Origin of the sequence: Tahibacter soli, assembly GCF_025717065.2 — a bacterium.
In the GTDB taxonomy this organism is placed as follows: Bacteria; Pseudomonadota; Gammaproteobacteria; order Xanthomonadales; family Rhodanobacteraceae; genus Tahibacter; species Tahibacter soli.
The window spans coordinates 1-57053 of the sequence record NZ_JAOVZO020000023.1; the positions used below are offsets into that span (position 1 = coordinate 1).

At 68.2% G+C, this 57053-nt stretch carries 51 protein-coding genes (1 of these 51 running past the window's edge); 30 read left to right on the top strand and 21 right to left on the bottom strand.

All coding sequences use genetic code 11. The features are described from left to right. From OD750_RS25555 to zipA, 10 genes are all read left to right on the top strand, one after another. Nucleotides 1–482: TRAP transporter large permease subunit (locus OD750_RS25555; RefSeq protein ID WP_272842163.1), on the top strand; the 482-nt coding region annotated here is incomplete at its 5' end. A 961-nt stretch (nucleotides 483–1443) separates the two neighbouring features. Beyond that, a protein-coding gene (prfB, locus tag OD750_RS25560; protein WP_263543537.1) for a peptide chain release factor 2 occupies nucleotides 1444–2569 on the top strand; the annotation gives its coding sequence in 2 pieces (ribosomal slippage) (nucleotides 1444–1518 and nucleotides 1520–2569; 1125 coding nt in all). Between the two features lie 212 nt (nucleotides 2570–2781). Then, nucleotides 2782–4299 (top strand): lysine--tRNA ligase, encoded by a 1518-nt coding sequence (gene lysS, locus OD750_RS25565; RefSeq protein WP_263543538.1) that lies wholly within the window; start codon nucleotides 2782–2784, stop codon nucleotides 4297–4299. Nucleotides 4300–4306: 7 nt separating this feature from the next. Next, entirely contained in the window at nucleotides 4307–5461 is a 1155-nt protein-coding gene (locus OD750_RS25570) for an O-antigen ligase family protein (RefSeq protein WP_263543539.1), read from the top strand. Then, the gene (locus tag OD750_RS25575; RefSeq protein WP_263543540.1) at nucleotides 5454–6383 is read left to right on the top strand and encodes a DUF11 domain-containing protein; all 930 of its coding nucleotides are present in this window, start codon (nucleotides 5454–5456) and stop codon (nucleotides 6381–6383) included. The genes OD750_RS25570 and OD750_RS25575 overlap by 8 nt, the downstream gene beginning before the upstream one ends. Nucleotides 6384–6394: 11 nt before the next feature. Then, nucleotides 6395–6697, top strand: a complete 303-nt coding sequence (locus OD750_RS25580) for a YciI family protein (RefSeq protein WP_263543541.1) — start codon at nucleotides 6395–6397, stop codon at nucleotides 6695–6697. Further along, nucleotides 6694–6966 carry a BolA family protein gene (locus tag OD750_RS25585; RefSeq protein ID WP_263543542.1) on the top strand — a complete coding sequence of 91 codons (273 nt, stop codon included), beginning with the start codon at nucleotides 6694–6696 and terminating at the stop codon, nucleotides 6964–6966. The genes OD750_RS25580 and OD750_RS25585 overlap by 4 nt, the downstream gene beginning before the upstream one ends. A 58-nt stretch (nucleotides 6967–7024) precedes the next feature. Next, nucleotides 7025–7900, top strand: coding sequence for a peptidylprolyl isomerase (locus OD750_RS25590; RefSeq protein ID WP_263543543.1), 876 nt, complete (start codon nucleotides 7025–7027; stop codon nucleotides 7898–7900). A 158-nt stretch (nucleotides 7901–8058) separates the two neighbouring features. Continuing rightward, nucleotides 8059–11559, top strand: a complete 3501-nt coding sequence (gene smc, locus OD750_RS25595) for a chromosome segregation protein SMC (protein ID WP_263543544.1) — start codon at nucleotides 8059–8061, stop codon at nucleotides 11557–11559. Nucleotides 11560–11573: 14 nt separating this feature from the next. Further along, the gene (gene zipA / locus OD750_RS25600; RefSeq protein WP_263543545.1) at nucleotides 11574–12344 is read left to right on the top strand and encodes a cell division protein ZipA; all 771 of its coding nucleotides are present in this window, start codon (nucleotides 11574–11576) and stop codon (nucleotides 12342–12344) included. A gap of 46 nt (nucleotides 12345–12390) precedes the next feature. Here the strand turns inward: zipA and OD750_RS25605 are convergent, their stop codons facing one another. Next, complete coding sequence (locus tag OD750_RS25605) at nucleotides 12391–13125, bottom strand: hypothetical protein (protein WP_263543546.1); 735 nt, start codon at nucleotides 13123–13125, stop codon at nucleotides 12391–12393. Nucleotides 13126–13644: 519 nt separating this feature from the next. On the opposite strand from OD750_RS25605, the gene OD750_RS25610 reads away from it, so the two are divergent. Beyond that, nucleotides 13645–14187 (top strand): hypothetical protein, encoded by a 543-nt coding sequence (locus OD750_RS25610; protein ID WP_263543547.1) that lies wholly within the window; start codon nucleotides 13645–13647, stop codon nucleotides 14185–14187. A gap of 41 nt (nucleotides 14188–14228) precedes the next feature. On the opposite strand, the gene OD750_RS25615 is transcribed toward OD750_RS25610, so the two are convergent. From OD750_RS25615 to OD750_RS25655, 9 genes are all read right to left on the bottom strand, one after another. Beyond that, a complete protein-coding gene (locus OD750_RS25615) occupies nucleotides 14229–14426 on the bottom strand; it encodes a hypothetical protein (protein WP_263543548.1) in 198 nt (65 codons plus the stop codon). A gap of 138 nt (nucleotides 14427–14564) precedes the next feature. Continuing rightward, on the bottom strand, nucleotides 14565–14795 hold the full coding sequence (locus OD750_RS25620) for a hypothetical protein (protein WP_263543549.1): 231 nt from the start codon (nucleotides 14793–14795) through the stop codon (nucleotides 14565–14567). 159 nt (nucleotides 14796–14954) lie between these two features. Further along, the gene (locus OD750_RS25625) at nucleotides 14955–15140 is read right to left on the bottom strand and encodes a hypothetical protein (protein WP_263543550.1); all 186 of its coding nucleotides are present in this window, start codon (nucleotides 15138–15140) and stop codon (nucleotides 14955–14957) included. A 100-nt stretch (nucleotides 15141–15240) separates the two neighbouring features. Further along, entirely contained in the window at nucleotides 15241–16680 is a 1440-nt protein-coding gene (locus tag OD750_RS25630; RefSeq protein ID WP_263543551.1) for an efflux transporter outer membrane subunit, read from the bottom strand. Continuing rightward, entirely contained in the window at nucleotides 16677–17882 is a 1206-nt protein-coding gene (locus OD750_RS25635; RefSeq protein ID WP_263543552.1) for an efflux RND transporter periplasmic adaptor subunit, read from the bottom strand. The genes OD750_RS25630 and OD750_RS25635 overlap by 4 nt, the downstream gene beginning before the upstream one ends. Continuing rightward, nucleotides 17872–21075 (bottom strand): efflux RND transporter permease subunit, encoded by a 3204-nt coding sequence (locus OD750_RS25640; protein ID WP_263543553.1) that lies wholly within the window; start codon nucleotides 21073–21075, stop codon nucleotides 17872–17874. Before OD750_RS25640 ends, OD750_RS25635 begins: the two co-directional genes overlap by 11 nt. Nucleotides 21076–21162: 87 nt before the next feature. Further along, entirely contained in the window at nucleotides 21163–21333 is a 171-nt protein-coding gene (locus OD750_RS25645; RefSeq protein WP_263543554.1) for a hypothetical protein, read from the bottom strand. Beyond that, nucleotides 21330–22718 (bottom strand): sensor histidine kinase, encoded by a 1389-nt coding sequence (locus OD750_RS25650; RefSeq protein ID WP_263543555.1) that lies wholly within the window; start codon nucleotides 22716–22718, stop codon nucleotides 21330–21332. The genes OD750_RS25645 and OD750_RS25650 overlap by 4 nt, the downstream gene beginning before the upstream one ends. Then, nucleotides 22699–23376, bottom strand: a complete 678-nt coding sequence (locus OD750_RS25655; RefSeq protein ID WP_263543556.1) for a response regulator transcription factor — start codon at nucleotides 23374–23376, stop codon at nucleotides 22699–22701. Before OD750_RS25655 ends, OD750_RS25650 begins: the two co-directional genes overlap by 20 nt. Nucleotides 23377–23572: 196 nt before the next feature. Between OD750_RS25655 and OD750_RS25660 the strand changes: the two genes are divergently transcribed. Then, nucleotides 23573–23929 (top strand): VOC family protein, encoded by a 357-nt coding sequence (locus OD750_RS25660; protein ID WP_263543557.1) that lies wholly within the window; start codon nucleotides 23573–23575, stop codon nucleotides 23927–23929. Nucleotides 23930–23948: 19 nt separating this feature from the next. On the opposite strand, the gene OD750_RS25665 is transcribed toward OD750_RS25660, so the two are convergent. Then, nucleotides 23949–24956 (bottom strand): sugar kinase, encoded by a 1008-nt coding sequence (locus OD750_RS25665; RefSeq protein ID WP_263543558.1) that lies wholly within the window; start codon nucleotides 24954–24956, stop codon nucleotides 23949–23951. A gap of 375 nt (nucleotides 24957–25331) precedes the next feature. On the opposite strand from OD750_RS25665, the gene OD750_RS25670 reads away from it, so the two are divergent. Both OD750_RS25670 and OD750_RS25675 read left to right on the top strand, forming a co-directional pair. Beyond that, the gene (locus OD750_RS25670) at nucleotides 25332–28163 is read left to right on the top strand and encodes a TonB-dependent receptor (protein WP_272842165.1); all 2832 of its coding nucleotides are present in this window, start codon (nucleotides 25332–25334) and stop codon (nucleotides 28161–28163) included. A 28-nt stretch (nucleotides 28164–28191) separates the two neighbouring features. After that, nucleotides 28192–29286, top strand: coding sequence for a pectinesterase family protein (locus OD750_RS25675; protein ID WP_263543560.1), 1095 nt, complete (start codon nucleotides 28192–28194; stop codon nucleotides 29284–29286). A 136-nt stretch (nucleotides 29287–29422) separates the two neighbouring features. Here OD750_RS25675 and OD750_RS25680 read toward each other — a convergent pair whose 3' ends face one another. Continuing rightward, nucleotides 29423–30757 carry a pectate lyase family protein gene (locus OD750_RS25680; protein ID WP_263543561.1) on the bottom strand — a complete coding sequence of 445 codons (1335 nt, stop codon included), beginning with the start codon at nucleotides 30755–30757 and terminating at the stop codon, nucleotides 29423–29425. A 187-nt stretch (nucleotides 30758–30944) separates the two neighbouring features. Here OD750_RS25680 and OD750_RS25685 point away from each other — a divergent pair, with 187 nt between their 5' ends. From OD750_RS25685 to OD750_RS25700, 4 genes are read left to right on the top strand one after another with little or no spacing between them, the layout of a single operon-like run. Next, complete coding sequence (locus tag OD750_RS25685) at nucleotides 30945–31796, top strand: 2-keto-4-pentenoate hydratase (protein ID WP_263543562.1); 852 nt, start codon at nucleotides 30945–30947, stop codon at nucleotides 31794–31796. After that, on the top strand, nucleotides 31790–32767 hold the full coding sequence (locus tag OD750_RS25690) for a TRAP transporter substrate-binding protein (RefSeq protein WP_263543563.1): 978 nt from the start codon (nucleotides 31790–31792) through the stop codon (nucleotides 32765–32767). Before OD750_RS25685 ends, OD750_RS25690 begins: the two co-directional genes overlap by 7 nt. An 8-nt stretch (nucleotides 32768–32775) precedes the next feature. Then, nucleotides 32776–33279: a TRAP transporter small permease gene (locus tag OD750_RS25695; protein WP_263543564.1), complete on the top strand. Its 504-nt coding sequence runs from the start codon at nucleotides 32776–32778 to the stop codon at nucleotides 33277–33279. A 2-nt stretch (nucleotides 33280–33281) separates the two neighbouring features. After that, nucleotides 33282–34562, top strand: a complete 1281-nt coding sequence (locus tag OD750_RS25700; RefSeq protein ID WP_263543565.1) for a TRAP transporter large permease — start codon at nucleotides 33282–33284, stop codon at nucleotides 34560–34562. On the opposite strand, the gene OD750_RS25705 is transcribed toward OD750_RS25700, so the two are convergent. From OD750_RS25705 to OD750_RS25735, 7 genes are read right to left on the bottom strand one after another with little or no spacing between them, the layout of a single operon-like run. After that, nucleotides 34519–35358 (bottom strand): ATP-grasp domain-containing protein, encoded by an 840-nt coding sequence (locus OD750_RS25705; protein WP_263543566.1) that lies wholly within the window; start codon nucleotides 35356–35358, stop codon nucleotides 34519–34521. The genes OD750_RS25700 and OD750_RS25705 overlap by 44 nt on opposite strands. A 3-nt stretch (nucleotides 35359–35361) precedes the next feature. Continuing rightward, a complete protein-coding gene (locus OD750_RS25710; RefSeq protein WP_263543567.1) occupies nucleotides 35362–36093 on the bottom strand; it encodes a hypothetical protein in 732 nt (243 codons plus the stop codon). Then, nucleotides 36086–37927 (bottom strand): WD40 repeat domain-containing protein, encoded by a 1842-nt coding sequence (locus tag OD750_RS25715; RefSeq protein WP_263543568.1) that lies wholly within the window; start codon nucleotides 37925–37927, stop codon nucleotides 36086–36088. The genes OD750_RS25710 and OD750_RS25715 overlap by 8 nt, the downstream gene beginning before the upstream one ends. A gap of 17 nt (nucleotides 37928–37944) precedes the next feature. Beyond that, nucleotides 37945–39276, bottom strand: a complete 1332-nt coding sequence (locus OD750_RS25720; protein ID WP_263543569.1) for a hypothetical protein — start codon at nucleotides 39274–39276, stop codon at nucleotides 37945–37947. After that, entirely contained in the window at nucleotides 39273–40649 is a 1377-nt protein-coding gene (ribA, locus tag OD750_RS25725; protein ID WP_263543570.1) for a GTP cyclohydrolase II, read from the bottom strand. Before ribA ends, OD750_RS25720 begins: the two co-directional genes overlap by 4 nt. Further along, the gene (locus OD750_RS25730) at nucleotides 40646–41581 is read right to left on the bottom strand and encodes a glycosyltransferase family 8 protein (protein WP_263543571.1); all 936 of its coding nucleotides are present in this window, start codon (nucleotides 41579–41581) and stop codon (nucleotides 40646–40648) included. The genes ribA and OD750_RS25730 overlap by 4 nt, the downstream gene beginning before the upstream one ends. Next, on the bottom strand, nucleotides 41578–43149 hold the full coding sequence (locus OD750_RS25735; RefSeq protein WP_263543572.1) for a hypothetical protein: 1572 nt from the start codon (nucleotides 43147–43149) through the stop codon (nucleotides 41578–41580). The genes OD750_RS25730 and OD750_RS25735 overlap by 4 nt, the downstream gene beginning before the upstream one ends. Nucleotides 43150–43416: 267 nt before the next feature. Here OD750_RS25735 and OD750_RS25740 point away from each other — a divergent pair, with 267 nt between their 5' ends. From OD750_RS25740 to OD750_RS25750, 3 genes are all read left to right on the top strand, one after another. Further along, nucleotides 43417–44451 carry a ferritin-like protein gene (locus OD750_RS25740; RefSeq protein ID WP_263543573.1) on the top strand — a complete coding sequence of 345 codons (1035 nt, stop codon included), beginning with the start codon at nucleotides 43417–43419 and terminating at the stop codon, nucleotides 44449–44451. Nucleotides 44452–44857: 406 nt separating this feature from the next. Next, nucleotides 44858–45256: a DUF3010 family protein gene (locus tag OD750_RS25745; RefSeq protein WP_263543574.1), complete on the top strand. Its 399-nt coding sequence runs from the start codon at nucleotides 44858–44860 to the stop codon at nucleotides 45254–45256. After that, nucleotides 45253–46326 (top strand): protein kinase domain-containing protein, encoded by a 1074-nt coding sequence (locus OD750_RS25750; RefSeq protein ID WP_263543575.1) that lies wholly within the window; start codon nucleotides 45253–45255, stop codon nucleotides 46324–46326. The genes OD750_RS25745 and OD750_RS25750 overlap by 4 nt, the downstream gene beginning before the upstream one ends. Before the next feature lie 258 nt (nucleotides 46327–46584). Here the strand turns inward: OD750_RS25750 and OD750_RS25755 are convergent, their stop codons facing one another. Beyond that, on the bottom strand, nucleotides 46585–48093 hold the full coding sequence (locus tag OD750_RS25755; protein ID WP_263543576.1) for a mannitol dehydrogenase family protein: 1509 nt from the start codon (nucleotides 48091–48093) through the stop codon (nucleotides 46585–46587). Between the two features lie 534 nt (nucleotides 48094–48627). On the opposite strand from OD750_RS25755, the gene OD750_RS25760 reads away from it, so the two are divergent. Beyond that, nucleotides 48628–49701, top strand: coding sequence for a LacI family DNA-binding transcriptional regulator (locus tag OD750_RS25760; protein ID WP_263543577.1), 1074 nt, complete (start codon nucleotides 48628–48630; stop codon nucleotides 49699–49701). A gap of 48 nt (nucleotides 49702–49749) precedes the next feature. Here OD750_RS25760 and OD750_RS25765 read toward each other — a convergent pair whose 3' ends face one another. After that, nucleotides 49750–50943, bottom strand: coding sequence for a hypothetical protein (locus OD750_RS25765; RefSeq protein ID WP_263543578.1), 1194 nt, complete (start codon nucleotides 50941–50943; stop codon nucleotides 49750–49752). A 292-nt stretch (nucleotides 50944–51235) separates the two neighbouring features. Between OD750_RS25765 and kduI the strand changes: the two genes are divergently transcribed. From kduI to OD750_RS25805, 8 genes are all read left to right on the top strand, one after another. Then, nucleotides 51236–52084 carry a 5-dehydro-4-deoxy-D-glucuronate isomerase gene (gene kduI / locus OD750_RS25770; RefSeq protein ID WP_263543579.1) on the top strand — a complete coding sequence of 283 codons (849 nt, stop codon included), beginning with the start codon at nucleotides 51236–51238 and terminating at the stop codon, nucleotides 52082–52084. A 145-nt stretch (nucleotides 52085–52229) separates the two neighbouring features. Then, the gene (gene kduD, locus OD750_RS25775; protein ID WP_263543580.1) at nucleotides 52230–52988 is read left to right on the top strand and encodes a 2-dehydro-3-deoxy-D-gluconate 5-dehydrogenase KduD; all 759 of its coding nucleotides are present in this window, start codon (nucleotides 52230–52232) and stop codon (nucleotides 52986–52988) included. Further along, nucleotides 52988–54094: a GDSL-type esterase/lipase family protein gene (locus tag OD750_RS25780; RefSeq protein WP_263543581.1), complete on the top strand. Its 1107-nt coding sequence runs from the start codon at nucleotides 52988–52990 to the stop codon at nucleotides 54092–54094. Before kduD ends, OD750_RS25780 begins: the two co-directional genes overlap by 1 nt. 127 nt (nucleotides 54095–54221) lie before the next feature. Then, on the top strand, nucleotides 54222–54701 hold the full coding sequence (locus OD750_RS25785) for a DUF3011 domain-containing protein (RefSeq protein ID WP_263543582.1): 480 nt from the start codon (nucleotides 54222–54224) through the stop codon (nucleotides 54699–54701). 123 nt (nucleotides 54702–54824) lie between these two features. Continuing rightward, on the top strand, nucleotides 54825–55214 hold the full coding sequence (locus tag OD750_RS25790; RefSeq protein ID WP_263543583.1) for an EF-hand domain-containing protein: 390 nt from the start codon (nucleotides 54825–54827) through the stop codon (nucleotides 55212–55214). A gap of 29 nt (nucleotides 55215–55243) precedes the next feature. Further along, the gene (locus OD750_RS25795) at nucleotides 55244–55825 is read left to right on the top strand and encodes a DUF3011 domain-containing protein (protein WP_263543584.1); all 582 of its coding nucleotides are present in this window, start codon (nucleotides 55244–55246) and stop codon (nucleotides 55823–55825) included. 276 nt (nucleotides 55826–56101) lie between these two features. Continuing rightward, nucleotides 56102–56842 carry a spermidine synthase family protein gene (locus OD750_RS25800; RefSeq protein WP_272842166.1) on the top strand — a complete coding sequence of 247 codons (741 nt, stop codon included), beginning with the start codon at nucleotides 56102–56104 and terminating at the stop codon, nucleotides 56840–56842. Further along, nucleotides 56743–57053: the start of a spermidine synthase gene (locus OD750_RS25805; RefSeq protein ID WP_272842167.1), read on the top strand. 2116 nt of this gene lie beyond the right edge of the window; only the first 311 of its 2427 coding nucleotides appear in the window; its start codon is at nucleotides 56743–56745; the stop codon falls past the right edge of the window. Before OD750_RS25800 ends, OD750_RS25805 begins: the two co-directional genes overlap by 100 nt.

Sequence of the window (57053 nt, forward strand, 5' to 3'; positions counted from 1 at the left end):
CACGCGTGATCCGTCATGCGATGGTGCTGGTCGGCGGCATCCTCATGATCCTGGGCTTTTCGCTCGCGCTGACGAACTGGCTGATTGACGCGGAAGTGCCGGACAAGCTGTTCGAGTTCCTGCGCACGCACATCCCGCAGGACCAGCCGTTCCTGTTCCTGCTTGCGCTGAACGTGTTCCTGCTGGTGTTCGGCATGCTGCTTGAGGGGTTTCCGGCGATCATCCTGCTGGTGCCGCTCGTGCTGCCGGTGGCGGTGAAGTACGGGATCGACCCGGTACATCTCGGCATCATTTTTTTGGCCAATTTGCAGTTGGGGATTTTTCTGCCGCCGCTGGGGATCAATCTGTACATCGCGAGTGCGCGGTTTCGGCAGCCGGTGATGACGCTGGTGCGCGCGTCGGTGCCGTTCTTCTTGATCATGTTGGCGGCTACGCTCGTGATTACGTATTGGCCCGCGCTTTCGCTGTGGTTGGCGCGCTGAGCGCGCGCGCTGCTTTTTCCTTTTTGCTCGTCATCCCGGCGCAGGCTGGGATCCAGTTCTTGATTGTCGCTTTGTATTTTTCGCTTGGCTTTAAACAAGGCGTTTCGCTCGCTGCCGCGAGCGAGCAAGGGGAATTTGCTTGTCCAAATTCCCCTTGCATCCCCAAAGGACACCCCGACGGCCGCGGCCTCCGGGCATCCTGCCCTCCGACTCCGCGAGCTTGCTCCGGGGTTCGTTGATGGGCCATCCATGGCCCGTCAACGAACTGCGCACATCCTGTGCGCACCCGCTGCGCGGGCTGATCCTCCGCAATCTCGCCGCGACCGACGGGGCCCCGGGTAGAGCGGGCGGCTTCCTGCCGCCAGAAGCAACGGCAACGGCAACGGCAACGACGCGAAGCGCGGCAACTCCTTGGCTCGTCATTCCAGCGCAAGCTGGAATCCAGCTTTTCGGGCGTCAAGAACAACAGCAAAGGCTGGATCCCAGCTTTAGCTGGGATGACGAGCGTGGGGATCGCCGCTTTTTGCCGTTGCCGTCGCTGTTGCTTCTGGCGGCAGGAAGCCGCCCGCTTTCCCCGGGGCCCCATCTGCCGCGAGCAAGTGCCCGGTGATCAGGCCCGACAGGGGACGCACACGGATGTGCGTCGTCCGCCGCGGTCCAGGATGGACCATCGGCGGACCCCGCCGGGCGCTTGCGGTCCCCGGAGGGCAGGATGCCCGGAGGGGCGCGGCAGTTGGGGTGGCCTTCTTTGGTTACTTTCTTCGGCCAGTCGAAGAAAGTGACTCGGCCGCCGGCAGGCGGGCGAAACGCTTTGTTCAACGCCAAGCGAAAACGACGAAGCGACCGTCAACGACAACGGCCGTATTGAAAGCCGGAACGACGAGCAAAAAGTGCCCCCGTGACGAACAACAACCCCACGAGTTATCCTGCCCCCCTTTTGCAACGCAACAAACCCCAAGTCATGATTGAAACGAATCCGATCTCCGCGCGCATCGACGACCTCAAGGGTCGCGTGCTGTCGCTTAGGGGGTATCTTTGACTACGACCTCAAGGCCGAACGGCTCGAGGAAGTAACCCGCGAGCTCGAAAGCCCGACGATCTGGGACAACCCCCAGCGCGCCCAGGACCTCGGCCGCGAACGCGCCCAGCTCGACAAGATCGTCGGCGGCATCCGCCGTTTGACCGAAACCCTCGACGGCGCCGCCGAACTCCTCGAGATGGCGATCGCCGAAAGCGACGACGACACCGCGCTGGCGGTCGACGCGGACGTCGGCAAGCTCGCCGCCGACGTCGAGAAGCTCGAATTCCAGCGCATGTTCTCCGGCAAGATGGACTCGGCCAACGCGTTCGTCGACGTGCAGGCCGGCGCCGGCGGCACCGAGGCGCAGGACTGGGCCGAAATCCTGCTGCGCATGTATCTGCGCTGGTGCGAAAACAAGGGTTGGAAAACCGAACTTCTGGAAGTTTCCGCCGGCGACGTCGCGGGCATCAAGAGCGCGACGTTCCGCGTCGAGGGCGACTACGCCTACGGCTGGCTCAAGACCGAGATCGGCGTGCACCGCCTCGTGCGCAAGTCGCCGTTCGATTCGGACAACCGCCGCCATACGTCGTTTTCGTCGATCTTCGTGGCGCCGGAAGTCGACGACGACATCGACATCGAGATCAATCCGGCCGACCTCAAGACCGACGTCTACCGCTCGTCCGGCGCCGGCGGCCAGCACGTCAACAAGACCGAGTCGGCGGTGCGCATCACGCACGTGCCGAGCGGCGTGGTCGTCGCGTGCCAGACCGAACGCTCGCAGCACGCGAACCGCGATCGCGCGATGAAGATGCTCAAGGCGAAGCTGTACGAAATCGAGATCATGAAACGCAACGCCGAGAAGGACGCGCTCGAAGCGACGAAGTCCGACATCGGCTGGGGCAGCCAGATCCGCTCGTACGTGCTCGACCAGTCGCGCATCAAGGACCTGCGTACCGGCGTCGAACGCACCGATACGCAGAAGGTGCTCGACGGCGATCTCGACGAATACGTCGAGGCGAGCCTGAAACTCGGCCTCGAAGCCGGCGCGAAACGCGTCGACGCGTAGCGCCTCAACTCCCTCTCCCCCAAGCTCGCTTGGGGGAGAGGGCGGGGGTGAGGGGGCGGCGCTTCCGTTTGCGTTGCGACGGGTTGTCGCGATTTTTCATAGGGCGACGACCGCACGCCGTGGAACACTGACGCGTATCCCCCTCACCCAACCCTCTCCCCCAAGCGCGCTTGGGGGAGAGGGCTCAAGAATCGACTCACGAAACGACCGACATGACCGACGAAACCCAACAGCCGCCCGACGAGAACAAGCTGATCGCCGAGCGCCGCGAAAAGCTCAAGGCGCTGCGCGCCGGCGGCGTCGCGTTTCCGAACGATTTCGTGCCCGACGCCTTCGCCGGCGACCTGCAGGCCGAGTTCGCCGACAAGGAACGCTGGGGCGCCGAAGCCCTCGAAGCGCTCGGCCGCCGCGTGCGCGTCGCCGGCCGCATGCTCGCCAAGCGACAGATGGGCAAGGCGAGCTTCGCGCAGCTGCAGGACGTGACCGACCGCATCCAGCTGTTCCTGCAGCAGGCCGCGCTCGGCGAAGCCGCCTACGACGCGTTCAAGGGCTACGACATCGGCGACATCGTCGGCGCCGAGGGCGTGCTCACGCGCACGAAGACCGGCGAGCTGTCGGTCAAGGTCGACGCGCTGCGGCTTCTGACCAAGGCGCTGCGCCCGCTGCCGGACAAGTGGCACGGCCTTGCGGACGTCGAGCAGCGCTATCGCCAGCGCTACGTCGATCTCGTGGTCACCGAGGACGCGCGCCGCGTGTTCAAGCTGCGTTCGCGCGTGATCGGCTTCATCCGACAGTGGCTCGAAGCCGCGCCGCGCCGCTTCATGGAAGTGGAAACGCCGATGATGCACGCGATTCCGGGCGGCGCGACCGCGCGCCCGTTCGTCACGCATCACAACGCGCTCGACATCGACCTGTACCTGCGCGTGGCGCCGGAGCTGTATCTGAAGCGCCTCGTCGTCGGCGGCTTCGACCGCGTCTACGAGATCAACCGCAACTTCCGCAACGAAGGCGTGTCGACGCGGCACAATCCGGAATTCACCATGCTGGAGCTGTACCAGGCCTACGCCACGTACAACGAAATCATGGACATCACCGAAGGCATGATCCGCGAAACCGCGCAGGCCGCGCTCGGCCGCACGGCGCTCACGTGGGAAGGCCGCGACATCGACGTCGGCGCGCCGTTCAAGCGCTGGCCGATGGAGCAGGCGGTGCGCGAGATGAATCCGGAGATCGGCGAGCACGAACTGCGCGACCGCGACGCGCTCGCGCGGCATTGCGCGCGCCTCGGCATTCACGTCAAGCCGGGCTACGGCCGGGGCAAGCTCCTGACGGAACTCTTCGAGGCGACCGTCGAAGCCTCGCTGATCCAGCCGACCTTCATCACGCAGTATCCGACCGAAGTGTCGCCGCTCGCGCGCGCGAACGACGCCGATCCGGGCATCACCGACCGCTTCGAGCTGTTCATCGGCGCGAAGGAAATCGCCAATGGTTTTTCCGAGTTGAACGATCCGGAAGACCAGGCCGCGCGCTTTCTCGCGCAAGTGGCCGCGAAGGATTCGGGCGACGACGAGGCGATGCATTTCGACCACGACTACATCCGCGCGCTCGAATACGGCCTGCCGCCGACCGGCGGCCTCGGCGTCGGCATCGACCGCCTCGTGATGCTGCTGGCCGACGTACCGTCGATTCGCGACGTGCTCCTGTTCCCGTACATGCGCCCCGAGGCGTAACCGGTCGATGCACGCGCCGCGCGCCTGGCCCGGAGCGGCCACGCTCGGCGCCGCCGGTTTTCTCGCGCTGCAGGGCGCCGACGCGATGCTGCCGCTCGCGTGGCTCGCGCTCGTGCTCGGCGGCGCGCTCGCGCTGTGGCGCGACGAGATCGATTTCGTACGCCCGCCCGATCGACTGGAATGGAGCCTCGCCGCGTTCGTGGCCGTCGCGGCGTTCGCGTCCGCCTGCGGTCTCGACCCGCGGCGCTCGCTGTCGCTGAGCCAGCCGGTGCTCGCCGCCGCGATCGTGTGGACGCTCGTTGCGCGCGGTCGCCCGGAGCCGCGCCGCGCCGCGTGGATCGCCGCCGGGCTTCTCGCCGCCGCGCTGACGCAGATCGTGCTCGTGCTGATCGCCGCCGCCGCGCTGCCCGATGCGGCGCCCGGCGAGCGCGTCGCGCGCGCCGGCGCGCTCTGGCTCGTCGTGCCGAACGATCTGGCGTGGATCGCCTGCCTCGTGCCGTTCGCGCTGCTGCTGCCCCGGCCGCGCCGTGCGGTCGTCGCGGCCGGCGCCGGCGCGCTGGCGCTCGCGTGGGTCGTGCCGTCCGTTACGCTGGCCGGCACCGCGCTGGTGACGACGCTCGCGGCGCTGTGGTTCGGTGCGGGCCGGCGTCTGCCGTGCGGCGCCGCCGTCGCCGCCGGCTATGCCGCGCTAGCCGTCACGATTGCCGCAGCCGCGTTCGTGCGGCCGTCGATGCAGGCACGGCTGCAACTGTGGCAGGCGGCGCTCGTCGTGCTGCGCGAGCATCCGCTCGGTGTCGGCCTGCACAACTACGTGCTCGCGTATCGCGGCGCGTCGCCGGATGCCTCGATGCTCGTCGATCCGCGCCGCACGCCGTGGCCGCACAACCTGCCGCTGGAAATCGGCGCGGAACTCGGCTGGCTCGGCCTCGCGGCGCTCGCGCTCGTCGTGACCCTGCTTCGGGCCGTTTTGCGATCTATGCGGAGGAATGCGCCGGACGGTCGTTTCGACCGGGTAGAATCCGCGCTCGTCGCGAGCCTCGCCGGCTTCGCGGCGCTCGCGATCAGCGAAACCAGCCTGTTGCGCATGTGGACGTGGCTCTTCGGCGCCGCGCTCCTCGGGCTGATCGCGTACTGCTCAAGGGAAAAGAGAAAACATGGATAATTTTCAGGGTGCGCCGCGCCGCCCGGCGTGGGTCCGCGGCGCGTTCGCCGCCTCGCTCGTCGCGGCAGGCTTGCTGGCGCTGTCGCCGGACTGGGCGTCGGCGCTCAAGGCGCAGGGCTATTACGGCAGCGTCGATCTCGGTGTGACGCTGACGCCGTCGCAGACGCCGCGCGCCGGCGAAGCGGTCGATTTTCTCGTCACGGTGCGCAACGACGGACCGGACGCCGCGAACCGCGTGCGCACGATCGCCGGCGCGCAGAACCTGCACGTGCTCGAAACGAACGGCTGCGCGGCCGATCCGCTCGGCTATCCGCAATGCGCGCTGCCGTCGCCGCTGGCGGCCGGTGCGAGCGGCGATTATCTGTTGCGCATGAAGGTGCCTCCGGGGGCGCGCGGCAATATGGTGCTGTCGGTCAGCGCGACGTCGGACGACGATGAGATCGCGCCGGGTGACGAAGTGGCGTTGTTCAAGGCGCCGATCGCTACATCAGTCGATCTGCGGACTTCCACGCGGTGCAGTTCGGCCGCATTCCCGAGCCCGACCTCGCGCATCTTCTGCGATTTCGAGATCGACAACGCGGGTCCGGCGACGGCACTGTCGCCGATAGTCAGTTTCTTCGTCTCGTATCCGGGCAATGCGTACTGGTCGTGCGTTGCGCCGCGGCCGGGCCAGTGTCCGGCAGGTACGCAATTCTCGACGAGCTATGCGTTCACGCCGACGTCGATCGAAACTGGCGACGTGTTGCGCGTGCGCGCTGAAATTCTGCCGCCTCCGGTCGGTTACCCGGTAGTGAATCTGTCCGGGAACACCTATTCGATCGAACAGGAAGCGAACTACATCGACAACACGGTCAATGCATGGTTCGACACGACCTTGTTCCGCGACGACTTCGAGCCCATCTCGCCATCTTCGAACCCGTAGAGGTCTGCACCATGTGGTACGCCATCGTCGGCACCGACGTCCCGAATTCGCTCGAAGCCCGCAAAGCCGCGCGCCCGGCGCACCTGGCGCGCCTCGACGCGCTGCAGAACGAAGGCCGTCTGCGGCTGGCCGGCCCGTTTCCGGCGGTCGACGCGGCCGATCCGGGCCCGGCCGGCTTCACCGGCAGCCTGATCGTCGCCGAGTTCGACGATCTCGCCGCCGCGCAGGCCTGGGCCGACGCCGATCCGTACGTCGCGGCCGGCGTCTACGCGCAGGTGTCGGTCAAGCCGTTCCGTCAGGTGTATCCGTCATGAGCGAGCGGCTCGAGCGCATCCGTGCGCGCATCGCAGACGCGCTGACGCCGCAGGCGCTCGACGTGATCGACGAAAGCCACAAGCACGTCGGTCACGAGGGCGCGCGCGACGGCCGCGGGCATTTTCGCGTGCGCGTCGTCGCCGAGGCGTTTCGCGGCAAGGCGCCGCTCGCGCGCCATCGCATGGTGTACGAGGCGGTCGGCGACCTCATGCAGACCGACATCCATGCGCTCGCGATCGAAGCGCGGGCGCCGGAGGATGCGGTATAACGTCGCGCTGCGGCCACAGGGGAGGCCGACCGATCGTACGCACTGCCCGAGGATTCCCATGCGCCACCTGCTCGTCTGCTCCACCGCCGTCCTGCTCGCCGCCTGTTCGTCCGAGAAGGCGCCGCTCGTCACCGCCGTCCAGTACACCGCCGGCAATCCGGCCATCCGCGTCAACGACCAGCCGATTTCCGAGGCGCTGCTGGCGAACGTCGCCAAGGGCCGCAACCTCGATCTGACCAAGCCCGAGCAGCGGCAGCGCGCGATCAAGGAGCTGTCCGACTACGTGATCCTGGCGCGCGCGGCCGAAAAGAGCGGCCTCGCGGTCGATCCCGAGGCGCTCGCGACGATCGAGGCGGCGCGCCTGCAGGGCCTCGCCAACGCGACGCTCACGCACTACGCCAAGACGCATCCGATCGCCGACGAGATGGTCAAGGCCGAGTACGACCAGCAGATCCAGAAGGCCGGCACGCAGAGCTACGACTTCACGCAGCTGATTCTCGACAACGAAGCCGACGCGATGACGGCGTCCGCGGAAATTCTCGGCGGCAAGGCCTTCCAGGCCGTCTACGACGAATGGGCGCCCAAGACGCGCCAGAGCAAGGCCTACAAGGGCGTGCGCCTCGCGCAGCTGCCCGCGCCGGAAATCGCCGACACGCTCAAGTCGCTCAAGCCCGGCGAGGCGACCAAGGTGCCGCTCAAGACGAGTTTCGGCTGGCATCTGATTCTGCTGCAGGCCGTCAACGACGTCGCGCCGCCGCCGTTCGAGCAGGTCAAGAACGAGCTGCGCCGCGTGATGATCAAGCGCCAGGGCGACGTGTGGATGGAGAAGATGCGCGGCGAATCGCTGATTCTCGACCTGCAGACGCCGCAACCGGCCGCGGCGCCCGCGGCCCCGGCCGCGCCGGCGCCGGCCGAGCCGGCGAAGCAGGGCTGATATACTGCCGCCCTGCGCGAGCCGGCCGGCCCGCGCAGGGAGGAGCCCGGGTAGACTGAACGCCCGTCAGGCCGGGCATTCAACCACACCAGGCGGACCCCGACGTTCGCGCTCGACGCCCCTGCGCCGCGCGACCGGCGGTGCGTCCAGGGATACCGATGCGCCTGACCACGATCAAACTGGCCGGATTCAAGTCGTTCGTCGACCCGACCACGCTGCAGCTTCCGACCAACATGACCGGCATCGTCGGTCCGAACGGCTGCGGCAAGTCCAACATCATCGACGCGATCCGCTGGGTCATGGGCGAAAGCGCCGCGAGCCGCCTGCGCGGCGATTCGCTGACCGACGTGATCTTTTCCGGATCGAGTTCGCGCAAGCCCGTGAGCCAGGCGTCGGTCGAGCTGATCTTCGACAACTCCGACGGCACGATCGTCGGCGAATACGCGAAATTCAACGAAATCTCGGTCAAGCGCGTCGTTACGCGCGACGGCAACTCGCAATACCTGCTCAACGGCGGACGCTGCCGCCGGCGCGACATCACCGATCTGTTCCTCGGCACGGGCCTGGGCGCGCGCAGCTACTCGATCATCGAGCAGGGCATGATCTCGCAGGTCGTCGAATCCGACCCCGAGGCGCTGCGCCACCATCTGGAAGAAGCCGCCGGCATCTCCAAGTACAAGGAGCGGCGCAAGGAAACCGAAAGCCGCATCAAGTCGACGCGCGAAAACCTCGACCGCGTGCGCGACGTGCGCGACGAAGTCGACAAGCAGCTCGAACACCTGAACCGCCAGGCCAAGGCCGCCGCGCGCTGGCAGGAGCTCAAAGCCGAGCAGAAGCAAAAAGAAGCCGAACTGCGCGCGCTGAACTACCGCGCGATCGCGAGCGAGGTGGAAGGCCACAGCGGCGCGCTGCGCCAGGCCGAAGTCGAAATCGAGCGCTTCCTCGCCGACCAGCGCCAGATCGAAGCGCAGCTCGAAGCGAGCCGCGAACGCCACCACGCCGCGAGCGAACACCTGGGCGCGGTACAAGGCGAAGTGTACAAAGTGGGCGCCGACATCGCGCGCGTCGAACAGCAGATCTCGCACAACCGCGAACTGCGCGAACGCCTCGACAAGAGCCGCGAGGAAACCGAGCGCGCGTACCGCGAACTCGCCGAACACATCGCCGCCGACAACGAACAGATCGAAACGCTGCGCGGCGCGCTCGCCGACGGCGAGCCCAAGCTCGAAGCGCTGCGCGACGTCGACGAGACCACCGGCGAGGCGCTGCGCCTCGCCGAAGCGCAGCTCGCCGAATGGCAGACCGCGTGGGACGCCTATTCGAAGTCGAGTTCCGAATCGATGCAGGCGGCCGAAGTCGAGCGCACGCGCCTGGACTATCTCGACCGCCAGTGCCTGGACGTGTCGCGCCGCCTCGAAGCGCTCGAAGCGGAAAAGAAGGCCGCCGACCTCGTCGCGCTCACGGCCGCGGCCGACACGCTCGGCGACGAGCAGGACACGCAGCGCGAGCGCGTCGAAACGCTGACGGGCCTGCTCGACGAGCGCAAGACCGGCTACGAGCGCGTGCTCGAAACCGAGCGCCAGACGCAGGCGCGCCTGAACGACACGCGCCAGCAGCTGCAGTCGCTGCGCGGCCGCCTGTCGTCGCTCGAAGCGTTGCAGCACGCCGCGCTCGGCCAGGAGAAAGGCGCCGCCAGCGCGTGGCTCGACGCCGCCGGCCTCGGCTCGGCCAGGCGCCTCGGCGAATCGCTCGACGTCGACGCGGGTTTCGAGACGGCGACCGAAACCGTGCTGTCGGGCCTGCTCGAAGGCGTGCTCGTCGACGCGCCGGCCGCCTACGCGAACGAGCTGGCAGACCTCCGCGAAGCCGACATGGTGCTGATCGCGCAGGCCTACGGCGGCGACGCCGTGCCCGGCACGCTCGCGGCGCACGCGCGCGGCCCGGCCGCGGTCGTCGGCCTGCTCGCGCAGATCCGCATCGCCGAATCGCTCGACGACGCGCGGCGCATCGCGCAGACGCTCGCGCCGCACGAATCGGTCGTCACGCGCGGCGGCGAGTGGTTTGGCGCCGGCTACGTACGCGTGCTGCGCCGCGGCGGCGCGCAGGCCGGCGTGCTCGCGCGGGAACGCGAAATCCATGCGGTGCAGGCGCAGGTCGAATCGCTCGACGAGCGCGCGCACGAACTCGCCGCGCAGCTCGACGAGCTGAAATCGACGAAGGTGGAAAGCGAGCGCGAGCGCGACGACGCGCAGCGCGAGCTGTACATGGCGCATCGCCGCCTCGCGGAAATCGCGGGACAGATGCAGAGCCACCGCGGCAAGGTCGAAACCGCGACCGCGCGGCTGGAAAAGGTCGAGGGCGAAATCGGCCAGCTCGCGGCCAAGCTCGACGAAGACGAGGCGCAGGCGAAAGAAGCGCGCGGACGTCTCGATGCCGCGATCGGCAGCCTCGGCGATCTCGAACAGCGCCGCCAGGAGCTCGACGGCCAGCGCCGAAAGACGCTCGAGGCGCGCGAGGAAGCGCGCATGAACGCGCGCGAGGCGCGCGACACCGCGCACCAGCTGGCGTTGTCGCTCGAATCCAAGCGCTCGTCGATCGCCTCGCTCGAACAGGCGCTCGGCCGCATGCATGCGCAGCTCGCGCAGCTCGATTCGCGCCGCGCCGAGATCGCGAGCCAGCTCGTCGCCGACGAAGATCCGCTGACCGAACTCGACGGCGAACGCCAGACTTACCTCAACCAGCGCCTGCTCGTCGACAAGCAGCTCGTCGAAGCGCGCCGCGCGCTCGAAGACTGCGACGCGGAATTCCGCCGGCTCGAGCAGGAACGCCACCGCGTCGAGCACGTGCTCAACCAGCGCCGCGAAGCGTTGTCGGAGCAGCGCCTGTCCGAGCACAGCCTCAAGCTGCGCGCGCAGAACCTCGCCGAGGCGATCGTCGAGGCCGGCCTCGAACTCGACGCCGTGCTCGCGACGCTGCCCGAGCGCGCGGACGCGGCCGAGTGGCAGCAGCACCTGACCGAACTCGAAGGCAAGATCCGCCGCCTCGAACCGGTCAATCTCGCGGCGATCCAGGAATACGAAGAGCAGTCGCAGCGCAAGACGTATCTCGACGCGCAGCTGACCGACCTTACGACCGCGCTCGAAACGCTCGAAGGCGCGATCAAGAAGATCGACCGCGAAACGCGCCAGCGCTTCAAGGAAACGTTCGACAAGGTCAACGCGGGCCTGCAGGAACTGTTTCCGCGCCTGTTCGGCGGCGGCCACGCCTACCTCGAACTCACCGGCGAAGACCTGCTCGACACCGGCGTGTCGATCATGGCGCGCCCGCCGGGCAAGCGCGTCGTCTCGATTTCGCTGTTGTCCGGCGGCGAGAAGGCGCTGACCGCGGTCGCGCTCGTGTTCTCGATCTTCCGTCTGAACCCGGCGCCGTTCTGCCTGCTCGACGAAGTCGACGCGCCGCTCGACGAGGCGAACGTGGGACGCTTCTCGAACATGGTCAACGAAATGTCCGAGCGCGTGCAGTTCTTGTTCGTCACGCACAACAAGACGACTATGGAAGCGTCGCACCAGCTGTGCGGCGTGACGATGCGCGAGCCGGGCGTGTCGCGTCTGGTACAAGTGGACCTGGCAGAGGCCGCCAAACTGGTCGGCGCGGCCTGACACGGAGGCGTTCGATGGAACAGCAGGCGATCAGCCCGAACGAATTGCGCGTGATCATCGCGGTGATCGGCGCGCTGGTTCTCGCGGCGATCTATTTTCTCGGCATGCCGCGCCGCCCGCAGGGCAAGCGCGTCGGCGCCAAGCCGGCCGGCGGCGGACGCCGCGAGCCGACGCTCGGCGACGAAAAAGACGACGACCTGCCGTCGATGCGCGCGACCGACGACGACGCGCCGCGCGACGCGGGTTTCGACGACGCGTTCAGCGCGCACGGCGACGTCGAGACGGGCGACATGTTCGCGCAGGCGCCGCGCTCCGCGGTCGGCCAGCGGCCCGACCTGCCGGTCGAACGCATCGTGACGCTGTTCGTCGCGGCGCGCGGCGACGCGGAAATTCGCGGCAGCGATCTCGTCGTCGCCGCGGAAAAATGCGGGCTGGAATTCGGCGACATGGGCATTTTTCACCGCATGGTCGACGGCAAGTCGGACCAGGGCCCGATCTTCAGCGCCGCGAACATGGTCAAGCCCGGCCATTTCGACATGAGCCGCATCGACCAGCTGTCGACGCCGGGCCTGTCGTTCTTCATGGCGCTGCCGGGGCCGCTGTCGGCGCTCGACGCGTGGGACACGATGCTGCCGACCGCGCAGCGCCTCGCCGAACTGCTCGATGCGATCGTGCTCGACGAAGAGCGCAACGCGCTCGGCCGCCAGCGCATCGCGCACATCCGCGACGAACTGCGCGCATGGGACAGGAAGCGCGAAGGCGTGACGTTCAAACCCGGCTGGTGATCGCGACCCGGCCCGCGCCGCCGGATCGCCATCGATACTCAGAACATCAAGGGCGCCGCGCCTTGTCGGTGCCGATGCGCTGTGACGGCGTCGTTACCAACTCCAGTACGACAACGTCGCTCTTGCGTGCCGGCATCTTCGCGTGCGAAGCGTTCGCGGTCACGGCGTCGGCGAGTTCCTTGCCGGCCGGCCGCGTCGCGAAATAGAACGGACGCGACGTATTGCCGGAGCCGGAAGCGCGAACGGTCACCAGGATCTCTTCGCCGGGGTTGTAGACGTACGGCGTGTTGAAACCGATATAGGCGCCGAACGGATTGGGCGACGCGGGCGTCGCGTTCGCGTCGATCGGATAGGACAGCGCCGGAATCGTCAGCGGCCCGCTGCGCACGAGCACGATCGGCGGCGCCTGGTTCTGCGCGAAACTCGTCGCGGTCGACGCGATTTCGGCGCCGGTCCGGATCGCGGCGCTCGCCCGGCTCAGCTCGATGTCGTACTGCGCGAGCGTGAGATCGCCCGCCGGCCACGCCGGCGCGTAGCCGTCGTTGCGCGGGTCGATCGACGCGCGCAGGCGCAGTCCGTAGATCGTCTGCGGCGACGTGAAAACGGCCAGCTGCGTCGGATCGATATAGACCTGATACGTTTGCCCGGCGATCGAGACGCCTGGCACGCCCGACGCGGTTTCGACGCCGGTCGGAATTTCGATGGCCTGGCCGTACGAACTGGCGACGGCCACGAGGAGAACGGCGGAGGCGCAGGCGACGACGATGGATTTCATGTTCATGGTGACGGGTTTTCCGGTTGAGGCGCGACGCCGCGGTTTTCGTGCATGTCCTCTTGCGGGCACGACGGATCCTCGGAGCGCGAGCCGATACGTGAAAGGAATTGGGGGGGCGGCATGCGCCGGGTCGGCGCGGTCGGCCGCGACAAAGAGGGTTTCGATAATCCGATTATCGAGAGGGATTATCGGTTGTGGGCGATAGTCTGAGGCTGTACGTCTCCGGCGGTTTGGTGGGAAAAACTATACCGTCCGGATCTTCGCTAAGTGCGTGAAATTACAGTGACTAACTGTCACATCGTTTGTAACTCTGTTAATCCCGTGGCGTATGTTCAACAAGACTTATGCGTATTGTCGTGCCGGAGCCGAGATTTTGAATGCGGTTGCGAATGCTCGGCGTTCGAGTGTCGGCGGATTTTCAATGCGGCGGCGCAGGCATTATCGAATAATCCGCGCGTTTGAGAATGACGGCGAATACGCTCGTCCGCCGGCGCGACGCGATGCGTGTCCGCGGGTGCTGTCGCCATGACGCGCGAGCCGCAGGCGCTGGCGATCGGCCGTTCCTGGCGCTGGCCGCTGTTCGTGTTCGCGCTCGTCGCGGCATGGACCGCGTACCTCGCGTACGTGTGCCTGGCGCTGCAATCGCTCGTCACGTGGCCGATCGCGGCACTGATGTTCCTGCCCTGGGGCGTGTTCTTCCTCGTGCAGGCGTGGCGCCGGTTGCGGGACGTCTTCGACCGCCGCGCGATCGTCAGGATCGACGACGACGGCATCGCCGACCTGCGACGCAGCGAAGCCGTCGTGCCGTGGGAGGACATCTCGCAGGTGCGCATCGCCCGCGCGCGCGGCGGCACCTGCCTGATGGTGCGGTTCCGCGACCGCAACGCCGCGCTGTCGCATGTCGACGCGCTCGGGCTGCCGGCCGGACTCGCCCGGCGCATCCTGAGTGCCGGCGACGAGTGGCCGGTGATGCTGACGTCGCTGAACTATCGGCACGCGACGGTGCTGCGGACGGCGAGGGCGTACATCGTGCGCGAGCGCTCCCGGGCGCGCGCCGCGGCGGCGTGACGAGGGCGCGCGCCGCCGGTCGCGACGGCGCGCGCGACCGCTCAGTTCGTCGGCAAGGTGCAGGTCGGCTGGTTCGTGACGCAGTAGAACGGCGGGTTGTCGCGCGTTTCGCAGCCGCCGCCGGCCGACGGCGGGCAACCGATCTGCGACAGCGTGTCGCGCGCGCCGCCGGCGACGGCCGCGGCTTCGATGCCGGTGAGTTCGCGCAGCGTTTGTTTCGACAGCGTGATCTTCTTCATGAGCGCTCCGTTCTGGACAATGCGAAAGCGGACGGACGCCTCGGCGCCCGCCCGCCATAATGCACCGGACGGGAAAAGTTTCCTAAGCCGTTTGTGCAGAAATCGACAAAGAGCTTGGACCAGGGCGGGGCTTCCGGACTACGGCCCGATCGCGCAGCCGGGCTGCTGCGTGATGCACGCCGTAACCGGCCGCGTCAGGCAGCGGTCCGTCGGCAGCACGCATTGCGGGCCGGTGCCCGAGATCGGGCAGAAGTCGGGCTGGCGCGACAGCACCGGCGGCGGCGGATACAGGTCGCCGCCGCCGACGCCGGCGGTTTCCTGCGCGGTCAGTACGCGCATTGTCTCTTTGGACAAGGTGATCTTCTTCATATTTGCTCCGTGTTCGAGGAGTTCCGGCGAGCGGCGGTTCGCGGCGCGAACGCCGGCTCGGCGGCATCGTGCCCCGGACGCAGAAGAAGTGCATTTGATTTTTAGTGCGCGGAGTGTACGAAAACCTTTAGTGAACCTGACGAGCCGGGGCGCGCGCCGTCAAGGCGGGCACGCGGTACCGCCGACGCTGACCGGGCACGGCGGCTGGTGGCTCGGCGGCGGCACGCACGGCGCCCAGCCCGTGATGCAGGTGACCGGCCGCGACGCGGTGCCGCCGGCGACGGCGTCCGTTTCGGCGGGCACGAGGACGCGCAAGGTCTCTTTCGACAACCGGATGTTCTTCATGGCCGCTCCGTGGATCGTGGGGGTATCGCCGGACGCCGCTGCGGCGGACCGGCGATACAATGTACACGATCGTAAAAGTGCGGGGCGACCCGCGCGAGCCTCAGCGCGCGGCGACTTCCGGCGCCGCCGGCGCTTCCCAGCCGCCGCCGAGCGCGCGGATCAGCGCGACGCTCGCGCGCAGCTGCCGCGTATCGAGATCGAGCGCCTCGCGCTGCGCCGTCAGCGCGACGGTCTGCGACTGCACGACTTCGAGATAGCTCACGGCGCCTTCGCGATAGCGGCTCATCGCGAAATCGAGCGATTTCTGCGCCGACGCGACCGCCGAATCTTCGGCTTGCGCGGCTTCCTTGTAGTGGTACAGCAGCGCGAGATTGTCCTCGACCTGCACGAACGCGCCGAGCACGACGCCGCGGTAGGTCGCGCCGGCCTCGTCCAGCGCCGCGCGCGCCTGCGCGACCTGCGCCTTGCGCTTGCCGGCGTCGAACAGGTTCAGCAGCAGCGACGGGCCGATCGCCCAGGCCGCGTTCGGCGCCGCGAGCCAGCCGCCGGCCTGGTTGCTCTGGTAGCCGTAGTTCGCGCCGAGCGTGATCGACGGAAACCACGCGGCGCGCGCGACGCCGACGTTCGCGTTCGCCGCGGCCGCGCGCCGCTGCGCCGCGGCGATGTCGGGACGACGCTGCAGCAGCGTCGACGGCACGTCGGTCGGCACCGCCGGCAAGGCGATCTCGCCGTCGACCGGCGCGAGCGAGAATTCCGACGGCGACACGCCGACGAGCGCCGCGAGCGCGTGCTCGGCGACCGCGCGCTGCGCGCGGTTTTGCGCGGCCTGCGAGCGCGCCGTGTCGAGCTGCGTCTGCGCGCGGGCGACGTCGAGACCCGATGCGATGCCGGCGCCGCGGCGCTTGCTCGTCAGCGCGAGCGCCTTGTCGTACGCGGCGACCGTGTCGTCGAGGAGTTTCGCCTGGCGGTCGAGTCCGCGCAGCACGATGTAGCCGTCGGCGAGCTGCGCCTGCAGCGACAGCCGCGCCGATTCGAGGTCGGCCGCGGCGGCCTGCGTCGAATAGTCGCCGGCCGACACGCTGTTGCGCACGCGGCCCCACAGGTCCAGCTCGTAGCTCGCAGAAAGTCCCAGATTGTACGATTCGAAAAAGCGCGGCGACGCCGAACCGGTCGGCGGGCGCGTTTCCGACTGCCGTTCGCGCGACGCGTCGCCGGCGAGGCCCAGGCTCGGAAACAGGCCCGAACGCTGCTGGTCGCCGTAGGCTTTCGCCTGTTCGTAGCGCGCGAGCGCGGCGGCGAGGTCGGGGCTGCCGTCGATCAGCTGCCGCTGCAGGCGGTCGAGTTCGGCATCGCGGTACAGCGACCACCACGCGTCGCGCGGCAGACGGTCGGCCGGTTCGGCCGGCGTCCACGGCGCCTGTTCCTTGTAGGTGCCGGCGACCGGCACGTCGGGCAGCGCGAGCGGCGGCGCGAGCGAGCAGCCGGCGAGCGCCGCAACGAACGCGGCCACGGCTGCCGCACGCAATGCGACGTTGTTCACTTGTTGGCCTCCGCGACGGCCGGCTTCTGCGGCGCGGCCTTGGGCGCCGCGGCCTCGACGATGTGCACGACGTCGCCCGCGGCGACGCCGTCGGGCGGCGTTTCGATGATGCGGTCGGCGGCGGCGAGGCCGGTCGCGACCTCGATCGTCTTGCCCATGTCGCGCGCGATCGTGATCGGCTTGAACACCACTTTCTTGTCGCCGTCGACCGTCGCGACGCGCAGGCCGCCCTGGTCGAAGATCAGCGCGCTCGCGGGAATGCGCAGCGCGTCGCCGTCGTGGGGCAGCGCGAAGCTGACGTTCGCATAGCCGCCCGGCATCAGCTCGCCGTTGGGGTTGTCGACCGACAGCTGCACGAGCGTCGTGCCGGTGGCCGCGTTGACGGCCTGCGAGAACGCTTCGACCTTCGCCTCGTAGCGCGTGCCGGCGCGTTCGGGCACGTCGATCGACGCGGTCGCGCCCGGACGGATGCTCGCGGCGTAGCTTTGCGGCAGGTTGACGTACACGCGCAGGCGCGACGTGTCGGAGACGACGAACAGTTCGGCGCCGGTACCGGCGCCGTTGATCAGCGCGCCGACGTCGGTTTCGCGCGCGGTGATCACGCCGTCGAACGGCGCGACGATGCGCGTGAAATTTTCCGTCGCCTGCAGGCGCTCGACGTTCGCGCGCGCGGCCTTGGCGAGCGCGCGCTTGGCGTCGAGATCGCCGTTCTTCTCGTCGACTTCCTGCTGCGACACCGAATCGCTGCCGAGCATCGACTGCCAGCGTTTGGCCGTCGTCGCGGCGAGCGCGGCGTTCGCTTCGGCGCTCGCGAGATCGGCCTTGGCCTGCAGCAGCTGCTGTTCGACGTCCGGCGCTTCGATTTCGGCGAGCAGCTGGCCGGCTTTCACCGGCGTACCGATATCCACTTTCCACGATTTGAGATAACCGGACACGCGCGCGTGGATCGGCGCGCGCGCATAGGCTTCGATGCGGCCGGGCAGGGCGAGCGTCGAGGCGTCGCCGCCCGATACCGGCGCGACCACGCTGACGCTCGGCACGGCCTGCGCGTCGGTCCATTCCTTCAGGCGCGCGTTGCCGCTCGCGCGCGACGAGACGCCGGCGAAGACCACGAGCGCGGCGACGACGGCGGCCGCGATGCCGGTGACCTTGAGGCCGCGGTGCGATGCGGCGGAGGCGGTGACGGTGCTATCAGGCGACATGGGGAGCTCCAAGGGCGGGCGTCGCACCGTGTTTGCGGCCGTAGCGCGCGTGCACGATGCTGAAAACGACAGGAACGAAGACGAGCGTGGCGATGGTCGCGAAGATGAGGCCGCCGACGACGGCGCGGCCGAGCGGCGCGTTCTGCTCGCCGCCTTCGCCGAGGCCCAGCGCCATCGGCGCCATGCCGATGACCATCGCGAGCGCGGTCATCAGCACCGGGCGGAAACGCACGAAGCCGGCATCGAGCGCCGCGGCGACCGGATCGCCCAGCTGTTCGAGCCGTTCGCGCGCGAAGCTGATCACGAGCACGCTGTTCGCGGTCGCGACGCCCATGCACATGATCGCGCCGGTCAGCGCCGGAACCGACAACGTGGTGAACGTCGCGAACAGCATCCACACGATGCCCGCGAGCGCGGCCGGCAGCGCGCAGATGATCACGAACGGATCGCTCCACGACTGGAAGTTCACGACGATCAGGAGATAGATCAGCACGATCGCGCCGACGAGGCCGAACGACAGGCCCGAGAACGCCGAGTTCATCGTGCGCACCTGGCCGAGCAGGCGCACCGTCGCGCCTTTCGGCTGCGCCTGCGCGTGCGCGTCGACCACTTTCTGGATGTCCGTCGACAGCGCGCCGAGGTCGCGGCCTTGCGGCGTCGCGTAGATCTGCACCATCGACTGGATGTCGTACTGCGACACGACCGCGCTCGCGGTGCCGCGGCGGATGTCGGCGACGCCGCCGAGCAGCTGCGGCTGTCGCGTACCGGCCGCCGTCAGCGGCACGTTGCGCAGCGCGTCGAGCGAATCGAGGTCGTATTGCGGCGTCTGCATGACGATCGGGTACTGCACGCCGTTCTGCGGATTGAGCCAGAACGTCGGCGCGACCTGGCTCGACCCGGCGAGGTTCACGACGAGGCTGTTCGTCACGTCGCGCTCGGTCATGCCGACGTACTGCGAGCGCGTGCGGTCGACGTCGACGTAGAACACGGGGCTGTCGGCCGACTGCTGGATGCGCGCGTCGGCGACGCCGGGAATGCGACGGATGTCGCGCAGCAGTTTTTCCGCGTGCGCGTAGTTCGCCGCGGCGTTCGGGCCGCGCACCTGCAGGTCGATCGGCGCCGGCGCGCCGAAGTTCAGGATCTGGCTGACGATGTCGGCCGGCAGGAACGAGAACGTCACGCCGGGGAAGCGGCGCGGCAGTTCTTCGCGCAGGCGCTGCACGTAGCCGGCGGTCGGCGCGTGGCCCTCGGCGAGCGAAATCTGGATGTCGCCGTCCTGCGAGCCGATCACGCCGGTGTTGTTGTACGCCAGGTTGATGCCCGAGATCGGCATGCCGACGTTGTCGACGACGGCCGCGATGTCGTGCGACGGGATCACCTCGCGGATGACCTTTTGAATGTCGGCGAATTTATTCGCCGTCTCCTCGACGCGCGTGCCGACCTGCAGGCGCGCGTGCATCAGGATCTGGCCGCCGTCGACGCTCGGAAAGAAATTGCGGCCGAGAAACGGCAGCAGTAGGAACGAGGCGAGCACGAAGCCCATGAAGCCGGCCACGAAGCCGCGGCGACGCACGAGCGCGAGCGCGAGCAGGTCGCGGTAGCCGTCGCGGAAGCGTTCGAAGCGCTGCTCGAAGCGGCGCTGGAACCGCACGAGCGGGTTGCGCGACGCGCCCGCGGCTTCTTCGGTGCCGTGCAGGTCGGTGTGCGGCGCGTGCGGCTTCAGGAGGTACTTCGCCATCGTCGGCACGAGCGTGCGCGACAGGATGAACGACCATGCCATCGCGAACATCACCGCGAGCGCCATCGGCACGAACAGGAAGCGCGCGACGCCGTCGAGGAAGAACATCGGCACGAACACGATGCAGATGCACAGCAGCGAGACGAACGCCGGCGTGACGATCTGGTTCGCGCCGTCGAGAATCGCGGTCTCGACGTCCTTGCCTTGTTCGAGATGCCAGTTGATGTTCTCGATCGTCACGGTCGCGTCGTCGACGAGGATGCCGACCGCGAGCGCGAGGCCGCCGAGCGTCATGATGTTGAGCGTTTCGCCGAACGCCGCGAGCGTCGCGATCGCGCCGAGCACCGACAGCGGAATCGACACGGCAATGATCGTGGTCGAGCGCCAGCTGCCGAGAAACAGCAGGATCATGAGGCTCGTCAGCGCCGCGGCGATGACGCCTTCCTTCGCGACGCCGCCGATCGCGCCGCTGACGAACATCGACTGGTCGCCGATCGGCTTGATCTCGAGACTGTCGGGCAGGCCGGGCTTGACCGCCTCGACCATGTCCTTGATGCCGGCGATGATCGCGAGCGTCGACGCCGAGCCGTTCTTGAACACGGTGAGCAGCACCGAGCGGCTGCCGTCGACGTGCACGACGTTCGTCTGCGGCGGATTGCCGTCGCGCACGTTGGCGACGTCGCCGATCGTCACCATCGCGCCGTTGACGAGCTTGACCGGCATCGCGGCGATCGCGCCAAGGTCGGACGGCGCGTTGTTGAGCTGGATCGTGTATTCGAACTCGCCGATCTTCTGGGTGCCGACCGGCGTGATGAGGTTCTGCGACGCGAGCGCGGTGGCGACGTCCTGGCCCGACAGCCCGCGCGACTGCAGCGCGGCGGGATCGAGGTCGATCTGCACCTGGCGCGACTTGCCGCCGAACGGGAACGGAATCGCCGCGCCCGGCACGGCGACGAGGCGCGTGCGCACGACGTTGGTGCCGAGATCGCCGAGCGTCTGTTCCGACAGGCCCTTGCCCGACAGCGCGAGCTGCAGGATCGGTACGGTCGAGGCGTTGTAGTTGAGGATCAGCGGCGGATTGACGCCGGGCGGCATCTGCCGCAGCAGCGTCTGCGAAATCGCGGTGACCTGCGCGTTCGCCATGTTGATGTCGACGGTCGGCTGGAAAAAGATCTTCACGACGCCGAAGCCGGTATACGAATTCGCCTCGATGTGTTCGATGTCGTTGACCGTCGTCGTCAGCGCGCGCTGGAACGGCGTGACGATGCGGCCGGCCATCGAATCGGGCGGAAGGCCGGTGTACTGCCATACGACGCTGATCACCGGAATGCGGATTTCTGGAAAAATATCCGTCGGCGTGCGCAGCGCCGCGAGCGGCCCGACGATGAGCAGCAGCAGCGCGAGTACGACGAAAGTATAGGGGCGCCGTAGGGCGACGCGGACGATGCCGAGCATGCTTGAAGGCCGGTAGCTGTTGTTGTGCGTCGCACTAGTATGCGTCGCACCGCGCGTTCGCAACCCGGTTGAGCGATGAAGTTTTATTTAAACTTGCAGCGCCCGCAAAACCGCGCCGAAGCGTTGAATGCACGCGTCGAGCCGACGCAATGCGGCGAGCCTTTCGCGGTCGCCGGCGCGTTGTTGCGTTGCGGTGAATTCACTGTCAACCGGCGATTGCGAATGCGCGCGCGGTTCGCGCGCGCCGCCGTCCGTCATGCCGCCTTGTCCACCGGCGGCCAGCACATCAGCGACACCTTCGCGCCGGCGCCGTCGCCTTCGCCGATCTCGAGGCCGAAGCTGTGCAGCTTCACGATCGCCGCGACGATGGCGAGGCCCAGACCCTGGCCGTGTTCGGCCGGCTGCGTGCCGCCGCGGTAGAAGCGCTGCACGACCGCGCCGCGGTCGCAGGCGCGGATGCCCGGGCCGTTGTCGATCACGTCGATGCGCGGGCCGTTCGCGTCGAGCGTCGTGTGCACGCGCACCGTACCCTGCGGCGGCGTGAACTTGATCGCATTGTCCACAAGGTTCGACAACGCCTCGAACACGAGATGCGGGTCGCCGCGCACGGCCGGTACCTTGGTGGGCGTTTCCAGCGCGAATTCGATCTGCTTGTCTTCGGCGAGCGGCGCGTAGATTTCGCGCACGTGCTTGAGCGTCGCGACGAGGTCGACTTCGGCGAAGCCCGCGCGGCGATGCATGTCTTCGAGTTCCGAAATGCGCAGCAGCGCGCGGAAGCGGTCGAGCAGCGCGTCGGCGTCGCCGATCGTACGCTCGATCAGCGCGGCGCGCGTGTCGTCGGCCGGCGTTTCGAGCTGCAGGCGGTGCAGCTGCGCGCGCAGGCGCGTCAGCGGCGTGCGCAGGTCGTGCGCGATGTTGTCGCACACGCCCTTGACCTCGCCCATCAGCCGTTCGATTTCCACGAGCATCGTATTGACGATGCCGGCGAGCAGGTCGAGCTCGTCGCCGTGGCCCGACACCGGCAGGCGCCGGCGCAGGTCGCCGCGCATGATCGGCTGCACCGCGGCCTCGATCGCCTGCACGCGCCGCCGCGGCCCGCGGCTGAGCAGCAGCGCGCCGATCAGGCCCGGCACGACGATCAGCGGCAGGCCGAACAGCATCGCGCGCCAGATGATCGCGCCGACGGCGTCGATCACGCTCGTGTCGCGCACGAGTACGAGCAGCTCGCCGCTGGTCAGGTACACCGCGATGCCGCGCGCGCGCTGCGCGTGGTAGCCCGAGGTGCGCTGCACGCCGTCGGTCAGCAGATGCACGGCGCCGTCGAGCGGCAGCTCGGGCGGAATGCTCGCGAGATTGCCCATGAGCAGCTTGCCGTTGCGGTCGAACACGCCGTGCGAGAGCACGTCGCGCAGGTCGAACGCTTCGGTCGCCTTGATCGCTTCGCGCAGACGCTCGCGGTCGAGCGTCGTGAAATAGCGCTGCAGGTTGTCGAGTTTCAGATCGACGATGTTCGACAGATAGCGCGTCGTGTTCCACTGGATCACGCCGATCAGCGCGGCGCACCACAGCGCGAACAGCGCGCCGAAGATGAGGAGCAGGCGCGACGAATTCGTGCGCCAGAGGTCAGCCGGCTTCAAGGACATATCCGGATCCGCGAACGGTGCGTATCAACGGGGCGGCGCCGGGCGCGTCGATCTTCTTGCGCAGGCGGCCGATGTGGACTTCGATGACGTTCGTGCCGGGGTCGAAGTGATAGCCCCAGACGGCCTCGAAGATCATCGTGCGGGTGACGACCTGGCCCACTTGGCGCACGAGGAATTCGAGCAGACGGAATTCGGTGGGCAGCAGCTCCAGCGCGACGCCGCCGCGGCGCGCGATGCGGCCGATCAGGTCGAGTTCGAGGTCGGCGACGCGCAGCATCGTGTCGCGCTCGGTGCGCGCGTGGCGGCGCAGCAGCACCTCGACGCGCGCGGCCATCTCGTCCGGGCTGAACGGCTTGGTGAGGTAATCGTCGCCGCCCGCGCGCAGGCCGCGCACGCGCTCGTCGACGTCCGACAGCGCGCTGATCATCAGCACCGGCGTCTGCACGCCGGCCTCGCGCAGGCGCGTGACGAGCACGAGGCCGTCGAGTTCGGGCAGCATGCGGTCGAGGGTGATCGCGTCGTAGTCGCCGTCGCGCGCGCGCTCGAAGCCGACGCGGCCGTTGTCGGCCCAGTCGACGGCGAGGCCGCGGCGCGTCAGTTCCGCGACGATTTCGCGCGCGGTCACGGTGTCGTCTTCGATGGTCAGAACGCGGGGCATGCGGCGCGGGCTTCCGGTCGGGGCGTTGCGCAATGGTCCCCCGCCGCCGCCCGCGTTGCAAACGCGCGGGCGGGCAGGGGGCGGGTATCGGCCGCGATGAGGGCGCAGCGCGCGATCGTCAAGGGCGCGACGCCGATTGGCCGTGCGCGGCCGACCCGCTACGATCGGCCCCGACCCACCCACCGCCGGACCGCCCGTGCCGATCACCGTCACCGTGCCCTGCACGAACGCCGCGCTGTCGGCGGACTTCTACTCGTATCTGTTCACGAGTGCGCCGGACGTGCGCGACAGCGTCGCCGAGATCGCCGTCGACGACGGCGTGTACTTGAAGCTCGTCGAACGGCCGGCGCCGATCGCGCCGCAGGAGTTCGCGTTCGGCCGCTGCAACGTCGACGCGCTCGTCGAGCGCATCGGCGACGCGATACCGGCGTACGAGGGCGACATCGAGGCGATGCCGCCCGGCACGTACTGGGGTCCGCACGACTATCCGGGCGGTTTCGCGCTCGTCGTGAGCGATCCCGACGGGCACTACTTCAGCTTCGTCGAGTGGTAGCGGCGCTTGGCGCCGCGCGTCAGCGCCGCACGTCGTAGCGCGCCTCGCCGACGAGAGCCTGCACGCGCGCGGCGTCGAGTGCGAGAAAATCGCCCGGCACCGAATGCTTGAGGCAACCGGCGGCGAGACCGAACGCGAGACTGTCCGCGTCGTTCCAGCCCGACAGCCGTCCGTGCAGCACGCCGGCCGCGAACGCGTCGCCGCCGCCGATGCGATCCACGATCGCCTCGAGCGTCACGGCCGGCGCGTGGAACCGCGCGTCGCGCGTGAACAGCTGCGCCGACAGTTCGTGCCGGTCGACGCTGTGCTGCGTGCGCCGCGTCGACGCGACGGCGTGCAAGCCGGAAAACGCGGCGAATGCGGCGTCGGCAGCCCTGCGGTCGGCATCGTCGCCGTCGAACGCGCGGCCGAGCACGATCGCGATGTCGCGATGGTCGGCGAACGCGACGTTCGCGCAGGCGAACAGCTCGCCGAGCAGTGCCGGCGCGTCGCCGTTCCATGCCTGCCACAGCTTGCCGCGATAGTTGCCGTCGAACACGACGGTGACGCCGCGCTCGCGGGCGCAGCGGGCCGCATCGATCGCGGCCTGTGCCGACTCGGCGCCGAGCGCCGGCGTCACGCCGGACAGGTGCAGGAGGTCGATGCCGTCGAGCAGCGCGGGCCAGTCGTAGCTCGCGGCGCGCGCGCGGGCGAACGCGGAATCGGCGCGGTCGTACAGCACCTCGCTCGGCCGCTGCAGCGCGCCGGTTTCGAGAAAGTACAGGCCCATGCGCCCGGGCGCATGGACGAGTCGCGACGTGTCGACGCCGTGGCGGCGCAGTTCGCCGGCCGCATGGCGGCCGAGCGCGTTGTCGGCGACCGTGCCGGCGACGGCGGTCGCATGGCCGAACGCGGCCAGCGCGACCGCGACGTTCGCCTCGGCGCCGCCGACGTGCACGGCGAGTTGCGGCGACTGCAGCAAGAGCTCGCGGTGCGGCGCGCCGAGCCTTAGCAGCAGTTCGCCGAAGCAGAGTACGCGTTTTGGCATGGGTGACCTCTCGTATGTCGGGAGTGTAGGCGCGGGCGCGAGCGGCGCGCGTCGCCGCTTGCGGCGGCCGTGTTGCGCCGCATTGTCCCTTTCGCGGTGCGGGACAGTCGTTGCGGCGCTTTTTCGCTTGAGTCGGCAACTGGTTGATGGAAAAAGGAGATTGGCGTTGCGGTCAGGTGGGTCGGTGGCGAATCCTGGGTGTCCACAAACGGTTCTTCGGGTCGGTTTCGATGTGTCTTGTTGCTGCAGCGCGGTGTTTGCTAGGCTCTTTGTCCACCGGTGTCAGTACCTATAAATATCTCAAGATGCTACCGGTGTCATCATGACCTGCGACGGCTTTGCCGTCGACACTACGCGCCAAGAACGGAGGGGAACGTGGGAATTCGCAGCAGCGGTAACGGCGGTCCGATCGCGACCGTGCTCTCGACAGCCATCCTGCTCGCGCTGTACGGCGCGAGTCCGCGCGCCGCAGCGCAGGCGCCGCAGCAACCCGACCAGGGCGCGGCCGAAACCGACGCGCAAGCGCAGCCCGCCGACCAGGCCGGCGGCGCATCGACCGAGAACCGGCTCGAGGAGGTGGTCGTTACGTATCGGCAAAGCCTCGTGCAGGCGCTCGACGCCAAGCGCGAAGCGACCGGCCAGACCGACGTCATCATGGCCGAGGACATCGGCAAGTTCCCAGACCTGAATCTCGCCGAATCGCTGCAGCGCATTCCCGGCATCTCGATCGCGCGCGACGCCGGCGAAGGCCGCAACATCTCGGTGCGCGGCCTCGGCCCCGACTTCACGCGCGTGCGCATCAACGGGATGGAAGGTCTCTCGACGACCGGCGGCACCGACAGCTCCGGCGGCAACAACCGCGGCCGCGGCTTCGACTTCAACGTGTTCGCGTCGGAATTGTTCAACAAGATCGAAGTGCACAAGACCGCATCGGCCGACATCCAGGAAGGCTCGCTCGGCGCGACCGTCGACCTGCACACGCCGCGGCCGTTCGACTTCGACCGCTTCACGTTCGTCAGCTCCGCCCAGGCCGGCTACAACGACCTGTCGGAAAAGACGAATCCGCGCGCCTCGGCGCTCGTCACCAACACCTGGTTCGACGGCCGTTTCGGCGCGCTGTTCTCGATCGCCTACAGCGACCGCAAGCTCACGCAGGAAGGCGCCAGCAGCGTGCGCTGGGACAACGGCACGAGCAGCGGCGGCTTCAACGCGTCGTCGCCGTTCGCCGGCGCCCGCGCCGCGACGACGTTCCATCCGCGCATCCCGCGCTACGGCGTACTCGAGCACGATCAGGAACGTCTCGGCATGACCGGCTCGCTGCAGTTCCAGGCGACCGACAAGACCGTGTTCTCGCTCGACGCGATGTACGCGAAATTCGACGCGACCCGCAGCGAAAACTTCCTCGAAGCCATTTCGTTCAGCCGCACCGGCGCGAGCGGCAAGCCCGAGACGGTCGTGCGCGACGGCGAGATCGACTCTCGCGGCAACCTCGTCTACGGCGTGTTCGACAACGTCGATGTGCGTTCCGAATCGCGCTACGACGAACTCGCGACGAAGTTCCAGCAGATCAACCTCACCGGCACGCACGAGTTCTCCGACACGTTCCGCGTCAACGCGCTGGTCGGCCATTCGCGTTCGGACTTCGAAAATCCGATCCAGACGACGATCACGCTCGACCACGCGAACGCCGACGGCTACGTGTGGGACTACCGCGGATCGAGCCGCCTGCCGCGCTTCGACTACGGCTTCGACGTGCGCGATCCGAGCCAGTGGACGTTCGCCAACGGCCTGTCGGAAATCCGCCTGCGCCCGAACACGACGGCGAATCTGTTCACGACGCAGCAGATCGACTTCGGCTGGGACATCACCGACGGCTTCCGCCTCAAGGGCGGCCTCGACTGGAAGGCGTACAAGTTCGCGACGACCGAAATGCGCCGCGCCTCGGAGGTGAGCGTGCCGAACCTGCCGGCGGGCACGACGCTCGCCGACCTCACGCGCCTCCTCACGTTCGGCAACAACCTCGACGTGCCGGCCGGCACCGACACGACGTTCCTGATTCCCAACATCGACGCGTTCGCGAACCTCTTCAACATCTACAGCAACGACGGCACGTTCCGCCTGTCGCCGTCGTCGGCCGGCGCGCTCGGCAACAACCGCAGCGTGAAGGAGCAGGACAAGGCGCTGTGGGTGCAGGGCGATTTCACGGCCGAAACGTTCGGCATCCCGATGCGCGGCAACTTCGGCGTGCGCCGCATCAAGACCGAGCAGAGCTCGCTCGGCTTCGCCGTGATCAACAGCGCGCCGATGCTCACGCACGTCGAGCGCGACTACACCGACACGCTGCCGTCGCTGAACCTCGCGTGGGATCTCAACGACGATCTCGTGCTGCGCTTCGGCGCCGCGAAGGTGATGGCGCGGCCGGGCCTGGGCAATCTCACGCCCGGCGTGACCGTGTCGGTCAGCGGCGGCAACCGCGTCGTGACCGGCGGCGATCCGTTCCTCGATCCGTTCCGCGCCAAGACGTACGACCTCGGCCTCGAGTGGTACTACGCGCCCGAGTCGGTGCTCGGCGCGGCGGTGTTCCAGAAGGACATCGAATCGTTCGTGCAGACGTCGCGCGAGACGCGGCCCTACAGCACGTCGGGCCTGCCGGCGAGCCTGCTCGACGGCACCGGCGCGACGGTGAACGACGACTTCCAGTTCAACATCCCGGTGAACACGCCGGGCGGCACGCTGCGCGGCGTCGAGCTGTCGTGGCAGCAGCCGTTCACGTTCCTGCCGGGTTTCTGGAGCGACTTCGGCGCGATCGTCAACTACACGTGGGTCGATTCGAAGATCCAGTACGTCACGTCGACCGGCGCCTCGTCGCTCAAGACCGATCTCACGGGCCTGTCGAAGAACGCGTACAACGCGACGCTGTATTACGAAAAGGAACGCTTCAGCGCGCGCATCTCGACGGCGTACCGCAGCGGCTATCTCACGACGGTGCCGGGCCGCAACAACAACGACGTCGAAGGCACGAAGGGCACGACCAACGTCGACTTCATGGCCACGTGGAAGTGGAACGACCATGTCGAGTTCACCTTCGAGGGCGTGAACCTCACCGACGAGTACAACGACCAGTGGGTCTCCGCGTTCGGCGACCGCTCGTCGGTGTACGACCACACGGGGCGCGAGTTCTTCGTCGGGGTGCGCATCAGAAACTGACCCCGCTCATGTGCAGTCGCCGCACCGCATGAACCGCCGCGCATTCGTCGCGGGCACCGCCGCCGCGCTCGCGCTCGGCGCGTGTGCCCGCGCGACGCGGCGCGACGTTTTCGACGCGTTCGTCACGCGTACGCCGGACGCGGTCGAAGGCCCGGCGTACGCGACGATCGCCGCAGCGATCGTCGCCGCGCCGTCCGACGGCGCGCGGCCGTATCGCATCCGTGTCGCGCGCGGCTACTGGCGCGAAAAACTCGTCATCGACAAGCCGAACGTGCATCTCGTCGGCGACGATCGCCGTGCGTGCGTCATCGGCTATGACGCGGCGGCGGGTCACCGGCGGCCCGACGGCGAACCCTGGGGCACGTGGGGCTGCGCGAGCGTGATTGTGCGCGCGCCGGGTTTCGCCGCGACGAACCTCACGATCGAGAACGCGTTCGACTACCTCGCGCATCTGCGCGCGCCGACGCTCGAGCAGATCGGCTCGAACGGCGCGCAGGCGGTGGCGTTGATGCTCGACGCAGGATCGGATCGCACGCGGCTCGAGCGCGTCGATCTCGCGGGGCACCAGGACACGCTGTTCGTCGACGCCGGGCGCAGCCTGCTGCGCGATTGCCGCGTCAGCGGCAGCGTCGATTTCGTGTTCGGCGGCGGCACGTGCGTGCTCGAGCGCTGCGAGATCGTGTCGCGATTCCGGCCGGGCAAGGAGCGGCAAGGTTACATCGCGGTGCCGAGCACGCCGGCGTCGCAGGCGCACGGCCTCGTGTTCCGCGAATGCCGGCTGCAGCGCGAGTCCGAGGTGCCGCGCGCGAGCGTCGCGCTAGGACGGCCGTGGCGGCCGACGCGCGCGTTCGTGGACGGACGTTACGGCGATCCGAACGTACGCGGCAGCGCGGTATTCGTCGACTGCTGGATGGACGAGCACGTCGATCCGGCCGGCTGGGACGCGATGGCGTATACGGCGCGCGACGGGAGTCGCGTGATGTTCGCGCCGGGGGAGGCGAGGCTGGGGGAGATCGGCAGTCGCGGGCCCGGGGCGGCGAGGGGCGAGGGCAGACCTTGGTTGCGCGAAGAAGATGTGCCGCTGTTTTCAACGCGGTCGGTGTTGGGCGATTGGGTGTTGTAACTCCCTCTCCCTCAAGCTTGCTTGGGGGAGAGGGCTGGGGTGAGGGGGCGACGCCATGGTGTTCGTCGATGCAGCTTCATGCGTAGCCCCCTCACCCAACCCTCTCCCCCGACGGTGTCGGGGGAGAGGGCTACGGCTATTTCGGTCGCTTCTTTTCCGGCCACCCCTTCTTCGGCAGCATCGTATCCATATCCCATTCGCGCGGATCGAACGCCGCCCGCGTCTTGGGGTATTTCGGATACCCGCCGACCTCGTTCTCGCTGTCGATGATCCTGCCGCGCCCTTCGATCGTATCGGCCACGATGCGCGCATCGTGCAGGTCGCGATCCCACGGACGCGCACCGACGTCGGCGATCACCGCGTCCTGCACCGCGCCAGAACCGAGAACGTTCACGCCGAACGGCAGTTCCGGCCGCGCCGTCAGCGCCACGATCTTCGCCGGCGCGGTCGTGTAGCGCCCCTGCATCGGCAGCGGCCGGCCGATGCGGTCGAGCGCGAGATTGTCCTCGTCGTAGAGCTCGAGATCGCCCGAACCGCCGAGCATCACCAGCGCGAGCGGGTCGCGCGTCGACGGGCCCGCGCGCATCACGTTGCCGATCATCACGATGCGACCGGTCTGGCGCGGATGCTCGCCCCATTCCTCGTCGATCAGGTTGTAGTGCACCGCGCGCTGGCCCGGGTCGTAGATCAGATTGTTGATCAGCAGGCCGCGCGCGCCGCCCTTGAACAGCGGGCTGCGCTCGAAATTGTGCGCGTACAGATTGTTCGCGATGAGAATGTCGGTGACGTTGTCGTGGATCAGCGAACCCTTGGAATGTTCGCCCTTGTCGTGCGTCGACTCGGCCAGCCCCTCGGCGATGATGTTGTGCGTGAACGTGATGCGGTGCGACACCGCCTCGCGCCAGTCGTCCGGCGTCTTGCCGACGAAGCGCTTGCCCGACGCCGAGAGGTTTTCGTCGGTCGCCCACGTCAGCGAGCAGTGATCGACGATCACGTCGCGCGCGCCCGTCACCGTCGAAATCGCATCGACGCCCCAGCCGCTGTGCTTGGCCGCGCCGGCCTCGCCGACGCGCACGCGGATGTGACGGATCACGACGTCGTGCGTCGAGATGTCGATGCCGCCGCGGATCAGCGTCACGCCCGGCGACGGCGCGGTCTGCCCGGCGATCGTCACGAACGGCTCCTGGATGTTGATCTCGCTGCGCTCGAGGTCGAACACGCCGCCGACTTCGAACACGATCGTGCGCGGACCCTTCGTTTCGATCGCCTCTCGCAGCGAACCCGGTCCGCTCGCGGCGAGCGTCGTCACGCGCAGCAGCTTGCCGCCGCGGCCGCCCGGCGTGTGCGCGGCCCAGCCCTGCGCGCCGGGAAACGCGAGCGGCGGCGCGGCGCCGGCAGCGTTCGCGACGAGGCAGAGCGCGGCGATTCCCAGCAGTCGGACGACGGACGGCAACGATTTCGTACGGATCACTGCAAGTTCTCCAGGGCGGCGGTCGGGCAGAGCATAAGCGGCGTCGTACGCAACGGAGCCTCCCCGATTGCTGCACCCGCAGATTGCGTATGACACCGGTTTCCTTTATACCGCAACCGACGTCGTTCGCAATCGGCCGCAAGCTGTGCCGGCACCCCGCGAACGCCACCCGATACGAGGTTCCGGTATGCAGCCATCCGCCGAAAACGGCGCCGATACTCACGTTTCGATCGCAACGCGCTTCGTCGCGGCGCGTCGCGCCGGCGTCGCGCTGCCGGGCTTTCCCGGCGCGCTGCCGCCGGGCATCGATTTTGGCTACCGGTGTCAGGACGCGGCGATCGCCTTGTGGCCCGACCGTGTCGCCGGCTGGAAAGTCGGCTACATCGCGCCCGAGCGGCGCGAGCCCGGCGGCGACGAACGCCTGGTCGGGCCGATCTTCGCGAGCGCGGTGTACGCCGCGAGCGGCGACGTGCTCGACGTGCCGGTGTTCGTCGGCGGTTTCGCGGCCGTCGAAGCCGAATACGTGTTCCGCCTCGGTGCCGACGCGCCGGCCGGCAAGACCGACTGGACGCCCGACGAGGCCGCCGCGCTCGCCGACGCGCTGCACGTCGGCGTCGAACTCGCCGGCAGTCCGCTCGCGACGATCAACGAGCTGGGGCCGGCGGTGGTCGTCAGCGATTTCGGCAACAACGCGGGTCTGATCCTCGGCGCTGCGATCGCCGACTGGCGTCGACGCGATGCGGCCGAACTCGTTTGCAGCGTCGCCGTCGAAGGCCGCGAAGTCGGTCGCGGCGGCGCGGCGAGCATCGCCGGCGGGCCGCTCGCGGCGCTCGCGTTCGCGCTGTCGCGCAACGCGCGCCGCGGGCGGCCGCTGCGGGCGGGCGATCTCGTCACCACGGGCGCGGCGACCGGCATCCACGATATCGTGGCGGGCGAAGCCGCACTGATCGACTTCGGCGCGCACGGCCGCATCGCGTGCCGCGCCGTTCCCGCCGCCGCGAGCGAGGCCATGACCGACCGGAGAGATACCGCATGCTGACGCGCCGCGCCTTCATCGGCGCCACACTCGCCGCCGCCGGCGGCGCCGCGTTCGGCGCGCCCGCGGCGCGCGCGCTGACCGCGACCGACGTGCACACGCCGGGCTATCCCACGGTCGAGGCGCTGCGCTTCATCGGCGAGACGCTCGCGCGCGAGACCGACGGACGGCTGTCGGTAAAGCTCTATCACTCCGGCCAGCTCGGCCGCGAATCCGACGCGGTCGATCTCGCGCGCTTCGGCGCGCTCGACATCGTGCGCGTGAACATCGGCGCGCTGAACAATCCGTTTCCGGCGACGCAGGTGCTCGCGCTGCCTTACGTGTTCGACTCGACCGCGCACATGCGCCGCGCGATCGACGGCGCGGTCGGCCGCGAAATCCTCGATGCATTCGCCAAGCGCGATCTCGTGGGCCTTGCCATCTACGACGCCGGCCAGCGCTGCTTCTACAACACGAAGCGTGCAATTCGCGAACCCGCCGACCTGCACGGCCTCAAGATCCGCGTGCCGCCGTCGGACATCTTCATGGACCTCGTGCGCACGCTCGGCGCGAACCCGACGCCGCTGCCCTACGGCGAGGCGTATTCGGCGCTGCAGACGCATCTGATCGACGGCGCGGAAAACAATTGGCAAAGTTTCCACACGACGCGCCAGTTCGAAGTCGCGCGCCACTGGTCGCAGACCGGCCACTCGTTCGCGCCCGACGCGCTGTTGCTGTCGCGCCGCACGTACGACGCGCTCGCGCCGGACGACCGCGACCGCCTCGTCGACGTCGCTAACCGCTCGGTCGGGTACATGCGCGGGCTGTGGGATACGTCGGAAGAGGCGTCGCGCCGCTTCGTGCTCGAACACGGCGTGACCGCGAACGAGGTCGATCGCGACGCGTTCGTCCGCGCGGCGCAGCCGGTACTCGAACGGCGCCGCGGCGACGCGCTCGTCGACAAACTCTATCGCGGCATCCGCGACCTGGCTTGAGGGGCGACATGCAGACAGACAATCCGATGCCGGGTCACCCGGCGCTCGCCGCGCTCGCGCGTTCAGCCTTGCTCACGGCGGGCGCCGCGCTCGTCGCGATGGCCGCGGTCGAGGCCTGGCAGGTGTTCGCGCGCTACGTGCTGAACGATTCGCCGGGCTGGACCGAGCCGGTCGCACTGTTTCTGCTCAACACCGCGATGAGCCTCGGCGCCGCGGCCGGCGTGCGCCTCAAATCGCATTTCGGTTTCTTCATGCTCGCGCACGCGGCGCCGCCGCCGGTCGCGCGGGCGCTCGAGGTGTTCGCGATCCTCGTGATCGCCGCACTGGGCGCCGTGATCGCGGCGTGGGGCGTCGAACTCCTCGTCGACGGCTGGAGCATCGCGATGGCCGGTACGCGGTTGCCGCAGAGCGCGGCGTTCCTGCCGATGAGCGTCGGCGGCGCGCTGATGTGCGTGTTCGCGATCGAGCGGCTCGTGCTCGCGCTGCGTCCGACCGCCACGGAGGCGCACTGAGCATGGCCGTCGCTATCCTGTTCGGCGTTTTTCTCGTGCTGCTGCTGCTCGGCGTGCCCGTCGCGTACGCGCTGCTGTCGTCGTCGCTCGCAACGCTCGTCTATCTCGGCCAGCCGCCGATCGTGCTCGTGCAGCAGACCGTATCGGGCGCGGGCACGGCATCGCTGATCGCGATTCCGCTGTTCATCTTCGCCGGCGAAATCATGATGCGCGGCGGCATTTCCGAACGATTGATCGCGCTCGCCAGTTCGCTCGTCGGGCATCTGCGCGGCGGCCTGGGGCAGGTGAGCGTCCTCTCGTCGCTGTTCTTCGGCGGCGTGTCGGGCTCGGCGATCGCCGACGTCTCGGCGATCGGCGGCGCGATGATTCCGCAGATGGTCAAGCGCGGCTTCGATCGCGACTTCGCCGTGAACGTCACGATGACCGCGGCGCTCGTCGCGCTGCTCGTGCCTCCGTCGCACAATCTCATTCTGTACTCCGCGGCGGCCGGCGGCGGCCTGTCGATCGCCGACCTGTTCGCGGCCGGCATCGTACCGGCGCTGCTCCTGACGCTGACGCTGATGATCACCGGCTGGCTGATCGCGAAGCGGCGCGGCTACGCGGTCGAGGCGTTCCCGGGTTTCGTCGCGGTGCTGCGCGCCTTCGTCGCGGCGCTGCCAGGCCTCGCGCTCGTCGCGCTGATCTTCGTCGGCATCCGCGCCGGCATCTTCACGGCGGTGGAAAGCGCGGCGATCGCCGTGTGCTACGCGCTGCTCGTCACCGTGTTCGTCTACCGCAAGCTGCGCTGGACCGACTTCGTCGACACGCTCGCGGGCGCCGCGCGCACGACCGGCGCGATCCTGTTCGTCATCGCCTCGGCCGCGTGCTTCGGCTGGCTGCTCGCGTACCTGCAGGTGCCCGCCGCGGCGGTCGACCTGCTCACGCACATCGACGCCGACAAGAACGTGCTGCTGCTCGTGATGATCCTGATCCTGCTCGCGCTCGGCACGTTCATGGACCTCGCGCCGCTCATCATCATCTGTACGCCGATCTTCCTGCCGGTGGCGAAAGCGATCGGCGTCGACCCGATTCACTTCGGCGTGATTTTGATCCTCAAGGGCGGCATCGGCCTGATCACGCCGCCGCTCGGCTCGGTGCTGTTCGTCGGCACCGCGATCGGCGGTATCACGATCGGCGAGGCGTTGAAGACGATCTGGCCGTTCTACCTCGCGTCGCTCGCGGTGCTGATGCTCGTGACGTTCATTCCGGCGTTGTCGCTGTGGCTGCCGGCCTTGCTGAAATGACGACGGCGCGTCGACGCGGCAGGCCCGCGTCGACGGCCGCGCCGAACGCGGCGGACAATCGCTGCAGCGCCTCGCGGCGCTGCGCGACGCTCCAGCGGTGGCGATACGCGATGCCCATGCCGGCGGGTGTCTTGTTCACGTCGATGACGTAGATGCGGCCGTCGCCGTCGTCGCGCAGCACGTCGAGTTCGCCGAAGTCGAGCCCCATGCGGTCGCAAAGTTCCAGAATTTTCCGTTGTTCGTCGCGCGAGAACAGCACGTCGGGCTCGACGAGCCGGCAGTCGGTCGCGTGCGTCTTCAGGTGCGTGATCGCCGGCTCGCGGCCGAGCACGTAGCACAGCGGAATCGTTCCGGCGACCACCGGCACGCGATAGTTCACGGTGCGGCCGTTCTCGGTGCATTCGACGTAGCGCTGGTACACGTGGCCGGGTTCCGGCGCGTCGACCGGCGCCGTGACGACGGCGCCGCGACCGCGCGCATTCTCGTCGGTCTTCACGGCGACCTTGCCGCGATACGTCGCCGGGTCGACCTCGGCGCCGTAGCCGAAGACGTCGCGCATCGTCGCGTCGACCGTCCGCTTGGAGATGTCGCGGCAGTCGATGTTCCACACGGGCATGCGGTTCGCGATCGCGGCCAGCGTCTCGTCGGGTTGCATCCACGTCACGTCGGCCCACGCGACCGCGATGTCGAACGGCGCGTCGGGCGACGTCACGCCTTCGTAGCCGAGTTCGTGGCACATCGCGACGAGCGTGTAGCCGTCCATTGTCGGAAAATCGGGATAGAACAGGATGCGCATGTTTCAATGTCTCAGGGCTTCGGCGAGAGAATGGCCGCGCAGCGCGTCGGCGAGTTCGGCATGGTTGTCGATCAGCGTCGCGAGCGGTTCGGGGTTCTGCCGCACGCTGCGCGCGGCGATCGGCGCCGTCACGCGCGCGACCCCCAGAAAATCGAACGCGCGGTTCTGCGCGTCGATGCCGGCGAGCGATTCGTAGCGCAGGTCGAGCCATTCCTGGTCGCGCAGGCGCCGCGCGATCTCGGCGTAGTACGCGTCGACCGCGCGGGCGTAGCGCTTGAGATCGTCCGGCGCGACGTGCACGCGCGGCTTGTCGTGCGCCAGCGCCGCGGTGTCGTACACCTCCCACTGGTCGATGCATTCGGCGATGCGCTCGGACACGAACGCGCGCACGACGTTGTCGCGGCGCAGGACGATCTTGCCGACGTCGCGATCGGCGAGCAGCGCGTCGAACACGTCGAGCGGCATCTGTTGCGGCGTGATCTTGAAGCCGACGCACGCGTGCGCGCCGGGCGCGTTCCACATCGTCTCGAGAAACGCGTACGGATCGCGTTCGCGCGCGGCGACGCCGCCGAACGGCTCGGCTTCGCCGCGGTGTTCGAGCGCGACGAACACGCCGCGCGGATTGAACAGCTCGTGATGGCAGACCACGGCCGGATGCGCGCCGAGGATCGTGCACAGCATGTTGCTGCCGCTGCGGCGCGCCGACAGCACGATGAAGCGGCGCGCGTCAGGCATGGGCCGCGGGGCGCTGGTGCATCGCGCGCAGTTCGTTGACGACGGCGAGGTCGGATGCGCGCACGAGATACGCCGCGCCGTCGTACGACGACGCGTACAGGTACTCGCCGGCGGCGTCGGCGCGCGTCACCGCGCTGATGCCGTTGCGCGCGATCGTGCGGCGCGTGACGCGCGCGGCGTCGAGATCGACGCGCAAGAGTTCGCCCCAGTAGTTCGACACGATGACGTTGCCCGCGTCGAGAAAACACAGCGCCTTCGGCGAGCGCCGGCCGAGCTCGATCGAATGCGTCAGCGTGCCGTCGTCGAGGCGGTACACCTTGAGATGAAAATCGCGGCCGGTGCTCGCGAGGTACGTGCCGGTCGGATCGAGATCGACGTCGTCGATGATCGCGGTGTGCCCCGGAAAACGGCGCAGCAGCTCGCCGTCGAACGTCCACGACGCGAGCACGCCGTCTGCGCTGCAGCTCACGCCGACCGGCAGCGTCGGGTGCAGGCGCAGTGCCTTGACGGCGTTGTCGTGCAGGCGAAAGCGATGCTGCACGTTGTCGGCGAGATCGGCGCGCACGATCGCGCCGGAATAGCACGCGACGAAGACGGCGCCGTGCCACTCGGGCTGCGAGGCGATGCGCACGCAGTTGATCGGGCCTTCGCCGAGCGGCGTCGACGCGGCCACGCGCAGGCCGTCCGCATCGCGCGCGAACACGTGCAGACGCTGGTCGTGCGCGCCGCCGACGACGACGTCGCCGTGCGCGTCCATCGTCACGGCGTTCATCAGCATGCGGCCCGACGCCGGCGCGCACGCATCGATCCAGCGCGCCTCGGACGCGGTCAGCCGGCCGGTGCGCAGCGTGCCTTCGTCGCAGACGAGCGCGACGTCGCCACGGCCGTTCGTCGCGACATCGTTGAAGCAGGCATTGCCCGACGTTGTCGCGGCGCCCGTGCCGAGCTCTCCGACGCAGCGGCCGTCGTCGGCGCGCCAGACGAGCACGGTGCCGTCGAACGTGCCGGCGACGACGTGCTCGCCGTCGGGCGACCAGTTGAACGAGCGCTCCCATTTCGACGCGCGGTTTTCGAGCGTCAGCCGGTGCGTGTAGTCGCGGCCGTCCCAGACGCGGATCTGCTGGTCGTACGCCGCCGACAGAATCGCGCCGTCGCGCGGCGAGCAGGCCACTTTCTTGACGCCCGACGCGTGCGCTTCGATCGTCGCGAGCGCTTCGCCGGTCTCGACGTCGAACACGCGGATGCAGCCGTCGTCGCAGCCGAGCACGACGCGGCGGCGCGCCGGATCGATCGCGCAGGTGTCGGTTTCGGTGTCGAACGGACCCCACACGCGCAGCGGCGCGCCGTCGTCGAGATTCCACACGCGCAGCGTCGAATCGTCGCCGGAGCTGTACAGCCGACCGCCGTGCGCGCAGATCGACAGCACGTCGCGCGCGTGGCCCTCGATCACGCGCACGATCGCGCCGGTGGACAGGTCCCACAGGAGGATGCGCCGGTCGCGCGAGACAGACGCGCCGAGGTTGCCCTCGAGGAAGCAGAAATCTTCGACGTCGTCGCTGTGGCCGAGCAGCGTGCGTTCGCGCGTGCCGGTGTCGAGGTTCCAGACGATCACGCTGTAGTCGGACGACACCGACGCCGCGCGCCGCCCGCCGTCTTCGACGACGACGCGATTGGCGAGATGATCGTGGTAGCCGACCAGCGCGGCCTCGCCGGTGTCGACGTCGAAGCGCGCGACCGCGCCGTCGTAGGCCGACGTGATGACGTGCCGCGTGCCGGGTATCCATGCCGCGGACGTGACCGGGCCGCGATGGCGTTCGAAACGGATGTCGTTCATGGCAATCTTCCCAAAGTTCAAAAACGCAGCGTCGCCGCCGAGGCGCGCAACGGTTCGTGCATGCCGCCGCGCCATGCGGCGAGCCTGGCCGCATAGTCGGCCGCGCGTGCGCCGGCGATAGCGGTGTTGTCGGCGTCGGCGCCGATCAGGAGCGCGTTCGGGCTCTTGTGCGCCACCGCGCGTATCCAGCGCGCGTAGGCCTGCGTGCGTTCGGCGTAGCGCCAGTTCCACAGCGAGTAGACCGACGAGAACGCGTTGCTCCACCACACGGCGGTCGCTTCGTGCGTCATCGTTTCGACCGCGTGCTCGGGCGCGTTGAGCAGATCGACCGACACGTAGCGGTGCTCGAGCCGGCGCGTCGCGGCCCAGTGTCCGGCGAACGCGTCGGCGCCGCCCCAGTCGTCGAGTTCGCGCGCCCACAGCGTGTCGAGCTCGTCGCGCGTCGGCGCGCCGCCGTGCACGGTCGAGCGCAGCCAGTAGTGCACGTCGCCGGGCGCGAGGCGCGGCCACAGATACGCCGGCAGGTCGCGGCCGTCCCATTCTTCGACGAGCTGCCGGCGGAACGCGAGCGCGCTTTCCGAGTAGTCGAAGAACACGACGCGCGTGCGGTCGTGAAAGCCGCAGGCGCGCAGGATCGCGTCGGGCTTGAAGCCGGCGGCGACCGTGTACAGCGCGTCGAGCGGTTCGTCGACGGCGAAGACGAGGTCGTCGTAGCGTTCGAGGTTCCACACGAACACGCCGCGGCGGCTGCGGTCGAGCGTGCGCGCGAGCGACGCGACGAACGTGCCGAGGTCCGGCGCGAGCGCGCTCGTGTCGACGCGGTCGGGTTCGGCGCGCAGCGCGTCGGCGTGCGCGGCGCGTTCGGGCTCGAGCTCGCGGCCGAGCTTGAGCGCGGCTTCGGGGAAAGCCGCGATGCCGCTGGCGTCGTCGCAGGCGACGAGCGGACGCGTCGCGTCGCGCGACAGGCGAGGGCGTCCGCGCGCGTGCCAGCGATCGAGATCAACGAGCCAGCAGCCGTCGCGGACGGCGCCGGGCGCGTCGATGCGGCCGACCAGCCAGTCGCGCTCGCCGAGCGCGCGAATCAGCAGTTCCACGAGTTCGGGCGCCTGCGCGTCCTTCGGGCGCAGCGTTTCGACGACGAGATGGCCGCTCGCCTGCACGAAGACGTAGCGAGCGCCGCGCATCGCGGCGAGCACGAGCAGCGCGTTCGGGTCGGCGTGCTCGACGATCGCGCCGGGGTACGACCAGCGCGACCACGCGAACGTCAGTTCGCGGCAGCGGTCGGCGAGATCGCGATCGGCGAGGCGGTCGCGCACGTCGAGCACGGCATAGACGAAGCGCGCGCTCATGCGTCGCGCGCTCCGTCGTCGCACGGCGCGGCCTGCGGCGAACCCCAGATCACGATGTCGTCGCCGACCGGCAGGTAGTTCGGACGCTCCAGCCGCGTGTGCGCGCGATTCTTCGCGCACTGGTGCGGCGCGAACGCCGGCGTGCCGCCGACCATCATCGGTGCGACGGTGAGCACGAGCAGATCGAACAGGCGCTGGTCGACGACGTGCGTGAGCACGCGGCCGCCGCCTTCGATCATGAGATTGCGCAGGCCGCGCACATGCAGCACCGCGAACAGCGCGGCGAGGTCGACGCGCTCGGACGCGTCGGTCGGCACGACGAACACCTGCGCGCCGAGCGCTTCGAGCTTGCGGATGCGCGCGGGGTTCGCGAGCGGCGTCGTCGCGATCCACACCTTGCGCGTGGGGTGCGAAAGGAGTGCCGCGTCGAGCGGAAAGCGCAGGCGGCTGTCGACGACGATCGGTTGCGGATCGTCGCCGTCGACCTCGCGCACGGTCAGTCGCGGATCGTCGGCGAGCACGGTGCCGATGCCGACGAGGATCGCGTCGTGCGCGGCGCGCAGGCGATGCGTGAAGCGTCGCGACGAGCCGCAGCTGATCGCGAGCGGCCGGTTGCCCGCGGCGGCCGAACTGCCGTCGAGGCTCTGCGCGTACGACAGCGTGACGAACGGACGGTCGTGGCGCGCGGTCACGCGTCCGACGAGGTCGAACAATTCGGCAGCGGGGTCGGGCGGCGCCGGCGCGCGGCGCAGCGCCGTCAGCACGGCGGGCTTCGCGTCGACGACGTCGGGCGCATCGAACAGATGCCCCATGCGCTTGGCCTTCGCGTGCAGATAGCTGCGGTTCTCGGGCCGCGCAGGCACGACGAGCGGCACGCGCGCGGTCACCTGGATGCCCAGGCGCGTCAGCGCGGAAACTTTGTCCGGATTGTTCGTCATCAGTTTGACGGCCGACACGCCGAGCTCGCGCAGCATGCGTGCGGCGACGCCGTAGTCGCGCGCGTCGGCCGCGTGGCCGAGTTCGAGATTCGCGTCGACCGTGTCGAAGCCGCGGTCCTGCAGGTTGTACGCGCGCAGCTTTTCGGCCAGGCCGATGCCGCGTCCCTCCTGGCGCAGATACAAGAGCACGCCGCGGCCTTCGCGCGCGATGCGGCGCAGCGATTCGGTCAGCTGCTCGCCGCAGTCGCAGCGGCGCGAACCGAGCACGTCGCCGGTGAAGCATTCGGAGTGGATGCGCACGAGCGGCGGCGCGCCGCCGACGTCGCCCATCGTCAGCGCGACGTGCTCCTTGCCGTCGTACGCGTCGAACACGGTCATCTGGAAATCGCCGGCATCGACGGGCAGGCGGGCGGCGGCGGCAGTGGGTATCTTCATGGCGAAGCCTCAAGTTCGGTGCGCGGCCGCATCACGCCCTGCATCGCGCGCGCTTCGGCGGCGAGGTGCGCTGCGGCATCGGTGTCGTCGTGGTCGGGCATCAGCTCGGCCAGCTGACGCCACAGTTCGTGGAATTTTTCGAGCGACGGCGGGCGTCCGGGCGGCGCGGGCAGCCACGGCTTGTCGCGGCCGGCCATGTGCACGATGCGCGCGTCGTTGAACGCGAGACCGTCGACGCGGCGGATCTTCGCCTCGAGGATCGGCATATAGTTGTAGCGGCCGTCGAACAGCGTCGCCGTGCCCGCGAAGCGGCGATTCAGGATCAGCTGGTCGGTCCAGCCGAGCGTTTCGACGTCGCGCCACGTCGCCGGATCGATCGTCGCGACGAGTTCGTCGCGCACCGCGCGATCGAGCAGCGGCCGGCCGATCGACAGCACGCCGGTGTTGAAGCAGTCGCCGAGCGCCGCGCCGTAGCGTGCGCGGTTCGCCGCGCGTGCCGCCGCGGCGTCGCCGAGCGCTTCGTCGTAGCGGCTGCCGTCGCCGCACGCGACGAGCGGCGCGTCGGTGCGAAACAGCGCCGAGACGTCGCCGACGACGAACGCGTCGCTGTCGACATAGACGACGCGGTCGTAGTCGGCGAGGCCGAACGCGTCGAGCGACGCGAAGCGCGGCCCGGCCAGGCGCAGTTCCGGTATCGCCTGCGCGAGCGCCGACACGCGCGCTGCCAGGTCGGCGCCGGGTTCGACGAAACGCACCGGCGCGAGCGCTTGCAGACGCTCGCGCCGGTGCGCGGCGAGCGCGCCGCCCAGAACGACGACGACGTCGCCGCGAAACCACGGGTTGTAGCGAAAAAAGCTAAAAAGCAGCATCTGCGCGCCGGCGGCGAAACCGTCGTCGGCGATCGTGACGAGGCAGTCGCGCGGCGCCGTCACGGCGCGCCTCCGCTCTTGGCTGCCGCGCTCTTGGCCGCCGCGCGCTCGGAGACCGTGGGAACGCGGTCGAACAAAAAGCTCATGTCGCCCATGCCGAACGGAAAGCCCGGCGGATTCGTCGAGGGCGTGTGGCACGCCATGCAGTCGCGGCCCATCAGCGGCGTCGAGCCGGGCGTGATGACCATGCACGTGCCGTCCTGCATCCAGGTTTCCATCGTCGTGTTGGCGAGCTTGAGCGTGCCGGCGAGCGCGAGCTTGGGCGTCGACGCGTCGTTCTGGCACGTGCTCGGAAAGCGCGAGCGCGGCGGCGTGGTGGTGAGGGTCGGTCCGTCGTCGTAGCGGAAGCAGCCGACGCCGGGCGCGTGGCCGGCGACGTATTCCGACCCCACGAGGAAGTAGTAGCGCCACTTCGATGCGACGCCCTTCGGAAAGCGCCGCGCGAAATCGGCGTTGAGGCACGCGACGTCGTCGTCGGGGCCGCCGTCGCCGACGCACGGCTTCGCCGCGACCGTGCGGCAGACGTCGATGCGGTGATAGCCCTCGACCGTTTCGTTGTCGGCCGTCGACAGCCGCGGATCGGTGTTGCACAGCGGCGTCAGCGACGGTGCGCCGCAGGTCTGGTTCTCGATCGTCGTGCCGTCGGACGCGACCGTGTACTGGTACGCGCCGTCGGGCACCGGGCAGCGCTCGCCGTCGCCGCCGCGGCGCTTGTACGCGGCGTAGTCGAACAGGCTCCAGCCGCCCGGCAGCGTCTTGCCGGGATCGGCCGGGTCGGCCGGCGCGGCGGCGATCGGACGCGTGCCGCCGGGCGCGCAGTCCGGCGCGTTCGCGACATGTTCGAACGACGCCCAGGTCATCTCGCCGAGCGTCGGCGTCTTCTGCACGAGATGCAGGCCGACGAGGCCGCGCCAGACGCCGTCGCCGTCGCGCTCGCAATGCATGCGCTCGGCCGGACAGCCCTGCGGAAACTTGCGCCACGACGTCTTGACCGTGATCGCGCCCTCGCTCGTCGCCGATCCCGACGGCAGCCACACGCCGCCCGTGGCCGGGTTCTGCGCGAACGACGCCGACGCGGCCTGCAGCACGGCTTCCTGCCAGGTGCCCGAGGCGACGAGATAGTCGACGAACGTTCGGTTCACGCGGATGTCGTAGCCGACGCGGCGGCGGTCGACGTCGATCAGCGCGTAGCCGTCGCCGGGCTGGCCTTCGCGCGAGGTCTTGCGCAGCGCCGTGGTCGACAGCGGCTTGTAGCCGTCGCGCCAGACCGGCGCCGAGCCGTCCTGCGGTATCGCCTCGTACCACGGCGCGTACGACATGAAGCGCGGGTGTCCGGTCGCGTCGTCGCCGGCGAGGTACAGGAAATTGTTGAACACGAAGCGCTGCAGGTCGCAGTTGCTCGCATTCGCGGGCACGTCGAGCGCGAGGCGGCTGCCGTCGGCGCCGTCGAGCCGGCAAGGCGCGGCGGCCTGGGCGGCGCTGCGTTTCGGCGCCGCCGGACGCGGCTCGGGCGCGCTGCAAGCCGAGCACAGAACCACTGCCGCCAATGCCGCCCGTCGACAGAACGTCATCGATCCCCCTATCCGGAACCTTGATGCTTCCCGGTGATCCGTAACGCCCGCGCGAGCCCAGGGTATACCAATCGGTTTGTGGAGAGAAGATGATCTTCGCGTGATAGGAACTAGTGTTTTTTTGCGCAATGTATTGTGTATGCTCGCGACCGGCAGTTCCGGTGAAAAGTTATACCTGTGGTCGCGGCGGGTCGCGATCGCGGGCCGGCGCCGCCATACACACAGCCGCTCCCCGGTTCCTCGCGAACCACCTTTCCGGAGTCAGCCATGACGATCAAAGCCGCATTCCCGCTTTCGCCGAAGTTCACCGTTCGCGCCCGCGCGACGCCCAGCGCACCTCAACTGGCCCTCGCGGCCGCGCAGCTCCAGGCGCAGATCGCGGTAGCCGTGGAACTGTATACGATCCCGCTGTACCTCTCGGCGTGCGCGTCGATCAACAAGAGCGCGAGCCCGAACGCGGCGACCGCGTATTCGAACGTGCTCAGCGTATGCACCGAAGAAATGATGCATCTGCAGCTGGCCGCCAACATGTGCCTGGCGCTCGGCACGACGCCGAACTTCACCGCGCCGGTGTACGGCGTGGCGCCGGCGTACCCCGACGGCACGCCGATTCTCGATCCGGACGATCCGGCGACCGGCGACTCGGGCGTCCTCAACGCCACGATCGGCAACATCATCGACATCCTGCCGGTGATGCTCGATATCGAAGTGCCGACCGAATTCGAATCCGGCGCGCTGCTGCCGCCGTATCATTCGATCGGCCAGATGTACGACGCGCTCGTGGGCCTTGCGCGCCTGTGCCGCAGCGTCGCGCCGTGGACGCTGACGAACCAGGTGTCGAACGTGTTCGCGGCGCAGCCGTTCACGCAGACGATCGGCAGCTTCAGCGATCTGACGAGCGCCGTCGACGTGATCTGCGAACAGGGCGAAGGCAAGGCGCAGTCGCCGCCGCCGAGCGCTCCGTATACCGCGAGCGAGTTCATGATTCCCGACGCGAGCGACCAGCTGGCGGGCGCGGGTTCCGATGCGTCGCCGCTCAACACCTACAGCCATTTCGGCCGTTTCCTGACGGTGCAGTCGCTGAACCTGACCAGCGCCGAGGTCTACAGCGGCACGGCGGCGCCGAACTCGGCCGAAAACCTCACGCTGCAGAAGAACTTCGCCGCGCTGATCACGACGCTCAACGGCATCTGGGCGGGCACGGTGTCGTCGGGCAACATCTGGTCGATGACGTCGCTGATGGGCGACGTGACGGCGGTCTGGCAGAAGGGCAATATTCCGCAGTGGACGCCGGTGAGCTAGTAAGCACATTCACGGTGTGGCGCGGACCGATCGGTCGACGAGTGCGACCGATCGGTCCGGATGGCGCAGCGGCGGCAAAGCTTGGACCGAGCCAAAGCGTATAGGGAATACTGGAGGTCGGTGAGCTAAATTATTGTCGCACCTACAAATGGTCTGCGCTTACAAGTTTCCGGCCAGACCACTTCGCTCGACTTGATCAGAAAGTACAGCGTCTTGCCGCGGTAGCGTGACTTCTTTTAGGTGAGAGGCTGTTCGCGGTGATGGCAGTAGGATGCTAAAGAGCCTCTCACCAATGTCGCGGTGCCGACGAATCAAGGCGGGGCGTGCGCGAGTTTTATGCATTCGGACAAATCAATCGTTGAATACAATTTGAGCTTACGCGGCTCATGCAAGCTCGCGAGGTAGTATGAAAATACTTGGCGTAGAGTTTGATTCAAACAAAATGCACTATGTTCTAATTGAGGGCGATTTCGATATTCACGAGGTATTGCAAAAGAATCGACTAGAGCTTGCTGAAACCAGATCCCGCGATTCATTGGTCGCTTTTCAAGACGCAATTCGAACGCTTTACAATGCAACCGTCCCCGATATTTTAAGCATTAAAGCTAAGCCAGAGGCCGGGCAAATGAGGGCGGGCGCCGCAGCTCTAAAAATGGAGGGCGTAGTTCTGGCTAACGCTCCATGCAAGGTAGTTTTTGTGTCGGGCCTTAGGATTAACCAATGTGAAGTGGAGTGCGGGGGACTTCAAAAATATTTACAGCCCGCTTATAAGGCGGCGGTCGTGACGCTTACTTCACAGCGATGATCGATCTAGCAGAGTTTCCCGCTGACATTTCACGTGCACTGCTGGCGTTGGCTGAGCATTACGAATATTTGAGTAGTAATGATCGTGGGGCTAATGGATACGTGATTTTTGGAAGGAATCGAGTATCTAGGGCCGATGTTGCGATCAAATTCTATTTCGGTCAGCCTGGCGCTCATCAGCACGACGAACCACGACTCTTGTCGGCGGTGAGATCAGCGAATATTTTACAGATTCTTGAGGCTAGGCAGGTCTCCACAGACTGGGCATATTTCATAACGCCGTTATGTGCGGAGGGCGATGTAGATGATTTTATTTCGACGTCTCCAAGCCTGCACAGATCTATTGACGTGGCGCTCGGAATATGTGCTGGTGTAAGTGCACTTCATGCGTTGCGTATCGTACATAGAGATTTAAAGCCGGCAAACATCGTCCTCGCTGCTGGCATACCACAAATTGCAGATTTTGGCAGCGTGCGTCTGCTCGATGCCGAATCGAATGAGGTTGATGCTTCAGCGCATAGCGTTATATATCGCCCTCCGGAATCCTTTGTTACCGGAAGGTATTCTATTAGAGGAGATGTCTATCAAATTGGGCTCGTCACGTACCAGCTGTTGGGTGGGCGGCTTTCTTATGATGGCTTTAGCTACTTCAATGTTCGCGATCGAAGGAACTACGTAAAACTTGTTTCGGATTTCGATCGCTCTCGCTTCGTCGATAGTGTAATACGCAGACATGCTATCGCTCAGCAATTGATGGATCTTTCTTCATTGCCAGATTGGATCGACAATCAAACGAGGCGCGCGCTGCGACGAATGACTAGTTCCGTGCCGGGCGACCGCTTAGGTTCAACAGCAGATGTTGCCGCAGAGTTAACAGCGATGCGCGCGCGACTGCGCGATTGGCGATGGAACGGTGGCGTCGCAACACTGCAAATGGGGGCTGTACGTATTGAGTTGCGGCCGTCGCGTACTGGCACATTCGAAGCATTTCGCGACTATGGGTCGGGTTTTAGGCGAGTGCCGAACTTGGCTCCGGGAACCATTGGTCATCTTGTAAGAGCTTTGGCTTAGTGCGGTTTCGATTCTGCTCAGAAGTGTGTGACGCACAAAGAACGTGTAGGTGTTCTCGCCAATTGGGTGGTCTGTGACTCGTTCTACATACCTCACGACCAGATCTATACCGATCGGTCTTACTACCAATTACTGCGTGCGCTGAAATCTGTCGAGCTCAATCGCTTTTTTTGGCGCCTCGGTCTTCGCTTGACTAGGGTTTTATTATGGGGGGCCGTTTGAACCGCGGAGGTCGTCGTTCCAAGTGGCACTCGAGCGCTACGCCATCCCCGCCAACGCCGCATGCACCTTCGCCGCGTTCGGCTCGCCGACGCTCGCGATGCGGTCGTACGCGCGCGTCAGCGGTTCGACGAAGCGCGGGTTGCTCGACAGCCACAGCGGAAAGATCGCATCGAGCGCGAGGAATTCGGGCAGGTCGCTCGCCGCGTTGCCGACGCAGTTGCGCGCCGATTCCGTCAGCGATTCGGTCAGCGGATCGACGATCGCGCGACCGTCGCGCGCCTCGCGCCGCAGGTAGTCGAGCCACGCCGCGATCGGCAGGCACAGGCGATCGACCGCTTCGCCCTGCGCGAGCCGGTCGGCCAGCGTCGCGATCAGCCGCGTCGAGACATGCAGCGAACCGTCGCGCGCGAGATCGTTGAGGTCGTGCCGTATCGCGGGGTTGCGCAGGCGCTTGAGCGTCGCCGTCACGTAGGCGTCGGCGCCGAGTTCGCGCGGCACGTTCAGCACCGGCAGCACGTCGCGGCGCAGCAGGCGTTCGACGAGCGCCGCGAGCGGCGCGTCGGCCATCGCGTCGGCGACCGTCGCGTGTCCGCAGGCGAGGCCGAGATAGGCGATCGCGGTCTGCGCCGCGTACAGCACGCGCACTTTCATGCGGTCGACCGCGGCGACGTCGCGCGTCACCGTCACGCCGACGCTCGCCCAGTCCGGCACGCGGTTGCAGAAGCGATCCTCGATCACCCATTGCGCGTAGCTTTCGCGCTGCACCGGCCAGCGGTCGCGGCAGCCGAGCGTCTGGGCGACCTGCTGGCGGAGCGCATCGTCCGTCGGCGGCACGATGCAGTCGACCGCCGAACACGGAAACGCCGCTTCGCCGACGATCCAGCGCGCCAGATCGTGCTGCCGCTGCGCCATCGCCAGATCGACCGCGGCGCGCATCAGACGCCGGCCGTTGTCCGGCAGGCTGTCGCACGAGATCGTCGTGAAAGGCTTGATCGATTCGGCGCGCCGGCGGCGCAGCGCCTCGACGAGATAGCCGACCGCGCTCGTCGGCGCGTCGGGCTGCGCGAGGTCGCGGCGGATGTCGGGATGGTTGAGGTCCAGGCGCCCGTCGGCGCCGAGGCAGTAGCCGGCCTCGGTCACCGTGAGCGTGACGAGGCGCGTATGTTTCGAGGTCAGCCGCGAGAGCACGCGGGCGGGGTCCTGCGGCGCGACGATGAGTTCGCGCAGCGCGCCGATCACGCGCAGCTGCCGCGGTTCGTCCTGCACGGCGACGCAGTACAGGCCGTGCTGCGGCTCGAGCGCGTCGTGCACGGCGCTCGTCTTGAGCGAAACGGCGCTGACGGCCCAGTCGAAGTCGCGCGCGAGGATGTCGTCGAAGCACCACGCCTGATGCGCGCGGTGGAACGCGCCGGGACCGAAATGCACGACGCCGATGCGGCTGGCCTGCACCGGATACGCCGGCTGGCGGATCGCGGCGCGCAGGTGGCCCAGCGCCTGCGGGTCGAGAAACTTTCCGGCAACCACCGCGTCGGCGACGACACTCACAAAGCGACTCCTGCTGGTGCTGCGGTGATTGCGTTCGCCCTGGGGCGGCGGGCCGGCCGGCGGCCCGGATCCGGAGTCTAGCGAGGCAGGCTCTTCTGCCGCTAGTCGTTGCGTACATACTGGTTTGGTACTACCAGCGGCAGGCGCCATGGCGATCGTGCACACTGTACGTGCGATACCGGCCGTTCGTTGCACGATGCCGTGCGTTTGCGCATTCGACATCGACGATCGTCGATGTCGCGGCGGCCGGCGGTCGCGCGACGGCGCGCTGTCGCGGCGGGCGGCACGAACGCGTCGCCGCGCGCGGCTTGTGGAAATTCATAATTGTCCACTATGTTTGCGCCGTCGCCGCCGGGCCGGGCGCGCCGGCGGTGCCGCTGCGGGCGTGCTGCACCTAAGTCGGACTTGACAGTGCTGGGTACCGGTGTCATTAGATCGGCCTACAAACGTCTGTTCGCCCGGGTATGCGCGCTTGTCAGCATCGCCCCGGTCGGGGGAGGCAGGCGCGGCAACCTCGCAGGATATCGAACCCGTATGACCGCACGACGCATCGAACGCCCGGCCGCCGACATCGCCCAGGACAAGGCGAACGCCAAATCCGGCGGCGCGACCATCAACGACATCGCGCGCCTGGCCGGCGTTTCCAAGAAAACCGTTTCGCGCGTGATCAACCGCTCGCCGCTCGTGCAGGTCCAGACGCGCGAACGCGTCGAGGCGCTGATCCGCGAGGTCGGCTACGTGCCCGATCCGATGGCGCGGGGCCTCGCGTTCCGCAAGTCGTTCCTGATCGGCATGGTGTACGACAACCCCAACGCGCAGTACATCGTCAACATGCAGGGCGGCGCGCTGGAAAGCCTGCGCGGCTCGGGATTCGAGCTCGTCGTGCATCCGTGCGACAGCAAGAGCGACGACTACATCGCCGGCGTGCGCCATTTCGTCGTGCAGCAGCGCCTGCACGGCGTGATTCTCGTGCCGCGCGTGTCGGAAGACTCGGCGCTGGTCGACATGCTCAACGAAGTCGGCGTGCGCTACGCGCGCATCGCCGCGGTGTCGCTCGACCAGCCGCGCCGCATGATCGCGACGAACGACCGGCTCGGCGCGATCGAGGCCGCGAACTATCTCGAATCGCTCGGTCACCGGCGCATCGGCCTCATCACCGGCCCGCAGCGGTATCTGTCCGCGCGCGAACGCGGCGGCGGCTTCATCGCGGCGCTGGCCAAGCGCGGCATCGAGCTTGCGCCCGAATATGTCATCGAGGGCGGCTACACGTTCGAATCGGGCGTCGCCGGTGCCGAACGGCTGCTGGCCCTGCCGGAGCGACCGACCGCGATCTTCGCGCTGAACGACGAAATGGCCGCCGGCGTGTACAAGGCCGCGCACCGGCTCGGGCTGTCGCTGCCCGAGCAGCTGTCGATCGTCGGCTTCGACGACAGCCCGCTGGCCACGCGGCTGTGGCCGTCGCTGACGTCGGTGCGCCTGCCGATCTGGGACATGGGCCTGCATGCCGCGGCCATGCTGCTGTCGCCGGAAGAATCGCCGCGCGAAGGGCCGCTGATCGCGCCGCATCTCGTCGTGCGCGAATCGTGCAGCTCGCCGGGCAGGGTGTAGGCGGCGCATCCCGGCGCGATGCCGGGATGCGCGCGGTTCGCGTAGCAATCAGTCGAAATCATTCAACGGCGCGCCGGGCGTGTCGCCCGGCCGCTTGCCGACTTCCCAGCCGTCCGCGTCGAACCGGCGGGCGTCCTGCGGCGGGGGCGCGGCGTCGAGCGCGTGCGGCGTGCCGCAGCTCGTCGTGACCGGCGGCGTGCCGGGTTCGAGGATACGGTCGATCGGTTCGTTCGCGAGATCGTACAGGCGCACGCCGCCGGCAATCGTCGCGGCGAGCCAGCGCGCGTCGCGCGAGAGCGTGAGGCGGCCCTGCGACAGCGCGCCGTTGCCGCTCCAGGGAAACGGGTAGTTGTCGACGCGTTTTTGCAGTGCCAGCGTTCGCGCGCTGTAGATGTTCACGCCCTGGCGCGTGCCGTTCCAGTCCCAGTCGGCCGTGACGAACTGCGTGCCGCCGGGCGGAGCGACGACCGAAAGCGGTCCCCACGACGCGTACTGCCCGATCGTTCCGACCTGTGCGAGCGCGCCGTTCCTGCCTTCGCGCGACAGCACGTGCGCGCCGCCGTACGTGGGCACGACGACGCGGTTCGCCGTGTCGTCGGCCGCGATCTCGAAGACGAACCAGTAGAGATCGATGCCGCCGGCGTACTGCGCCGTGCCGGGATTCCACAGGAAGGCCGGACCGCTGCTGATGTTCGACTCGGCGAGCGCGAGCAGGGCGCCGTCGCCGCTCGCGGCGATCATCGAATCCTGGCGGACGCCGCGCACTTGGTCGATCGCGCCGGTATGCGGGTCGTAGCGCCGCAGCGGCACCCAACCGGACCCCGCGAACGAGCTGGTTATCGACAGCACGTCGCCGGCCGTCCACGCGACCATGTACGTGCCGCTCTCGTAGAACTCGGCCGGAAACTCGATCTTTCGCGGCGTGCCGCCGTCGTCGCGGTCGACCAGATAGAAGTGCGCCTTGCCCGCCGATACGCCCTGGCCGGCGACGGCGATCCAGCGGCCGTTCGCCGACGCGTCGATGCCGGCCGGCGGCGAGTCGAGCGCGATCGGCGGAAGCGGGGTGCAGCCTTTGAGATCGTAGCGATGCAGCCGCGTGTCGGCCGTGACGTACAGCGTGTCGCCGACGAACGCGTGATCGCGTGCGTCGGCGATCGGCAGGTCGACGTAGACGGCGGCGGACGACGCGGCGCTTGCGAGGGCGAGGCCGAGCGCGACGAACGAACGGGAATGTTTCGGCATGCGGGTCTCCTGGAGTGGCGGCGAGCCCCCGGCTCGCCGGACGATGCGGCGACGGCATGTATCGGCGCGGACGCCGGATCGGGGTTGCGCCGCGGGGGAACCTCATTGGACCGCAACGGCATCTCAGATCCCGCGACCCGCGCGGATGCTTGAAGCCGCTGTTGCCGGGTATCGCAAGTCATTGAAAAATAAGTGGTGACACCGGTTACCAAAAACCCCTCGAAGCAGGTATGATGCGGCGACCCGCGGGCGCCGCAGACGCGCCCGTCCCGAGCGAAGCGGAGTTCTATTCATGTATAAAAAGACGTATCACGCGACGCATCCGTCGATGATCGACGGTGCGGCGAACGACGACCTGCGCCGGCACTTTCTGATCGACGGCCTGTTCGTGCCGGGCCAGATCGTTCTGAACTACACGCACTACGAACGCTTCGTGATCGGCGGCGCCGCGCCCGTGGCGACGCCGCTGGCGCTCCCGGCGCAGACCGAACCGGCGTCCGCCGCCGGCAAGCCTTTCCTCGAACGCCGCGAGCTCGGCATCGTCAACGTCGGCGACGGTGACGGCCGCGTGACGGTCGACGGCGTCGAGTACGCGCTCGCGCCGAAGGACGGCCTGTACGTTCCGATGGGCAGCGCCGACATACGCTTCGCGTCGGTCGACGCGGGCAAGCCCGCGCGCTACTACCTCGCGTCGACGCCGGCGCACGCGCGCTACGAGACCGTGCACATCTCGATCGCCAACGCGGTGCCGCTCGCGCGCGGCGCGCTCGCGACGTCGAACGAGCGCACGATCTACCAGTACATCGTGCCGGCCACGTGCAAGTCGTGCCAGCTCCTGCTCGGCCTCACGACGCTCAACACCGGCAGCGTGTGGAACACGATGCCGCCGCATCTGCACGACCGGCGCTCGGAAGTGTATTTCTACTTCGGCCTCGGCGAGAACGACCGCGTCTTTCATTTCATGGGCGAACCCGACGCTGCGCGCCACATCGTCGTGGCGAACGGCGAGGCCGTCGTGTCGCCGCCGTGGTCGATCCACATGGGTTCGGGCACTGCCAACTACAGCTTCATCTGGGCGATGGGCGGCGAGAACGTCGACTACACGGACATGCATGTCCTCGACATCTGTCAGTTGAAATGACGGTAGCGTCGAGCTTGAGTTCCTACGGAGTTCGCGCGTCCCCACAACCCTGGCCGGACGCTTGCGACGCAAGCATCCGGCCGCCCCTTGACTTAAGGGGGCTCCAAAATCGGGCTGTGGATTTCAACGAAACCGAGATACTTGCATGAACGCGATGTTCGATCTTGCGGGCAAAGTCGCCGTCGTCACCGGCGCGAACACCGGACTCGGCCAGGCCATCGCGGCGGCGCTCGCGCGGGCCGGCGCGACGATCGTCGCGGTCGGCCGCAGCGATCCGGCCGACACGGCCGCGCGCGTGCGCGAAGCGGGCGGCGCGCTGCATTGGCACGCCGCCGATCTCGCCGAAACCGGCGCGTCGGCCGGCATCGTCGCGGCGATCGTGCGCGAGCACGGCGCGATCGACGTGCTGGTCAACAACGCGGGCACGATCCGGCGCAGCGACGCGGTCGACTTCAGCGAAGAAGACTGGGACGCGGTGATGAACGTCAATCTGAAGTCGGCGTTCTTCCTGACGCAGGCGGCGGGGCGCTGGATCATCGCGAACGGGCGGCGCGGCAAGGTCATCAACATCGCGTCGATGCTGTCGTTCCAGGGCGGCATCCGCGTCGCGTCGTACACCGCGAGCAAGAGCGCGCTCGCCGGCATCACGCGCCTCCTCGCCAACGAGTGGGCGTCCAAGGGCATCAACGTCAACGCGATCGCGCCGGGCTACTTCGCGACGAACAACACGCAGGCGCTGCGCGCCGACGAGACGCGCAACCGCGACATCCTCGCGCGGATTCCGGCCGGCCGCTGGGGCGAGCCCGACGATCTCGGCGGCGCCGCGGTGTTTCTCGCGTCGCGCGCGTCCGACTACGTGCACGGCACCGTGCTGCCGGTCGACGGCGGCTGGCTCGCGCGCTGATGCGCCGCATCGCGGCCGGGTTGCTGGCGCTCGTTGCGGGCGGCGCGGGCGCGCAGGCGCTCGCGCCGCCGGTGCAGCGCGTGTTCGTCGTCGGCGATTCGACCGCGTGCGACTACGAGCCGGCGCGCGCGCCGCGCACCGGCTGGGGGCAGGTGTTCGGCGAGTGGTTCGACCGCGGCGTCGACGTGCGCAACCGCGCGCAGAACGGACGCAGCGCGCGCAGCTTCATCGAGCAGGGCTGGCTGTACGGCGTCGCGCGCGAGATCGGGCCGGGCGACCTGCTCCTGATCCAGTTCGGCCACAACGACGAGAAGATCGACGACCCGGCGCGCTACAACGATCCGGTCGCCGCGTTTCCATTGTGGCTGATGCAATATGTGGAAATGGCGCGCGCGGTCGGCGCGACGCCGGTGCTGATCACGCCGGTCGCGCGGCGGCGCTTCGCCGGCGATCGCGCGGTCGACGCGCACGGGCCGTACGCCGAAGCGGTGCGCGCGCTTGCGCGGCGCGAGGGCGTCGCATCGATCGACCTGGCGCGCCTGTCGCTCGACTGGCTCGCGGCGCTCGGCCCCGACGCATCGAAGCGCTACTACCTGCACGTGCCCGAACAGAATCTCGCCGACAACACGCATTTCCATCGGCGCGGCGCATTGGCGATCGCCTGCCTCGTCGCGGGCGAGCTCAGGCGGGAAGGGCTGATCGCGCCGGCGCGCTACGTGCGTGACGCCGACTGCGCGGTCGGCGCGGCGCCGGCCGTCGACACCGGCTCGGCGATCGTGCGCGAAGCCGACGTCGGGCGCACGCAGCCCGGACCGCACGGCGGGGCCGGACCGACCACGGCCTATCCGTTCTTCGCCGACGCACAGGATCTCAAGTTCGTCCTGCGCAAGCGCGTGCTGCATCGCGACGCCGGCATCGGCCTGCACCGGCACGACAAGGACGAGATCTACTACGTCGTCAGCGGTCGCGGCGCGTACGTGCTCGACGGCGTCGAGCGCGAGGTCGGGCCGGGCGACGCGATGCTGACGCGGCCCGGCAGCGTACATGCGCTGAGCCAGCTCGGCGACGACGACCTCGTCGTGCTCATCGGCTACACCAGGCCGTAGTCGCGTCGAATTTCCACTGTGCCAAACGCTTGCGCACAGTTTACATACGCCGCGCTCCGGCGAGAGCATCCGCGCATCGGCCGCCCGAGCCGTCATGCCCGAGGATGCGATGCGTGTAAAGTCATTATTGGATAAAGCAATCTTTGCATCGGCGCTCGCGCTCGCGGCTCCCGTCGCGAGCGCCCAGATCGTCCTGTGCGAATCGGACTCGCAGCGCACGCGCTACTGCGACGTCGACACGCGCGGCGGCGTGCGGCTCGTCAAGCAGCACAGCCGCGCGCCGTGCATCGAAGGGCGTACCTGGGGCTACGATCGGCGCGGCGTCTGGGTGTCGGCCGGCTGCCGGGCCGAATTCGAACGCGATGCCGGTCGCCATGCATACCGCGGCAACGGCTACGAAAGCCCGTACGTCGATCGCGTGCGCTGCGAGTCGGTCGACCAGCGCGTGGAACGCTGCCCGATCCCGGGCGGACGCGGCGGCGCGCGCATCGACATCGACGAGCAGCTGTCGCGTGCGCCGTGCCGCTTCGGTTCGAGCTGGGGCTACGACCGCCGCGCGATCTGGGTCGCCGACGGCTGCCGCGCCGAGTTCCTCGTGCGGCGATAGCGCGCCGGATCATGCCGTGTGTTTGCAGCGGCGGCGTTTCGGCGCGACCATCGCGCCGGACGCGGCTCGCGCAGGGGAGAGCGGGCGCGGCAGCTTGAGTCACAACGGGAACGGAGCGAAACGATGAGAGCGATCCGATGGATGGCCGTGTTCGGCCTTTGCGCGGCGGTCACGCCGCTCGCCGCCCTGGCGAACGACGAGGCGAAGGGCGCGTTCGAACGCACCGACTTCAACGCGGACGGCAAGATCAGCTTCGAGGAATACCGCAATCGTTCGGTCAGGGTCTTCAACGACCTCGACGCGAACGGCGACGGCCGCCTGACCACCGACGAGCAGCCGCCGGCGAAAGACGCGAAGGGCAATCCGGCCGTGCGCGGCACGGTGACGATCGAGGCGTTCAGCGATTCGCTGCTCGATCATTTCGAAGCGGCCGACGCGAACAAGGACGGGTATCTGGGCATCGAGGAATGGTCGAACGTCCCGAAGCCCGGCAAGAAGCCGGCCAAACAGTGAGGAGCGCCGACGTGTCCACAAAGACGAATATGAAAAAATTAACGCTCGCCGCCGCGCTGGCGCTTGCCGCGTTCGCCGCGGGCGCCAACACGATCGTGTGCGAATCGAACTCGCACCAGACCCAGTTCTGCCGTGCCGACACCTCGGGCGGCGTGCGGCTGTCGACGCAGTACAGCGGCGCGGGCTGCTACCAGGGCAGCACCTGGGGCTACGACGGCCGCGGCGTGTGGGTGTCGAACGGCTGCCGCGCCGAGTTCGAGCTCGGCGACTACCGCCGTTCGCGCGGCGGCAACCGCGACTCGGCCGCCGCGGCCGCGCTCGCGATCGGCATCATCGGCGCCGCGGTCATCGCGTCGCAGAAGGACAAGGACCGCCGCGACTACGACCGCGACGACTACGATCACTACTCGAGTCGTCCCGACGACGTCGTGCAGTGCGAATCGCAGGACAACCGCACGACCGACTGCCCGGCCTACATCGGGCGCGGCCGCGTCGAGATCGAGCGGCAGCTGTCGCAGGCGCCGTGCCGCTTCGGTTCGAGCTGGGGCTACGACCGCCGCGCGATCTGGGTGTCGGACGGGTGCCGGGCGGAGTTTGCGGTTTATCGGTGAGGCGCCCCGGGCGCGACGGCGCGCGTCCGTTGCGCCTTGCTCGTCATCGCGGCGAACGCCGCGATGACGAGCATGAGAAGCCGACGAGCAAAGAACCGCCGCATCCGCAGCGAGCCCGACCGCGGCATCGTGTGACGCAGTCCGCACTTCGCCCTCGCGTCATCGTTTTGAAACTTGCAAGAGTGCCGCAATCCACGTTTATCATCGGCTGGCCGTCCGCTTACGACGCGACGCCCTGAGCGCGCCGTCCGCGAACGGTGATCGCCGGGGGTAGTGATGTTCGAGAGTTCCGACGCGCGCGTCGCCGCAGCAGCCGGCGGCGGGTCGCCCGCGCGCCTATCGTGGATCGTCGCGTTTTTCGTCTTGTCCGGCCTCACCGGCCTCGTCTATCAATCGGTCTGGACGCAATACCTCGGGCTCGTGCTCGGCAGCGCCGCGTACGCGCAGTCGCTCGTGCTCGCCATCTTCATGGGCGGCATGGCGATCGGCTCGTGGATCGCGTCGCGCCGCGCCGAACGCCTGACCAACCTGTTGTTCGGCTACGGCGCGATCGAAGGCGCGGTCGGCCTGTTCGCGCTCGCGTTCCATCCGCTGTTTCTCGCCGGCACCGCGCTGTTGTACGAGCGTGCGATACCGCAACTGGAAAGCCCGCTCGCGATCGACCTCGTGCGCTGGGGCTTCGCCGTGCTGATGATCCTGCCGCAGACGATCCTGCTCGGCATGACGTTTCCGATCATGAGCGCGGGCCTGATGCGCTGGCTGCCCGAACGCGCCGGCGCGATTCTCGGCGGGCTGTACTTTCTCAATTCCGCCGGCGCCGCGTTCGGCGCGCTCGCCGCGACGTTCGTGCTCGTGCCGGCGCTGGGACTGCCGGGCACGCTCGTATTCGCCGGCCTCCTGAACCTTCTGATCTTCGCATGCGTGATCCTCGCGCGCTTTCCCCGCGCGCGGCGCAGGCCGACGGCGTCGCCGCCGCGGCGGCGCACGGGCAGGCGAATCCCGAGCTGCCGCGACTGACGCGCGTGATGCTCGTCGGCGCGGCGCTGACGGGGCTGTCGTCCTTCATGTACGAAATCGGCTGGGTGCGCATGCTGTCGCTCGCGCTCGGCTCGAGCCTGCACGCGTTCGAGCTGATGCTCGCCGCGTTCATCGGCGGCCTGGCGCTCGGCGCGCTGTACGTGCGCAAGAAGCTCGACGGCATCGGCGACGCGCTGCGTTTCGTCGGCTG

Bases quoted from the DNA above. Each gene is read 5' to 3' on its own strand.
- lysS (WP_263543538.1), top strand. From the start codon at position 2,782: ATGACCGACGAAACCCAACAGCCGCCCGACGAGAACAAGCTGATCGCC.
- OD750_RS25570 (WP_263543539.1), top strand. From the start codon at position 4,307: ATGCACGCGCCGCGCGCCTGGCCCGGAGCGGCCACGCTCGGCGCCGCC.
- OD750_RS25575 (WP_263543540.1), top strand. From the start codon at position 5,454: ATGGATAATTTTCAGGGTGCGCCGCGCCGCCCGGCGTGGGTCCGCGGC.
- OD750_RS25580 (WP_263543541.1), top strand. From the start codon at position 6,395: ATGTGGTACGCCATCGTCGGCACCGACGTCCCGAATTCGCTCGAAGCC.
- OD750_RS25585 (WP_263543542.1), top strand. From the start codon at position 6,694: ATGAGCGAGCGGCTCGAGCGCATCCGTGCGCGCATCGCAGACGCGCTG.
- OD750_RS25590 (WP_263543543.1), top strand. From the start codon at position 7,025: ATGCGCCACCTGCTCGTCTGCTCCACCGCCGTCCTGCTCGCCGCCTGT.
- smc (WP_263543544.1), top strand. From the start codon at position 8,059: ATGCGCCTGACCACGATCAAACTGGCCGGATTCAAGTCGTTCGTCGAC.
- zipA (WP_263543545.1), top strand. From the start codon at position 11,574: ATGGAACAGCAGGCGATCAGCCCGAACGAATTGCGCGTGATCATCGCG.
- OD750_RS25605 (WP_263543546.1), bottom strand. From the start codon at position 13,125: ATGAACATGAAATCCATCGTCGTCGCCTGCGCCTCCGCCGTTCTCCTC.
- OD750_RS25610 (WP_263543547.1), top strand. From the start codon at position 13,645: ATGACGCGCGAGCCGCAGGCGCTGGCGATCGGCCGTTCCTGGCGCTGG.
- OD750_RS25615 (WP_263543548.1), bottom strand. From the start codon at position 14,426: ATGAAGAAGATCACGCTGTCGAAACAAACGCTGCGCGAACTCACCGGC.
- OD750_RS25620 (WP_263543549.1), bottom strand. From the start codon at position 14,795: ATGAAGAAGATCACCTTGTCCAAAGAGACAATGCGCGTACTGACCGCG.
- OD750_RS25625 (WP_263543550.1), bottom strand. From the start codon at position 15,140: ATGAAGAACATCCGGTTGTCGAAAGAGACCTTGCGCGTCCTCGTGCCC.
- OD750_RS25635 (WP_263543552.1), bottom strand. From the start codon at position 17,882: ATGTCGCCTGATAGCACCGTCACCGCCTCCGCCGCATCGCACCGCGGC.
- OD750_RS25640 (WP_263543553.1), bottom strand. From the start codon at position 21,075: ATGCTCGGCATCGTCCGCGTCGCCCTACGGCGCCCCTATACTTTCGTC.
- OD750_RS25645 (WP_263543554.1), bottom strand. From the start codon at position 21,333: ATGACGGACGGCGGCGCGCGCGAACCGCGCGCGCATTCGCAATCGCCG.
- OD750_RS25650 (WP_263543555.1), bottom strand. From the start codon at position 22,718: ATGTCCTTGAAGCCGGCTGACCTCTGGCGCACGAATTCGTCGCGCCTG.
- OD750_RS25655 (WP_263543556.1), bottom strand. From the start codon at position 23,376: ATGCCCCGCGTTCTGACCATCGAAGACGACACCGTGACCGCGCGCGAA.
- OD750_RS25665 (WP_263543558.1), bottom strand. From the start codon at position 24,956: ATGCCAAAACGCGTACTCTGCTTCGGCGAACTGCTGCTAAGGCTCGGC.
- OD750_RS25675 (WP_263543560.1), top strand. From the start codon at position 28,192: ATGAACCGCCGCGCATTCGTCGCGGGCACCGCCGCCGCGCTCGCGCTC.
- OD750_RS25685 (WP_263543562.1), top strand. From the start codon at position 30,945: ATGCAGCCATCCGCCGAAAACGGCGCCGATACTCACGTTTCGATCGCA.
- OD750_RS25690 (WP_263543563.1), top strand. From the start codon at position 31,790: ATGCTGACGCGCCGCGCCTTCATCGGCGCCACACTCGCCGCCGCCGGC.
- OD750_RS25695 (WP_263543564.1), top strand. From the start codon at position 32,776: ATGCAGACAGACAATCCGATGCCGGGTCACCCGGCGCTCGCCGCGCTC.
- OD750_RS25700 (WP_263543565.1), top strand. From the start codon at position 33,282: ATGGCCGTCGCTATCCTGTTCGGCGTTTTTCTCGTGCTGCTGCTGCTC.
- OD750_RS25705 (WP_263543566.1), bottom strand. From the start codon at position 35,358: ATGCGCATCCTGTTCTATCCCGATTTTCCGACAATGGACGGCTACACG.
- OD750_RS25710 (WP_263543567.1), bottom strand. From the start codon at position 36,093: ATGCCTGACGCGCGCCGCTTCATCGTGCTGTCGGCGCGCCGCAGCGGC.
- OD750_RS25715 (WP_263543568.1), bottom strand. From the start codon at position 37,927: ATGAACGACATCCGTTTCGAACGCCATCGCGGCCCGGTCACGTCCGCG.
- OD750_RS25720 (WP_263543569.1), bottom strand. From the start codon at position 39,276: ATGAGCGCGCGCTTCGTCTATGCCGTGCTCGACGTGCGCGACCGCCTC.
- ribA (WP_263543570.1), bottom strand. From the start codon at position 40,649: ATGAAGATACCCACTGCCGCCGCCGCCCGCCTGCCCGTCGATGCCGGC.
- OD750_RS25735 (WP_263543572.1), bottom strand. From the start codon at position 43,149: ATGACGTTCTGTCGACGGGCGGCATTGGCGGCAGTGGTTCTGTGCTCG.
- OD750_RS25740 (WP_263543573.1), top strand. From the start codon at position 43,417: ATGACGATCAAAGCCGCATTCCCGCTTTCGCCGAAGTTCACCGTTCGC.
- OD750_RS25745 (WP_263543574.1), top strand. From the start codon at position 44,858: ATGAAAATACTTGGCGTAGAGTTTGATTCAAACAAAATGCACTATGTT.
- OD750_RS25750 (WP_263543575.1), top strand. From the start codon at position 45,253: ATGATCGATCTAGCAGAGTTTCCCGCTGACATTTCACGTGCACTGCTG.
- OD750_RS25760 (WP_263543577.1), top strand. From the start codon at position 48,628: ATGACCGCACGACGCATCGAACGCCCGGCCGCCGACATCGCCCAGGAC.
- OD750_RS25765 (WP_263543578.1), bottom strand. From the start codon at position 50,943: ATGCCGAAACATTCCCGTTCGTTCGTCGCGCTCGGCCTCGCCCTCGCA.
- kduI (WP_263543579.1), top strand. From the start codon at position 51,236: ATGTATAAAAAGACGTATCACGCGACGCATCCGTCGATGATCGACGGT.
- kduD (WP_263543580.1), top strand. From the start codon at position 52,230: ATGAACGCGATGTTCGATCTTGCGGGCAAAGTCGCCGTCGTCACCGGC.
- OD750_RS25780 (WP_263543581.1), top strand. From the start codon at position 52,988: ATGCGCCGCATCGCGGCCGGGTTGCTGGCGCTCGTTGCGGGCGGCGCG.
- OD750_RS25790 (WP_263543583.1), top strand. From the start codon at position 54,825: ATGAGAGCGATCCGATGGATGGCCGTGTTCGGCCTTTGCGCGGCGGTC.
- OD750_RS25795 (WP_263543584.1), top strand. From the start codon at position 55,244: ATGAAAAAATTAACGCTCGCCGCCGCGCTGGCGCTTGCCGCGTTCGCC.
- OD750_RS25800 (WP_272842166.1), top strand. From the start codon at position 56,102: ATGTTCGAGAGTTCCGACGCGCGCGTCGCCGCAGCAGCCGGCGGCGGG.